Below are 57,671 nucleotides of genomic sequence, written 5' to 3'. Positions count from 1 at the left end.
CAGGCGCGATAACCGGGCTACGCTACACCCCGAAAAAAAAGCGGAGAGACAGGGACTCGAACCCTGGCGACAGTCACCCGTCGACAGATTAGCAATCTGCTCCGTTACCACTCCGGCACCTCTCCTATTAATTCCGCAAAGAATTATCCTTTTTTGCGGTTGCAAATATAGGATAACATTCTTTTATTTCCAATTAAAAAATAGTATAATTTTTAAATTTAAAACAAACCTGCTAAATATCAACATCATACAGAAAAAATCATATTCTACTTCTATTCATTTTTTCTTTTGAATGTCTGGTATATCTCATTAAAAAAGCAATAAATTGTTTAAAATTTGGTAAAATTTTGTTACTTTCGCAAAACAAAATTGAAACAAAATGAATAAAAAAGTAGTAATTGTATCCGCTGTGAGAACGCCAATTGGAAGTTTCATGGGCGCATTATCAAGTGTACCTGCAACTAAATTAGGAGCAGCAGCGATTAAAGGTGCTTTAAATAAAATAAATTTAAACCCTTCTTTAGTAGATGAAGTAATAATGGGTAATGTGGTTCAGGCTGGTAATGGTCAAGCACCAGCACGTCAGGCAGCATTGTTTGCAGGTTTATCTAACGAAGTAATATGTACCACTATAAATAAAGTTTGTGCTTCTGGAATGAAAGCAGTAATGCAAGGCGCTCAAGCAATTATGGCTGGAGATGCTGAAATTATTGTTGCTGGTGGTATGGAAAATATGAGTTTAATTCCACATTATGCACATTTAAGAAATGGTGTAAAATTTGGTCCTACAACTTTTGTGGATGGGATGCAAAAAGATGGGCTTATTGATGCTTACGATGGAAATGCTATGGGTGTTTCTGCAGATTTATGTGCTACAGAACATAGTATTTCTCGTGAAGAGCAAGATAATTTTGCCATTCAATCGTATACACGTTCAGCTACTGCTTGGGATGCTGGTAAATTTGATGCCGAAATTGTTCCTGTGGAAGTACCACAAAGAAAAGGAGATCCAATTATAGTTTCTAAAGACGAAGAATACACTAATGTAAAATTAGATCGTATACCTACTTTGGCAGCTGTTTTTACAAAAGAAGGAACAGTTACTGCGGCAAATGCTTCAACTATTAATGACGGTGCTGCTGCATTGGTATTAATGAGTGAGGAAAAAGCAAATGAATTAGGTTTGAAACCTTTAGCATACATTAAATCATACGCAGATGCTGCACAAGAACCTAAATGGTTTACAACAGCTCCTGCAAAAGCTTTACCAAAAGCATTAGACAAAGCTGGGATTTCTATTTCAGATGTTGATTTTTTTGAGTTTAATGAAGCATTTTCAGTTGTAGGTTTGGCAAATGCTAAAATTTTAGGATTAGATAATGATAAAATAAATGTTAATGGAGGTGCTGTTTCATTAGGTCATCCATTAGGATGTTCTGGTGCTAGAATTATTGTAACTTTAATTAATGTACTTGAGCAAAACAATGCTAAAATTGGTGCTGCAGCTATCTGTAATGGTGGTGGTGGTGCTTCTGCAATTGTTATTGAAAGAGAATAAATTATAACGGCATGTTTGGAATTTGTAATTTAGGAATTGTACCCATACGTAGTGAAGCCAGTGATAAAAGCGAAATGGTTTCACAATTGCTATTTGGCGATACATTCAAGATTACGGAATCTACATCTAAGTGGACGAAAATACAAACTACATTCGACACTTATGAAGGTTGGATTGATACAAAACAATTTCAAAAAATTACCGAAAACCAATACCTTATTTTAGAAAAATCGGAAACTGTATTAAATGGGGAATTAATTGATTTTATTTCTTATGATTCGAATCAACTAATGCCTATTCCACTCGGTAGTTCTCTACATTTTTTAGATGTAAATGAAATTAATACATCGAATTTTCAATTTGAAGGTCAAAAAGAATGTGGCATAAAATCTAAAGATAATATTTTAAAAACGGCATACTTATATTTAAACGCACCTTATTTATGGGGTGGAAAAACGCCTTTTGGAATTGATTGTTCAGGTTTTACCCAAATGGTGTATAAATTAAATGGATATAAATTATCAAGAGATGCTTCACAACAAGCAATTCAAGGAGAAGCATTAAGTTTTATTGAAGAAAGTGAACCTGGAGATTTAGCTTTTTTTGATAACGATGAAGGAAATATAATTCATGTTGGAATTATGATGGAAAACAATTACATCATTCACGCTTCAGGAAAAGTTAGAATTGATAGAATTGACCATTTAGGGATTTACAATGTAGATACTGGAAGGCACACTCATAAACTACGAGTGATTAAGAAAGTGATTTAAAAATAAAAAAAACGCCAGAACTAAATTCTGGCTTTTTTTTACTAATCTATTCTTGTTAATTTCAATGCTTTCGTTTCTGAAATTTTTAATGGAAACTTTTCAATAGTAACAGATCCAGGATCTAATCCAAATGCTTTTTCTTCAGATAAGCCCATCTTTTTTAACAAATTATAACCATCTAAAATTAGTTTTTCATAAAACGGTAAAGCATTGTCATAGGACATGAATTTTTCTATTAATACAAATCTAAAATCGCTAATAATTTTATGTTTATGTAAAGAAGTATATCTACTTGTTAAATCTACTTCTCCCCTTTTTTGCATGTCTTTTACAACTTGAGCAAACATTTTATTGAATTTTGGTGCGACTCTAAATCCTAATCTAAAATCAACACGAATAACATCGTCATGAATAAATTCACAAACTCTGTATTCCATTGTATACGGTTCATCTACAACATGAACGTGAGCAAACCAATAAATATCAGCACGCTTTGGACTATTATTAATAATAGAGTATATAATTTTTGATTCAATTTCGTATCGGTTATCGGCACTTGTTAAATATACTAAATTTGTAGCATATTTTGCAATAGATTCATCTCTACTTAAATCTTCTAAAACCGGTAGGTATTTATCCAATTTCACAAATTCAACAAATCTGTTTCTAATTTTTCTTGCAAAATACCAACATGTCATTACGGTAAATAATACAAATGCAATAATTAAAGTAATGTATCCACCTTCGCCAAATTTATGCATACAAGCATATAAAAAGGCCAATTCTATAATCAAATATGTAATTACAATTACCCAAATAAAGGTTCTATTATATCTTTTAATTATCATATAAAAATTCAGCAATGTAGTTGTCATTAACATCGTTAAAACAATTGCTAAACCATATGCAGCTTCCATTGCAGCTGCTTTTTCAAAATAAAGCACAATAAAAATACAACCTGCCCAAAGTAACCAATTTAAAGAAGGAATATATAATTGTCCTCGTAATTCTGTTGGATATTTAATTTTAACTTTTGGCCAAAAATTCAAACGAATGGCTTCATTAATTAAAGTGAACGAACCACTAATTAATGCTTGTGACGCTACAATTGCGGCTAAAGTTGCAATGGCAATTCCAAAAGGTAAAAACCACTCTGGCATCACTCCGTAAAAAGGGTTTGTAATTCCAGCTTGTGCTAAAGTTTGACCATCATGTTGAATTAACCAAGCACCTTGACCTAAATAATTTAAAATTAAAGTTGCTTTTACAAAAATCCAGCTAATTCTAATATTATCTTTTCCACAATGTCCTAAATCAGAATATAAGGCCTCTGCTCCTGTTGTACATAAAAATACAGCGCCTAAATATAAATAACCTCCATGAATTGAAAGTAATTTATAGGCGTAATACGGATTTAAAGCAGAAAGAATATCAACGTTATTAATGGTTTGAATTAAACCTAAACCACCTAACATAGCAAACCAAACAAACATTACAGGTCCAAAAAACTTTCCAATAAATTTAGTACCAAACTGTTGAATAGCAAATAATAACGTTAGAATTATTATTACAATGTACATTATATATTTTTCTTCAAAACTTGGGTACATTGTTTTTACACCTTCTATAGCTGATGAAACAGAAATAGGTGGTGTAATTATACCATCGGCTAATAACGTACATCCACCAATTATGGCTGGAAACAATAACCATTTAATTTTAGCTTTTCTAATTAAAGCATATAAAGAAAAGATTCCGCCTTCACCATTATTATCAGCTCGAAGCGTAAGAATAACGTATTTAATTGTGGTTTGAAGTGTTAATGTCCAAAAAATACATGAAATGGCTCCTTTTATGATATCTGAATCTATAGGATTTTTTCCAATAATTGCATTAAGAACATACAAAGGAGAAGTTCCAATATCTCCATAAATAATACCTAGCGTAACTAGTAAACCGGCTGCAGAAAGTTTGTGCAAGCCATGATGACCTTTTTCCATTTTCAATTTTATAAAACGAAATACAAAATTACAAAAACAATATGTTTCAAATTGAATTTTATAGAAAAATATTTTACTAATAAATTCGGTATGAAGTACAAAAATTACTTTTAAATTCTAATCAAATACTTATCTTTGCAATCTTATTAAAATTTCGAAACATGCGTATTTCTTATAATTGGCTAAAACAATTTATTAAAATAGACTGGAAATCAGATGAAACAGCTGCTTTACTTACCGATTTAGGTTTGGAAGTTGAAGTTGTTGAAGCTTTTGAAAGTGTTACTGGTGGACTAAAAGGTATTGTTGTAGGGCATGTTTTAACATGTGAAAAACATCCTGATGCTGATAAATTAAAAATTACAACAGTAGATTTAGGTGATGGAAACGAACCTGTACAAATAGTTTGTGGAGCCAACAATGTTGCCGCTGGACAAAAAGTTCCTGTAGCTACAATTGGAACAAAATTATATGACAAAGACGGAAATGCTTTTGAAATAAAGAAAGGAAAAATTAGAGGGCAAGAAAGCCACGGAATGATTTGTGCCGAAGACGAAATTGGTTTAGGAACTAGTCATGATGGAATTATGGTTTTGTCCGACGATTTACAACCAGGAACGCCTGCAAGTAAAGTTTTTAACATAGAAGTTGATGAAGTTTTTGAAATTGGTTTAACTCCAAATCGTGCGGATGCCATGAGTCATATGGGAGTTGCCCGTGATTTAAAAGCAGGATTGTTACAATCAAACGTAACTACTGAATTCATCACGCCTTCTGTAAGTAAATTTAAAGTCGATAAAAGAACCTTAAAAATAGATGTAAAAGTTGAAGATGCTAAATTAGCACCTCGATATGCTGGTGTAACTATTTCTGGAATTACTGTAAAACCATCGCCAAGTTGGTTACAAAACCGATTAAAAGCAATTGGACTTACTCCAAAAAATAACATTGTTGACGTAACAAATTACGTATTACACGAATTAGGGCAACCTTTGCATGCTTTTGATGCGAATAAAATAAGTGGAAATAAAATAATTGTAAAAACAGTTTCGGCTGGCACAAAATTCACAACTTTAGATGGTATAGAACGTGCTTTACACGAGGAAGATTTAATGATTTGCGATGAATCTGGACCTATTTGTATGGCAGGAGTATTTGGTGGTGCAAATTCTGGAGTAACGGAAACTACTACTAATATTTTCTTAGAAAGTGCTTATTTTAATCCAGTTTCTATTAGAAAAACCGCAAAGCGTCATACTTTATCAACAGATGCTTCATTCCGATTTGAGAGAGGAATTGATCCACAAATAACAGACTATGCGTTAAAACGTGCTGCTTTGTTAATCCAAGAAGTTGCAGGTGGCGAAATCACTTCAGATTTAATTGACATTTATCCTAAAAAGATAGAAGATTTTAATGTTTTTCTATCTTTTGAAAAAGTAAATAAATTAATTGGAGAAGAACTTAAAAAAGAAACCATTAAAAATATTTTAGCTTCATTAGATATCAAAATCAATAGTATTTCAGATGCTGGTTTAGGATTAAATATTCCTCCGTACAGAGTAGATGTGCAAAGAGAAGTTGATGTTATTGAAGAAATTCTTAGAGTTTTTGGTTACAACAACATTAAAATTCCCAATAAAATTAACGCATCGGTTTCAAATTCATCAAGAACAGAGGAATTTAAAGTGCAAAATATAATTGCTAATCAATTGTGTTCATTAGGATTTAATGAAATGATGGCCAATTCGTTAACCACTTCAAATTATATTGCTTATTCTGAACAAATTCTTTCAGAGGAAACCGTTACAATGTTAAATCCATTAAGTAGCGACTTATCTGTAATGCGTCAATCGATGTTATTTTCTGCATTAGAATCTGTATCTTACAATGGAAATAGAAGAAATTCAGATTTAAAATTATTTGAATTCGGAAAAACGTACCATAATATAGAAGGAAAATATTCAGAAAAAAAGCATTTAACCATTACAATGTCGGGAAATGCAACTTCTGAAAATTGGAATGTTGCTCAAAAGCCAAGCGATTTCTTTTTATTTAAAGGATATATCACTGCTATTTTGTCAAAATTAAATATCGAAACGAAAGTTAAAACGGTTCCTGTTACTCACGATATTTTTGCTGAAGGAATGGGATTTGCCATTGGAAATGAAGTGATTGCCGAATTTGGAACCATTAAAAAATCAGTTTTAAAACATTTCGACATCAAACAAGATGTGTTTTTTGGAGATGTAAATTGGGATGCGATTCAAAAATACGTTTCAAATAAAATAAAATTAGTTGATATTCCTAAGTTTCCTGAAGTTAGACGAGATTTGGCTTTATTGGTAAATCAATCGGTAACTTTTGAACAACTATATCATGCTGCTAAACAAACAGAAAAATCGTTATTAAAAAATATCAACTTATTTGATGTTTACGAAGGGAAAAACCTACCAGAAGGAAAAAAATCGTATGCCTTAAGTTTTGTTTTACAAGATACTTCAAACACACTAACAGATGTTCAGATTGATAAAATTATGAATAAATTACAAAGCAATTTCGAAACAAAATTTGAAGCGGTTTTAAGATAAAATAATTATAATAGAATATATAAATCCTTTTAATTTAAAACTTAAAAGGATTTTTTTTGTGTAGCTCTGTAATTTCTCTGCGAATCTTTGCGTAATTATTTACTTTAAAAAACCTGCCGCTTTAATTTCTTTATGAATTTGAAGAATATTTTCTGGTATTTCAGCCTCTAAAATCCAGTTGATATCTAAACTGTTATAGTTTGCCGTTTTTAAAAGCATCTTGTGCTTAGAAATATTGACTCCTAGCCTATTCAAATCTTCTTTGAAGTCTAATAGAAAATCTTCGTGAAGTGCCTGAATTAAAAGTAGAATTTTAAAAGTTCGAACAATTACATAATTATAAAATTTAGTTGATTTTTGTGGCTTTGAATGCGTCAAAGAAAAATCATTTTGCTCTATAACTTCATTTAGCATTTGTAAATTCAAGCTAATTTCTCCAAACTTATCTTTTGTAATTTTCACGTGATGCGAAATTTTTCCGCTGATGTTACGCATTTCAATTGCGATATAATCTAATGAATGAAAATTCTCAGAAAAACGATGAATTTGTTTAGAAATATTTATTTCCATTATTTTTCGTTTGTCTTCAATAGAATCGGTGTCTACTAATTCAAAAAATAATTTTTCTGCTAAATCCATGTCTCTTCGCAACAATCTTAAAATAAGTTTGTCTTTCTCCTTTTCAGGTAATTCTTGAAGCGCTATTTTAAACTCGGTATCTTTAAACATATTTATAAGCTATGAATTGGCTAAATTAAAAAAAAAAATCCCAATCATTTCTGATTGGGATTAAGTATTTAAAAAATTAGAAAATTATTTTTTCTCTGATTTTTCCATTTTTGCTTTTAATTCCATTAATGCATCAATATCACCTAAAGTAGATTTTTCAGCATTGTTTGAAGATGAAGCTACATTGTTATTGCTTGATTCGTTTGAAGCAGCTTTGAAGTTTTTCTCTTCTTCTTCTCTGAAAGTAGCAGTATGTGAAGCAACAATTCTTTTGAATTCTTTGTTAAATTCGATAACTTTAAATTCAATTGAATCACCTTTTTTCAATTTTTTACCATCTTCTTTTTCTAAATGACGTGTTGGAACAAATCCTTGAACGTCTTCAGAAAATTCTACAGTAGCACCTTTGTCAACAATTTCAGAAACAGTACCAGTGTGAACTGTACCTACTGCGTAAGTAGCTTCATGTTTGTCCCAAGGATTATCTAAAGTTTGTTTGTGACCTAAAGATAATTTACGAGCTTCAACATCTAATTCTAAAACTACAACATCTAATTTGTCACCAACGTTAACAAATTCTGATGGATGTTTGATTTTTTTAGTCCAAGATAAATCAGAAATATATACTAAACCATCAATTCCTTCTTCTAATTCTACGAAAATTCCGAAGTTAGTAAAGTTTCTTACAATTCCTGTATGTTTAGAACCTACTGGATATTTCTCAGTAATTCCAGTCCATGGATCTTGTGTCATTTGTTTAATACCTAATGACATTTTTCTATCATCTCTATCTAAAGTTAAGATAACTGCATCTACAGTATCACCAACTTTAACGAAATCTTGAGCAGAACGTAAATGTGTAGACCAAGACATTTCAGAAACGTGAATTAATCCTTCAACTCCTTCAGCTACTTCAATGAAAGCACCGTAATCAGCTAAAACAACTACTTTACCTTTTACTTTATCACCAACATTTAATTCAGCTGATAAAGCATCCCATGGATGAGCGTTTAATTGTTTTAAACCTAATTGAATTCTTGTTTTCTCGTCATCAAAATCTAAAATTACAACATTTAATTTTTGATCTAATTCTAATACTTCGCTTGGATGATTGATACGAGACCAAGATAAGTCTGTAATATGGATTAATCCGTCTACACCACCTAAGTCAATAAACACACCATAAGAAGTAATGTTTTTAACCACACCTTCTAATACTTGTCCTTTTTCTAATTGACCGATGATTTCTTTTTTCTGAACTTCGATATCTGCTTCGATAAGCGCTTTATGAGAAACTACTACGTTTTTAAATTCGTGATTAATTTTCACAACTTTAAATTCCATAGTTTTGTTTACGTATTGATCGTAATCACGGATTGGTTTCACATCAATTTGAGAACCTGGTAAGAAAGCTTCAATACCAAATACATCAACAATCATTCCACCTTTAGTTCTACATTTAACAAAACCGTTAACAATTTCTCCAGTTTCGTTAGCATAAATAACTCTATCCCATGCTTTGATTGTTCTTGCTTTTTTGTGAGATAATACTAATTGACCTGTTTTATCCTCACGGATATCAATTAATACTTCTACTTTGTCACCTACTTTTAAAGATGGATTGTAACGGAATTCGTTTAAAGAGATAACTCCTTCAGATTTAGCGTTGATATCAACAATAACATCTCTGTCAGTGATTCTTACAACTACTCCTTCTACTACTTCTTCATCAGAAGTTGAGATGAATGTTTTGGATACTAAATCTTCAAATTCTTGAAGGTTACTTGCGTCAATAGGGTCAATTCCTTCAGCATAATTATGCCAGTTGAAATCTGCTAAAAACGACTCTTGGTCTTTGATTAATTCAGACATGCGTGTTTAATTTGTATGTTGTGTTTGTTTTGAGTTTTATTATGCAGGTTAAAACAACAACAGTGATTTACATAAATATTTGATTACCAATTGAAAACTCTACTCCGCCAAAAGGTGTGCAAAGATACTATTTTTTTGATAAATACAAATAATTTACAGGAAAAAGTGACAACAATTAAAACAATATTCCTAAAGAAAGTTGCACTACATTGTTTTTAATGTCTGAATTGGGTTGTAATTTTGTTAAGCCTACACAATATCTAGCTTGAGCAAAAATTGAATTCGTAATTTTCAATCCTAAACCTGCATTTGCTGAAGCATCAAATGTGTTGGATTTTTGTACATCAAAATTATTTTTTTCATTCAATAAGAAACCCACTTGTGGACCCATATCTAGTGTTATGCTTTTAGAAAGGTGAATTTGTAGCATTGCAGGTATAACGATATATCCCAACTCATTTTTATAATCAGCAAGTGCTGTCTCGTACGAAGCTCCTTGAGTAGTATAAAGCAATTCCGGTTGAAACGACAAACCTTTTGTTAGCCCTATTTTCGCTACAATGCCCGCATGATAATTTACAATAGCATTTGTATTTATTTTTGAACCCGTAACATTTGCATAATTCGCACCAGCTTTTATACCAAATTGAACACTTTGAGCGTAACTCATTTGGACTAAAAACAAAACAACAAACCAATTCTTAATGACTTTTTTCATCTTTATTTAATTTTAAAATTATTTATTATTTTATAACATTACTCTTCTAACTTCTCATTCACCAACTCTATTACCAATTCAAATTGTTCGTTTTTAGTCAAGTCTGAATTGTCAATTTCAATGGCATCATCAGCTTTTATTAATGGTGAATCTTCTCTGTGCGTGTCAATATAATCGCGTTCTTGTACGTTTTGAAGTACTTCTTCAAACGTTACCCGTTGCCCTTTTTCAAGTAATTCATCGAAACGACGTTGGGCTTTGGTATGTGTACTTGCTGTCATAAATAGTTTCAAATCGGCATTCGGAAAAACAACGGTTCCTATATCTCGACCGTCCATAACGATACCTTTATTTTGTCCCATTTGTTGTTGCTGTTCCACTAATTTAGCTCGAACTTCAGATATTTCAGCAATTTTACTAACTAACCGTGAGACTTCTATAGTACGAATGGCTTGTTCAATGTTTTCATTATTTAAAAACATTTCAGCAAAACCTAGTGATTCATTAAAATGAAATTGTAATGAAACATTGGATAAATTTTTGATTAATCCTTCAGCATCTAAATGTGTTTCAGAAACAAAATTATGCTGCATAGCAAAATATGTTACCGCACGATACATTGCACCGGTATCTACATAAATATAACCCAGTTGTTTAGCAATTTGTTTGGCTAATGTGCTTTTTCCTGTCGACGAAAATCCGTCTATTGCTATGGTAATTTTTTTCATATTTTAAACATTTGTTTTCCCTTTACCTTTTACCCTATTAATCTAAATTAATCATCAAACCAAAGATACTCGAATTTGCTGCAACTGTATAGCGTGAATGTGAAAAATCAAATCGTACCTTATTAAATCGTAAACTAAATCCAGCGGAAATTCCAGAAAAATTTCTTTGATCGATAATATTTAATTCTTGTCCTCTTCTAAAATTATATCCTAAACGAATATTAAACGCTTTTTCTGGAAACAACTCCGCTCCTATAATTACGTGTCGCAACGCATTATTAAAAAACGATACTTTTTCGGCTTCCGAAGCACCATCTAAACTACTTTTTGCTCTATTCGGATTTGCAAATGCGATGTTCCATTGTTGCAAATTTTCAAAAGTCAGGTGCCATCTAATAGGAACATTTTCTACTAACTGTGAAATTCCAGCTGTAATTTCAAAAGGCAGTTTCTCTCTCGTGGTTTCATAGGGTGTTATTTGATAACCAATATTTCTAAAAGATAATCCGTAATTAATATCATTTTTATCATCAATATATAAAAATCCAATATCTGTCGCTACACCAAATGAATTATAAGATTCTAAAGCTGACGTAATTAATTTCACATTAGTTCCTGCATAAAAATTCGTCCATGGCAGATTATAAGAATACCCAAACGACAAAGCACCTTCAGAACCTGTAAAACTATTTGTAGAATTACCGACTTCGTCATAACCATCAAAATTTCCATAGTTAACATAATTCGCACCAATATGAAAAGTTTGTACATGTCTGTCCCATGTATATGCGTAATTTGCAGTCCCATAGGTCACTTCACCGAAATAATTACTATAACTGGTAGCCAATTGATTGTGCATTTTTGGGTTAATAGTAGCAGGATTAAAAATTGCTTGATTTACATCGTAATCCACAATAGTTACGGTTTTTCCACCTAATGCCGCTTGTCTTGGCGATTGAACTAAATTTAAAAACTGATATACCGATTGCCCTCCTACTTGCGCATAAATAGGTAAAACAAAGACAATAAATATCGGTAAAAGTTTTCTTAGCATGTTTCTGTTATTCTATAATAACGCAGATGCGAAGATAAAATTATATATTAGAATGAGAAAATTTAGTTTTAGTTGTTTTTGAATTGCTTTATAAAGAATTATTTAGCAGGTAAAAACTTTATTGAAACCGAATTGGTACAATAACGCTGCCCTGTAGTTTCTTGAGGTCCGTCATCAAAAACATGACCTAAATGCCCACCACATTTAGCACACATGACTTCTGTACGAATCATACCATACGAGGTATCTTTATGATATATGGTTGCACCTTTAATTGCTTCATCAAAAGAAGGCCATCCACAATGTGAATCAAATTTAGTATCTGATGTAAATAACGGATTTTCACAAGCAGCACACACATACATCCCTTTTTCGAAATGTTTGTCGTATTCTCCAGTATAAGGGCGCTCGGTTCCTTTTTCTCTTAAAACAGTATAGGCTTCTGGGGAAAGTTGAGCTTTCCATTCTGCATCTGTTTTCACAATTTTAAAATCCATAGTATCTTTTTTTGAAGTCGATTTTACTTGTTCTGCATTTTTATTTTGACTGTTACACGAAACAAAACTAAATGCCAATAAAATAATAAATATATTTTTCATAATTTTTTTATTTCTATAAAATTACAAAAAAGTAAGACTCGTGAATTAAAAAAATTAAATTTTAAGGAATTTATAACTATTGTTAATCGGGATAAAAATAAAAAAACCAGAATTCATTTCTGGTTTTATATTTTGATTTGCATTTACTTTATGTATAATGTTTTTATTCTTGCTATAGGTCCACCACATTTCACTTCGTGGCAACTGACACAAGCGTCTACCATTGTATTAAAACTTTCTTTACTGTTTTTAGAATCGTAAATTTCAGATTGTGTTTTTAAGAAAAACCCAGATTTAGTATTAAAAAAATCGTCTCTATCTTTTCCTTTAGTCATTGTAGCTTCAGAAATATTCAAGAAATATTTAGGCATTTCTCCTAATGAATCTTTTTTAATTATTTTTTCACGAAGTTGTTTGTTATGCACATACATTTGCTCCATTAAAGCTGCCATTTCAGATGCTTCATACATTTCAAAATCGGCTTTTGGTTTTTCACAAGTTGAAATTTCTTCTTCCGTTTTATTTTGATTACAACTTATAAATAAAACAGATAAAAATAGCACGTAATATTTCATTACTTAGATATTAAAACGCCGTGAGCTAAAAATTTGTATTCCGTTTTTGGTGCTATAATTTTTGCGATTTCTTCTGGAGTTTTTCCTTCGTCTTCAGCATAATGCTTTAATTCTGCTACAGAAGTTTCTTCCACAAACGCTTTACCTTCAATAATAGTTTCTCTTTTTTGAGCATTCATAGGTACAAAAAAACCATAATCTTTAAACTTAACAAATGCTGTTTCTTCATTTCCTAAATCTAAAGTCATCCAACACCCTTTGTTTTGACAAATTTCATTAATTTTTGAAGCTACTTTAACTGCTAAAGTATCTCCTTTTTTTAACGTTTTATATTTTTCTAATAAAACCTCTTTTGATACGGCACTCTCTTCCGTTATTTTCTCACCAAAAGCTGCATATACAGGTTTAGATTCTGTTTTAGTTTCCTTTTTAGTACAGGAAATTGTTAGTATAAATAATGGTAAAATTAATAGTATTCGCTTCATAATTATAGATTTATTAGGTGAAATAAAAAACAAAATTAATCAATAATACGAAACTTTGTTAATAATTATTGAAAAAATGAATCTTCAACAATATTTTATTTAATAAATTTGTAAAAAATTCGGAAATCCGATATATATAAAAAAACATAATGAGTAGCATAACAAACGATATTAAAATCATAAAAAACCCTACTTCAAAAATTAATGAAGTAGATTTTGAAAACCTAACCTTCGGAAATACGTTTACAGATCATATGTTAATTTGTGATTTTAAAAATGGAGCTTGGGAACAACCAATAATTAAGGCGTACGAACCATTTACAATTGACCCTTCTGCCAAAGTGTTTCATTACGGACAAGCTATTTTTGAAGGAATGAAAGCCTATAAAGATGCTAATGACGATGTATGGATGTTTCGTCCAGATGAAAATCATACGCGATTTAATAAAAGTGCTGTTCGTATGGCAATGCCCGAAGTTCCTGAAGAAATTTTTATTGACGGATTAAAATCGTTATTGAATTTAGAAAGAGATTGGGTGAAGTTTGGAAATGGGAATTCATTATACATTAGACCGTTTATGATTGCTATTGGAAGCGGCGTAATTGCGCAACCATCTTCACAATATCGTTTTATGATTATTTTATCGCCAGCTAAATCATATTATTCTGGAGAAGTAAAGGTAATTATTGCAGAACATTATAGTCGTGCGGCAAATGGTGGAATTGGCGCTGCAAAAGCCGCTGGAAATTATTCAGCACAATTTTATCCAACAAAATTAGCAAATGATTTAGGATATCAACAAATTATTTGGACTGACGACGCCACACATACAAAATTAGAAGAAGCAGGAACGATGAATGTATTCTTTAGAATTGGAGATACGTTATTAACTGCTCCTACTTCGGAACGAATTTTAGATGGTGTTACCAGAAAGTCTGTTTTAGATATTGCTAAAAGAGATAATATAACCACAGAAGTTCGCCCTGTTTTAGTAGATGAATTAGTTGCTGCTGCAAAAAATGGTACGTTGAAAGAAATTTTCGGTGCGGGAACTGCTGCAGTTATTAATCCGATTGTAGGTTTCTCATATAAAGAAGAATATTTTGAATTACCTAAATTAGAAAATTCATTTGCATTAAGTTTAAAAGAAAAATTAAATAATATACAATACAAATTAGCAGACGACACGTTTGGTTGGACGGTTAAAGTATAATTTATTTTAATACTCATAAAAAAAAGCAATTAGAAATCTAATTGCTTTTTTTATAACTTATAATTTCGATTAAATTAATCTTCTTCTATTTGTACTGCTTTACTGTACACGCGCCATTTTTCAATACATGACGTAATTTCTTCAGGGATTTCACTTGTAAAACGTAAAAATTCACCAGTTGTAGGATGTTCAAAACCTAGTGTTCTAGCATGAAGTGCTTGTCTAGGTAATGTTTTAAAACAGTTATCTATAAATTGTTTGTACTTGGTAAACGTAGTTCCTTTTAAAATTTTATCACCTCCATAACGTTCATCATTAAAAAGGGTATGTCCGATATATTTCATGTGTACACGAATTTGGTGTGTTCTTCCTGTTTCTAATTGGCAAGAAACCACAGTCACATAACCTAAACGTTCAATAACTTTAAAATGTGTAATCGCAGGTTTTCCTTGCTCACCTTCTGGATAAACGTGCATTTGCATTCTATTTATCGGATGACGGTCTATGTTTCCTTCAATAGTTCCTTCGTCTTCTTCAATATTTCCCCAAACTATAGCATAATATTCACGTTCTGAAGTTTTTGCAGCAAATTGTTTGGTCAAATGCAACATAGCTTCTTCTGTTTTGGCAACGACTAAAAGTCCTGAAGTATCTTTGTCAATTCGATGAACCAACCCAGGTCTTTCACTGCTATTCATTGGTAAATTATCAAAATGATACGCCAATGCATTTACTAAAGTTCCTGAATAATTTCCGTGTCCAGGATGCACTACCATTCCTGCAGGTTTGTTTACAACAATAACTTGATCATCTTCGTAAACAATATCAATTGGAATATTTTCACCTTTTAATAAGTGTTCATACGGCGGATGTTCAAGCATCACTCTAATTACATCGTCCGGTTTTACTTTATAATTGGATTTTACAGCACAATCGTTTACGAAAATAGTTCCCGCATCAGCTGCTTTCTGAATTTTACTTCTTGTAGTATTTTCAATACTGTTTATCAAAAATTTATCTATACGTAAAGGTTGTTGCCCTTTCGCTATTTCAAACCGATGATGTTCATATAAATCTTCATCAGCCGTTTCATTCTCATCAATAAATTCTTGCATTATTCTATACTATCGTTAATTTGTTCATTATTTGGGATTGAATCTAAATCTTCATCTTTAAACATATCTTTCCCGTCTCCTAAGACAAAATCGATTTTAGAATTTTTCATTAATTTATCACCCGCTTTTACAGTTCTTCCATTATATGAAACTTCAAGAACAATATCTTTTGCTAAATCTGGAACATATTTTAATTCGCCTTCTACTAATCCTAATGCTCTTAAAGCATTTGTAGCCTGACGAAATGTTTTGTTTTTTAAATCTGGAAAAGTAACCATAGCATAACCGCCAGCATTTAGCTTTACGTAAATTTTACGACCATTTTTTACTTTTGAACCTGCAATTGGATCTTGTTCTACGATAGTATAAGGCGGGAATTCTGGTTTAAATTCAACTGTATCTAATAAAAAAACTTCTAAACCTTCCTCATCCAGTTTTTCTTCGGCAATTTCTAATTTCATTTTAGATAAATCTGGAACCTTTATTTCTTCGCCGTGATTGGTACTGAAATCTAAAAACTTCACAAACACTACTAAAAATAGGATAACAATCACTAATGCAAAAAATAAATTTTTGAAAAATGTGGAACTGGTTAAAAACTTTCTTAAACTCATTGAAATATATTTTCGCAAATATAAGAAAAGTAAAACATTTTATGATATTTTTGTATAAAACAGAAACAATTATTTTTTTATGAAGATAGCAGTTGTAATGGGCGGATATTCAGACGAATCTGTAATTTCTTTAAGAAGCGGACAACTTATTTTAAACCATTTAAATAAAGATATACACGAAGTTTACGAAGTTCATATTCTAAATGAAGGTTGGTATGTAAAAATGGGCGACCAAAAATTACCTATAAATAGAGCCGATTTTTCATTTGAACACAATGGAAATTCTGTAAAATTTGATGTGGCTGTAAACACCATTCACGGTACTCCAGGCGAAGACGGTCATTTACAATCCTATTGGGAGTTAATTGATTTGCCTTACACCGGTTGTGGGTTCTATCAAAGCGCATTAACGTTTAGTAAACGCGATACGTTATCCGTTTTAGGAAAATTTGATATTCCAAAAGCAAATTCGGTTTACGTTACTAAAGGGCAAGAAATTGATGGTGAAAGAATTGCTAAAATGTTAGGTTTTCCATTTTTTGTAAAACCCAATCAATCTGGTAGTAGTTTAGGGATTTCTATGGTAAAAGAACTGTCAGAATTAGACAAAGCATTAACATTTGCTTTTGCTGAAGACAACGATATTTTAATTGAATCACAACTAAAAGGAGTCGAAATTTCTGTTGGTGTGATGAAATTGAACGGAAATACAAGAGTTTTAGGGATAACAGAAATTGTTTCTGGAAATGATTTTTTCGATTATGAAGCCAAATATTTAGGAAAATCAGAAGAAATTACGCCTGCCCGATTGTCTCACGAAGTTTCAGAATTAGTAGAACAATCTGCTACCAAAATATATGAAGCTCTAGGAATGCAAGGTTTTTCTCGAATCGATTTTATTGTGATGAACGACATTCCACATTTTATCGAAATCAACACCAATCCAGGATTAAGTCCACAAAGTATATTTCCACAGCAAGCCGCTTACGCTAATTTAAATTTTTCAGATTTATTAGAAAACGAAATTAAATTAGCTTTGGAAAGAAAACCAATTTGGAAGAAATAAACCAATTAGTGTACTAACGGAATCAAATATTTAAAAATATTAATTATGAAAAAAGCAATATTCCCAGGTTCTTTTGACCCAATTACAAACGGACATTACGATATAATTAAGCGTGGTATTTCTTTATTTGATGAAGTAATTGTAGCCATTGGTATTAATGCTGATAAAAAGTATATGTTTACTTTAGAAGACAGAAAACTTTTTATAGAAGACACTTTTAAAGACGAACCAAAAGTAAAAGTGATTACCTATACAGGCTTAACTATCGATTTATGCAAAGAAGAAAAAGCCCAATTTATATTACGTGGGTTGCGTAATCCAGCTGATTTTGAATTCGAAAAAGCAATTGCACATACGAACAGACGATTGTCAAAAATTGAAACTGTGTTTTTATTAACCGCTGCAAAAACATCATATATATCGTCAAGTATTGTGCGTGATGTGATACGAAATGGTGGCGATGCTTCGGCTTTTGTTCCAGATTCAGTTATTGGTAAAATATAAGTTAGAATAAAAATATACTCATTTTTGTCATTTCGACGTAAGGAGAAATCACATAAAACTATTAAAAATATGGGATTTCTCCTTACGTCGAAATGACAAGATTAAATAATTTAATCCTGTAATGCGTTTTTAACAACGTCTCGAGCAACTTCAATTTTATATTTTTTGCCTTTCATTTTTTCATCCTTAATATTTTGAAGTAATGGCACCACTTTAGCATATTTTACTGCGGCAAACGATACGAAATCTTTAACTTCAATTAAACCTAAGTCGCCTTTTTCTAATTTTCCTTTTTGAGAAAAGAAACCTAAAATATCTACTTTATTTAATTTATTTTTCTTACCACCACTAATGTAAATCGTTTTAAATTCTGGTGGTTTCGGGATGACACTATAATTAGAAACATCAATTTTCTTCATATCATAATCAATGTAATCTACTTTTTTCTCACTTTCGTGAATAATAATGTATGCCGTTCCAGATGCCATCATACGTGCGGTACGACCATTTCTATGGGTAAACTCATCTACTTTTGAAGGCAAATGATAATGAATTACATTTTTCATTTCTGGAATGTCCAATCCACGAGCCCCTAAATCGGTTGTAATTAAATACGAAATACTGCCATTTCTAAACTGAATTAAAGCACGTTCACGTTCTTCTTGTTCTAATCCTCCGTGATAAAATACAGAGAAAATGCCTTTGTCATTTAAATAATCACTAATTCGTTCTACTGCTTCTCTATGATTACAGAAAATAATTGCATTCTGAGATTTCAAAGAACATATTAAATGAAATAAAGAATTAACCTTATCTTTTTCTTTAGAAATCACCAATTTAAAATCTAAATTAGTTTCTGTTTTTTTCTTATCAATATAATTTAAAACATTCGGATTTTCAATTCTGGTATATTTTGGAACTTCCACTCCATCTGTTGCCGAAACTAAAATTCGCTTTTCTAAATTTGTTAATTTCCCTATGATAAAACGCATTTCTTCGTGAAATCCTAATTGTAATGATTTGTCAAATTCATCTAAAACTAAGGTTTTTATGTATTTTGGATCAAAGGTTTCTCTTTCTAAATGGTCTGCTAATCTTCCAGGAGTACCAATTAAAACAGCTGGTGGATTGCTTAAATTTTTAATTTCTGTTTCAATAGAATGCCCGCCATAACAAATATTAACTTTAAAAGTAGTGGCCATTTTTTTCCAAACTTGTTCAATTTGTAATCCTAATTCGCGTGAAGGCACAATAATCATACATTGCACTTTATTATTGTCTTCTTCTAAAAGTTGAAAAATCGGCAATAAAAAAGCCAACGTTTTACCTGAACCCGTTGGTGAAAGTAGCACCACATCAGAATCAATTAATATTGATGTTTCTGCAGCTACCTGCATTTTATTTAAACTTTCGATACCTAAATTCAAAAGTATATTGTTGGAATGTAAATTTTTATTCATACTGCAAAGGTAGTTTTTAATTTGCCAATATTCAATTATACGTTTTCCGGAGTATTGAAATTGATTTTTTAAATTGTAATTGACATTGAAATTGATTTTTGAAATTGAAATTGATATTGACATTTAAAATTCTTACTTTTGAAATTCAAATATTCAATTATGCGCTATATTCTACTCTTTGTTTTTTCTTGTTTATCGGTAACTGCTCAAAATAATTTGTTAACTCCTTACGAAAAAGGAAATAAAAATCAATCTACTACGTATGAAGATTGTATTTCATTTTATCAATTGTTAGCAGCCAATTCAGATAAAATTGAAATGCGAACTATGGGACTAACAGATAGTGGAAAACCTTTACACATAATAATATTTTCTGAGAATAATAATTTTACTTTCAATCAAAACAAAGCCGTTTTATTAATCAATAACGGTATTCATCCTGGAGAACCTGACGGAATTGATGCTACTATGATGTTGATGCGAGATTTGTCAAATGCAAAAATAAAAGTACCAAAAAATACGATGGTTGTTGCTATTCCAGTGTATAATATTGATGGAATGTTAAATAGAAATTCGTTTTCTCGAGCCAATCAAAACGGACCTGAAGCCTACGGATTTAGAGGAAATGGTAGAAATTACGATTTAAATAGAGATTTTATAAAATCGGATACTCGAAATTCAAGAAGTTTTCAAGAATTATTTCATACAGTTAATCCTGATGTTTTTTTAGACAATCACGTTTCAAATGGCGCCGATTATCAATATACTTTTACTTGTATTGCTACACAACACGAACGTTTAGGTAAGAAATTAGGCAACTTTTTCAAAAATGAAATGTATCCAGAAATGGTAAACGACATGCAAAAAAAGAAAATTGACGTAATTCCGTATGTGAATATTCATGGAGCAAAACCTGATTTAGGATATGAACAATTTACCGATACGCCACGTTATGCCACAGGTTATACTACACTATTTAATACGTTAGGTTTTGTGCCTGAAACACATATGTTGAAACCCTACAAAGACCGTGTAAAAACAACGTATGAATTTATGGTGACAGCTATAAATTATACCGATACGAATTGGGAAAAAATCAAACAAGTAAGAAAAGCCAATTTGGAAGATATTAAATCAGGAAAACAATATCCATTAAGTTGGGTAATTGATTCTACAAAAGTATCTTATATGGATTTTAAAGGATATGAAGGTGGTTACAAACCAAGTGATATATCTGGAAAAGACAGATTGTTTTATGATAGAAATAAACCTTTTACAAAGAAAATACCTTTCTATGGAAATTACAAACCAACAAAATTTGTTTCTATTCCTAAGTATTACGTAGTACCACAAAGCCAATGGCAAATTATAGAATTACTGAAATTGAATAACATAGAAATGACACAAATTTCTCAAAATGAAATTTTTGAAGTAGAAATCTATAAAATCGACACTTATCAAACTGGAAAAAATGCGTACGAAGGGCATTACGGACATTACAATACTACCGTAACAAAAAATATAGAGAAAATGGAATTTAGAGCTGGTGATTATAAAATTTCAACGAATCAATTTGGTGTGAAGTATTTATTAGAAACCTTAGAACCAGAAGCCGTTGATTCTTATTTTAATTGGAATTTTTTCGATACGATTTTACAACAAAAAGAGGGCTATTCCAGTTACGTTTTTGAAGATGTCGCGAAACAAATTTTAGAGGAAAATCCAACATTAAAACAAGAATTCGAAACTAAAAAACAAACCGACAAAGCTTTCGCAGAAAATGGCAACGACCAATTATATTGGGTGTACAAACATTCAAAATACTTTGAAAAAGAGTTTATGCGTTATCCAGTTTATAGAGTTTTGGAATAATAAAAAAAATTAAACCACTTTCTCACTTTCAAACAACAATTTAATATTTTCATAGGAATTCCCTAAAGTAGCTTCAATATCTGAAGGTTTAATCCAAACTGCTTTTGAAATACCTTCTTTTTCTTGTGGACAAGTTGGTCCTGTGTAATTCGTTTCCATTTTAAACCAGTAGGTGATTTTTAATTTAAAAACTCCGTTACGTTTAAAAACATGATACGTTTTTTGTAATTTTTCTGTAATTTTTAATCCTGAAACACCGGTTTCTTCTTCTACTTCACGCATAGCGGCATTTTCCATCGTTTCGTCTTTTTCAACGCCTCCTTTTGGTAAATCCCATTTTCCATTTCTAAAAATAAACAAAACTTCGCCTTTGGCATTAAATACCAAACCACCACCCGCTTTAGCCACAGGGATTTTCGATTTCAAAGTCTTCATAATTAACTTTTCATCTGAGTGATATAAGTAGGCACTTTGTATTTTATTCAAAAATAATTCTGAGATTACTTTTGGAATATTTACTGTTTCTAACAGATAAATTTTGAAATTTGTTTCCTTTTCAATTTTATTTGTTAAAAAAAGTGGTTTCTCGTTTACAAAAACTTTATACATTTGCAATATGATATTTAATAACAACACAGCACAACAAACAGCCGAATTGCTTTTACAAATAAACGCAATTAAATTAGAAACAAAAAATCATTTTACTTGGGCTTCTGGCTGGAAAAGTCCAATTTATTGTGATAACCGCGTAATTCTTTCATTTCCAGCGGTTAGAAATTATATTAAAGATGAATTTGTAAAGCAAATTGAAGCCAAATTTGGTCGTCCAGATGTCATTGCAGGTGTAGCAACTGGTGCAATTGGTATCGGAATCTTAGTAGCAGAAGCTATGGGATTGCCTTTTGTATATGTTAGACCAGAAGCAAAAAAGCACGGAAGACAAAATCAGGTAGAAGGTTTTTTACAAAAAGGTCAGACCGTAATTGTAGTAGAAGATTTAATTTCAACGGGTGGAAGTAGTTTAATGGCAGTTGAAGCTTTACGCAATGAAGGCGCTAATGTAAAAGGAATGGCCGCTATTTTTACATACGGATTTCCTATTTCTGAAGAAAAAATTGCAGCAGCAAAATTAGACGTATATACTTTAAGTAATTACGAAAACTTAATTGAAAAAGCGGTTGAGAAAAAATATGTTTCAGAAGAAGAATTAGAAACGCTTAAATCTTGGAATAGCAATCCGAGCGAATGGGGAAAATAGTTTTAATTAACGATTTACGAATTTAGATTTTCGAATTATTATAATAAAAAAACGTCTCGAATTATCGAGACGTTTTTTTGTTTTATATAATATTAAACCAACTGAATACCTTCGTTATTGATATCAATCAATTTTTGTTTGTATAAACTTCCGATGGCTTTTTTAAATGTTTTTTTACTCATTTTTAAAACCGATTTAATTTCTTCTGGATGGCTGTTGTCATTCAATCGTAAAACGCCATCATTTTGTTTTAATGCTTCTAACACTTGCTGTGCGGAATCGTCTATGGCTTTAAATCCTTGTTTTTGAAAGGAAACATCTATTTTTCCATCAGGGCGAATGGCTTTAATGTAGCCTTTTGTTTTGTATCCTGGAGAAACGGTTTCAAAAACTTCATTTTGATACGCCAATCCTCTAAATTTTCCGTTAATAATTACGTTAATTCCAATTTCTGTAATATGGGAAACCATTAAATCGACTTCTTGTCCCACTTCAACATCTAAAGGTTCTTTATCTAAAAACTGATTGATTTTACTTGATGCCGCTAACCTACCCGTTTGTTTGTCTAAATACATCGTTACAATATAACGTTTGTCTTTTTCCATTGGGCGGGCTTGTTCTTTAAAAGGAGCAAACAAATCTTTCTCCATTCCCCAATTTAAAAAGGCACCAAATTTATTAATGTAACTTACTTTTAAAACGGCAAACGAATTTAAAGAAATAAACGGCTTTAAAGTCGTTGCAACTGGACGTTCTTCGTGATCTAAATATACAAAAACCGTTAAGTCATCGCCTATTGTAAAATCATTTGGAACATATTTATTTGGTAATAAAACATCGTCAGTTTCATTTACCAAAAACAAACCTACTTTTGTTTCTCTATCTATTTTTAATGTGTGATACACACCTATTTGTAACATATTATGGTTTTATTATTAAAAGCGATGGTGTATTGTTTAACCAAACACTTCTTGTATCTATTAGTTTTTTCCAACTATCAATACTCATGATTAATAAATCTTGTTCTTTCAAGAAATCTTTCTCTAATTTAGAAGAGTGAATCACTTTCACATTTTCGTGAGTAATTTTGTTATTTTCATTTACGATATCATACGTATCAAAAATTGAAATCTTAGCTTGTGAATTCTTTTTCAATAATTTTACGTAATCCAATAAAAATTGATCTTCATTATTAAATAAAATTACAGAAATATTTTCTGTTTTAGTCAAATCTTTATCTACAAAAATTCCTAATGGCACTTCTGTTTTATTAATAATGGCTTGAGTTTTATCATCAAAATAATTGACTTCAAACAATTTCTCTTTTCCAGTAAACGTATTTAATAAATTTTCTGGATTTATAATTTTAGATGTAATTCCTAATACTTTTCCTAAAAGTGTCCCTTCAAAAATTGAAGCACCAATATTAATAAGTAAAAAATTAAATTCCCCTTTATTACTTACTTCTACAATATCCGAATCGATGTCGCGTGAAGCTTTAAAAAGTGTTTCAATATTTCGATTTAACTTAGTGGCTTCTTTTAGTACAGGTTTAAAACTTTCGCGTTCATATTCTTCTATCTTATACGGATTTACCTCATTTGTGGAAGAAATATACATTGCCGTTATGGATTGCTTTTCTTTTTCTAAACTAATAAAGTTATTTGCAACTTTTAACAACGGTTTTCCATCTTCTGGATTTTCAAATGAAACCAACACTTTATATTCTAAATTATCTGATGTGTTAGGGATACTATTTTTTCTTGGTTTGAAAATTAAGTCAATTAAATTTAAAGCGGGACCTGTCATAAAAGTGGTTGCCAATGCCATAATCACCATCATAGCAAAAACTTCTTTGGTTAGTACACCTAAATCATATCCAATATTTAGCACCACAAGTTCCATTAAACCACGCGTATTCATTAATGCTCCAATGGTTAAACTGTCGCGCCAATTTTGACCTACAAATTTTGCAGCTAAAGCACTTCCAATAAACTTACCTACTACAGCAACAACAATAATTAACCCACAAACTTTCCATAATTCAGGACTGTTTAGCAATCCAATTTCTGTTCTTAAACCTGTAAATACAAAGAATAATGGCAATAATACTACCAAAGAAACATCTTCAATTTTTTCAATGAACATTTTTCTAAACTTCATATTATCTGGCATAATAACACCCGCAACAAAAGCACCAAATAATGCGTGAATTCCAATTATTTCAGTTAAATAAGAAGATATTAATAAAGTTAAAAAGAAAATGGCTACTACAGGTTTTGTTATTTTCTCAGCAGTATCGTACAAGTTTCCAATTCGTCGTAAAAATGGACGAACCAATTTTATCATAGCTACAACATAAATGAAAGATAGCACTATAATATATAACGAACTTGTTATAGAACCCGCTTTTACAATTGCAATAACTCCAGCTAATAAACACCAAGCGGTAATATCATCTGCTGCGGCACAAGTAATTACCATAGCGCCAATTCTTGTTTTTTGCAACCCACGTTCTTGTACAATTCGTGCTAAAACTGGGAATGCAGTTATACTCATTGCAATACCTAAAAACAATCCGAAAGATATAAATTCAATTCCTTTTGGTGCAAAATCGGTATAAATCGTATACGCTAATACCAATCCTAAAGTAAACGGAATAATGATACTTGCGTGACTAATAATTACAGCTTCTTTGGCTTTATTTCTTAATACTCTTAAATCCAATTCCATTCCTACAACGAACATAAAAAAAATCAAGCCAATTTGACTTAAGAATTTTAAATTATCTAATGATGTACTTGGAAATAATACATTTGAAAATTCAGGTAAATAACTGCCAAAAAATGAGGGTCCTAATACGATACCGGCTATAATTTCACCAATTACAGAGGGTTGTCCAATTTTTTTACAAATCAACCCGAAAAATCTGGCTACTAAAATTATCGTTACAATTTGTGCTAATAAAATAGCCAAAGGATGCGTAAGGTTATGATGCAAAGAATCCAAAAACTCCTGATAATATGAGTTTTCGTTTGAAGCCACTTTTAATACATCCGATTTTTCTAATAATTTTCCGTTTTTAATTGTCCAATAAATTAAAGCGGAAAATATGCCTACAACAAGTAGGTAAAAAAAACTATTTTTATAATTCTTCATTAAGCACCTTTGCTAAATTTAATTTTCAATAGGACCTTCCCATTGTGAAATTCCACCAACTAAATTATATACGTTTTCAAAACCTAATTGTTTCATAATACCACACGCTTGGGCACTTCTGCCTCCAGCTAAGCAATATACGAAATATGTTTTATCTTTATCTAATTCTTCCACTTGGTAAATAAAACCTTGACCTTTATATATATCAATATTTATCGCTTCAGGAATAATTCCATTAGCTACTTCTTCTTCTGTTCTTACATCTAAAATAACTGCGTTTTCAGTAGTTAAAAAACCTTCCCACCACTCTTTTTGCTCTAAATTCATATACGTATAATTTTCCTCAAATTTACAACAAGAATTTAGATATAAAAATTTATTTTTTAGCGCAAATCTATAATAATCATAATTTAGAATAAATTTTAAAATTTAACATTAATTTAATAACGTTTGTATATACAAATAAAAATATTTATTATACATTTGTACCTACAAATAAAGAAGCAATGAAAATTGAAGAAGAAATAAAAAGTACCGTAGAATTATCTTTAGCCAAAAAGGTAATTTTAAATTTATCTTTTTCAAGAAGCATTATTGCGGATCGTTTTTTAGAAATATTAAAACCATTTGATTTATCGAGCGAACAATATAATGTGTTGCGTATCTTGAGAGGTCAGAAAGGAAAACCAGCTAACATGTCGGTAATTCAAGAAAGAATGATTTCTAAAAATAGCAATACTACACGTTTGGTTGATAAATTAATTGTAAAAGAATTCGTTATCCGAAAAATTTGTCCGTCAAACAAAAGAAAAATGGAAATAACAATAACAGAAAAAGGACTTCATATATTAGAAAAATTAGACCCAATTGTTATTGAACATGAAAATAATTTAGCAAGCAATTTAACAAAAGAAGAGTTAACCCAATTAAATAATTTATTAGAAAAATACAGAAATTAATTATGAGCACATTTATTGAAAATCAGAATTGGCGTTACGCTACCAAAAAATTTAATAGCGAAAAAAAAATCTCTAATTCCGATTTAGAAATTTTAAAAGAGGCTATTCTATTATCTTCTTCTTCGTATGGTTTACAACCGTATAAAGTTTTAATTATCGAAAATGAAGAAATTAGAAAACAATTACAACCGGCTTCTTGGGGACAAAGTCAAATTACAGACGCCTCTCACCTATTGGTTTTTGCAAGTGAAACCAATGTGGATGCAGAATACATTACTCGATTTGCCGAAAACATGGCAAAAACGAGAAACATTCCATTTGATAGCGTAAAAGGATATGCTGATTTTATGATTGGAAATATTTCTACTTTAACTCCAGAAAAACAATTGATTTGGGCGCAAAAGCAAGCCTATTTAGCATTAGGCAACTTATTAAACGCTGCCGCTGAATTAAAAATTGATGTGACACCAATGGAAGGATTTCTACCAGAACAATATAACGAAATTTTAGGCCTTAAAGAAAAAGGATTACACGCGACGTTAGTAGCAACAATAGGTTATAGACATGATGAAGATGAGACCCAACATTATGCAAAAGTAAGAAAACCAATTACAGAATTATTTGAAACAATTTAATAACTAAATATTTAACAAACATGAGAAATTTAAAAACAATTGCAATTGCATTAGTAACATTGGTATCATTTACAGTTAATGCACAACAAACAAAAAAAATCGATGCAGCAAAAAGCGGAATCGTTTGGACAGGTAAAAAAGTAACAGGTTCGCACACAGGAACTATTGGTTTACAAAGTGGTGCTTTAGTATTTAAAGGAAAAGTATTACAAGGTGGAACATTTACTGTTGACATGACTTCAATTAACACTACCGATTTAAAACCAGGTCAAGGAAAAGAAAGTTTAGACAAACATTTAAAAGCTGAAGACTTTTTTGGTGTTGAAAAACATAAAACAGCTAACTTAGTTTTTAAAACAATTAGTGGAAAAGGAAATGGTTTATATACTGTAACTGCTGATTTAACTATCAAAGGAATTACAAAACCAATTACTTTTGATATTACAGTAAAAGGAAACACTGCAACTACTACATTAAAAGTAGACAGAACAAAATACGATATCAAATACAATTCTGGTTCGTTTTTCTCAGATTTAGGAGACAAAACAATTAGTGATGAATTTGAATTAAAAGTAAACTTAGTTTGGTAATTATCAAATTATAGAAACAAAAAAAAAGCCAGAATAAATATTCTGGCTTTTTTATTTTAACTATGTTTTATTATTTAGAAAGCGGTCCTGCGGATTTTTTTTCTAAAATACTTTTTTCTTCTTTTACTAAAACTGTTCCTTTTATTCGTAAGGCAACCATTCCGTTTTCTTTATTAACCGCATTAGTATCAACTGTAATTGTTTTACTAATAGGCCCTGGATTCATATTGTATTGTACTTCAATAACGCCTGTTTTACCTGGAGCAATTGGTTCTGTAGGTTTAGTAGGCACCGTACATCCACAACTACTTTTCGCATCTTTAATAATTAAAGGCATATCACCCGTATTGGTAAATTCAAAAGTTCTTTTTCCTGAATCAACCCCTTTATATACCTCGCCATAATTAATGGTTTCTTCTTTGAATTCAATTTTTGCACCACTTTGTGCATAAGCTGATAAACTGGTTACCATTAAACCTAAAATAAGTACTACCTTTTTCATTTTATATTAATTTGAGAATTGTAAAAATATGTTATTTAAACTAACTAACAAAAAGTAAATACATTTTTTTTATTCTGTTTTATATAATTACTTTTGCAGATAGATTTCAAAAAGTATACCAAAAGACGCAATTACTTACAATTAATACAATATAAATGATACCAGCCCAATTTGACGCCAAATCCGTAGAACAAAAATGGTACGACTATTGGATGAAACACAATTATTTTCATTCCACTCCAGACCATCGTACACCCTATACTATTGTAATTCCTCCACCAAACGTAACCGGAGTATTACATATGGGGCATATGTTGAATAACACTATTCAAGATGTGTTAATACGTCGTGCGCGATTAAAAGGTTTCAATGCGTGTTGGGTGCCTGGTACAGACCACGCCTCTATTGCTACCGAAGCAAAAGTAGTTGCGAAATTAAAATCGGAAGGCATCAATAAAGCAGATTTAACTCGTGAAGAATTCCTAAAACACGCATACGATTGGACTGACAAATACGGTGGAACCATCTTAGAACAATTAAAACAATTAGGATGTTCTTGTGATTGGGATCGAACTAAATTTACTATGGATCCAGATATGTCGGCTTCTGTAATCCGTTCATTTGTAGACTTATACAACAAAGGTCTTATTTATAGAGGGTACCGAATGGTAAATTGGGATCCGGAAGCAAAAACAACGTTGTCGGATGAAGAAGTAATTTTTGAAGAACGTCAAGGAAAATTATATTACATCAAATATCAAATTCTTGACGAAGAAAATACCCAAAACCTAACACCCAATACCCAATTTCTGGTAGTTGCTACTACTCGACCTGAAACTATTTTCGGTGATACTGCTATTTGTATCAATCCAAATGATGAAAGACATTTCAAATTAAAAGGAAAAAGAGCTATTGTGCCTATTTCTGGAAAAGTAATTCCAATTATTGAAGATGAATATGTCGATTTAGAATTCGGTACAGGATGTTTAAAAGTAACACCAGCTCACGATGTAAACGATAAAACTTTAGGTGACAAACACCACTTAGAAATCATTGATATATTTAATGAAGATGCCACTTTAAACTCGTTCGGATTGCATTATGAAGGGAAAGATAGATTTGTAGTTCGTACAGAAATTGAAGCAGAATTAACTTCAATTAATGCTTTAGATAAAGTAGAACAATACACTAACAACGTTGGAACTTCTGAAAGAACGAAATGTGTCATCGAACCTCGTTTATCTGATCAATGGTTCCTGAAAATGGAAGATTTGGTTAAGCCAGCCATTCATGCGGTTTTAGAATCTGACGAAATAAAATTATATCCTAATCGTTTCAATAATACGTATGCACATTGGTTAAATAATATTCGCGATTGGAATATTTCTCGTCAATTGTGGTGGGGACAACAAATTCCATCCTATTTCTATGGAGATGGAAAAGAGGATTTCGTTGTAGCAGAAACAAAAGAAGAAGCTTTAGCTTTAGCTCAACAAGCAACAAACAATAAACAATTAACTATAAACGATTTAAAGCAAGATGCTGATGCACTTGATACTTGGTTTTCTTCTTGGTTATGGCCAATGGCTGTTTTCGGTGGAATTATGGATCCAGAAAATGAAGATTTCAAATACTATTACCCAACTAACGATTTAGTTACAGGTCCAGATATTTTATTTTTCTGGGTGGCACGTATGATTATTGCAGGTTACGAATATGCCGATGCAAAACCTTTTAAAAATGTGTATTTAACAGGTTTAGTTCGTGATAGTCAAGGACGAAAAATGTCTAAATCATTAGGGAATTCTCCAGAACCACTTGGTTTAATTGAAAAATTTGGAGCTGATGGCGTTCGTGTAGGATTATTATTAAGTGCGTCTGCAGGAAATGATATTTTATTTGATGAAGAATTATGCAATCAAGGAAAAGCGTTTACCAATAAAATATGGAATGCATTTAAATTGATTAAAGGTTGGGAAGTTTCTGAAACCATTTCGCAACCAGAATCTTCAAAAGTAGCCATTGAATGGTACGAAGCAAAACTGCAACAAACCTTATTAGAAATTGAAGATAACTTTGAAAAATACAGATTATCTGAAGCTTTAATGGCGACTTATAAGCTAGTTTGGGACGATTTCTGTTCTTGGTTCTTAGAAATGATTAAGCCTGCTTATCAACAACCGATTGATAAAGCTACTTTTGACAAAGCCATTGAAATGTTAGAAAATAATTTGAAATTATTACATCCATTTATGCCATTTTTAACGGAGGAAATTTGGCAACATATTACAGAAAGAACACCAGAACAAGCGCTAATTGTTGCTGAATATCCGAAAATGACTTCTGTAAATTCAAAATTAATTGCTGATTTTGATTTTGCCACCGATGTTATTTCTGGAATAAGAACCATTAGAAAAGATAAAAATATTCCATTTAAAGATGTAATTGAATTAAGAGTAGTGAACAATGAAAAAGCGTCGAATTATTTCGATTCTATCATTATGAAATTAGGAAACATTACCGACTTAAAATATGTTACTGAAAAAGTAGATGGTGCGTTATCGTACCGAGTAAAATCTAACGAATATTTCATTCCAATTACTGGAAACATTGATGTAGAAGCAGAAATTGCAAAATTAACAGAAGAATTAAATTACACGAAAGGTTTCTTAAAATCGGTTCAAGGTAAATTATCTAACGAGAAATTTGTAGCGGGTGCGCCTGAACAAGTAATAGCTAACGAACGCAAAAAAGAAGCAGATGCTTTAGCAAAAATTACAACTATAGAGCAAAGTATCGCTGGATTGAAGTAAAGTATTTTTTATAAAAGTAAAAAGCCGATTATCATCTGAAAATCGGCTTTTTTATTTGTTTTGTTATCAATTTCTAATCATTCATAGAAATTAAAAACTCTTCGTTGTTTTTAGTACGTTTGATACGAGATTCGATAAATTCCATTGCTTCAACTGGATTCATATCCGATAAGTATTTACGTAAAATCCACATATGTTGTAATGTAGATTTGTCTAATAATAAATCATCACGACGCGTACTTGAAGAAACCAAATCGATAGCTGGGAAAATACGTTTGTTAGATATTTTTCTATCCAATTGTAATTCCATATTACCTGTTCCTTTAAATTCTTCAAAGATAACTTCGTCCATTTTAGAACCGGTTTCTGTTAATGCAGTTGCGATAATACTTAACGAACCACCGTTTTCAATATTACGAGCTGCTCCAAAGAAACGTTTAGGTTTTTGTAATGCATTCGCATCAACTCCTCCACTTAATACCTTTCCAGATGCAGGTTGACACGTATTATAGGCTCTTGCTAAACGTGTAATCGAATCTAATAAAATCACTACATCGTGTCCGCATTCTACCAAACGTTTTGCTTTTTCTAAAACAATGTTTGCTACTTTTACGTGACGGTCTGCAGGTTCATCAAACGTAGAAGCGATAACTTCGGCACGCACACTACGTTGCATATCGGTAACTTCTTCTGGGCGTTCATCAATTAATAAAACAATTAAATATACTTCAGGATGATTGGCCGCTATTGAGTTAGCAATATCCTTTAATAACATCGTTTTACCCGTTTTTGGTTGTGCCACAATCATCGCACGTTGTCCTTTACCAATTGGTGAGAACATATCGATAATACGTGTAGATATAGATGTGTTTTTTCCTGATAAATTGAATCTTTCTTCAGGGAAAAGTGGTGTTAAATGTTCAAATGAAACTCGGTCACGAATGACTTGAGGGTCGTGTCCGTTAATTTTTGATACGCGAACCAAAGGAAAAAATTTCTCTCCTTCTTTTGGTGGGCGAACCACACCTTTTACAGTATCTCCCGTTTTCAATCCAAATAAACGAACTTGTGATTGTGATAAATAAATATCATCTGGAGAGGCTAAATAATTATAATCCGAAGAACGTAAGAAACCATATCCGTCTGGCATCATTTCTAAAACCCCTTCACTTTCAATAATTCCATCGAATTCAAAATCCGATTCACGAAAGTTTTTGTTTCCGTTGTTTTTTGCAAACTTCGGATTGTTATTCTTTTTGAAATTGGGATTGGTATTGGTTTTTTCTTGCTCTGAAGTTTCAGATTTTATTTCTTCAGTAGTATTTTCTGAATTATTTTCAACGACTTCTTTAGGTTGTTGGCTGTACGATTCAGATTTTTTTTCTGCATCTAAATCAAAAGAAGCGGCTTCTTTCTCTCTATTTGTAGGCTTTACAACCACTTTTTTTATTCGTGCGCGTTGTGTTTTTGCTTCATTATCTGAAGTTTCGTTTGCATTTGTTTCCTCAACTGCTTCTTCAATAACTTTAGATACAGGAATTGATTTTTTAACTGGTTTAGAAACTTGAGTTGGTGCTTCAGATGAATTTTGTAAATCTAATATTTGAGTAATTAATTCGTCTTTTTTTAAAGTTTTGAATTTTTGAATATTAGCTACTTTGGCAATTTCTTGCAAATCAGAGAGTTTCATCCCTTTTAATGTAGATGTGTCAAACATAAATGTTGATTGATTTTTTTAATCTTAATATAATAAAAAAACTGTGATGAGATTTTTTTGCTTTTTTAAAGTATCGTATATGAAGTACTTACGATTATTTGATGCAATAATACGAATATTTTATTATAAAACAATAGTTTTTTAAAAAAAGAAAACTTATTTTTGTTGTTATAAAAATTAAAAATGTTACAAAGAATTCAAACGATATATTTGTTACTGTGTATGCTGATTTCAGGTGTGCTTCCTTTTTTTATTAAAATTTGGATAACTGAAAGTAAATTAGACGTATATGCGAATTCCAATACAATATATATAGGATTGTTTTTGATTTCTGCAATTTTAGCAGTTCTAAGTATTTTTAGTTTTAAAAAAAGACAAAACCAGTTTGTGTTAAACAGACTGAATATGATATTAAACTTTATTATAATAGGATTATTAGTATATCATTCACTAAGTCTATCTGGAGAAGCGAAAGTTTCTGAGAAGGGTATTGGGATGCTTCTACCAATTTTTTCTATCGTTTTTCTTGCTTTGGCCAACAAAGCAATTAAAAGGGACGAAGATCTCGTAAAATCTGTGGACAGAATACGATAAACCTATCATCTTAGCTTATTAGTGCGTAGAAAATCCGTTTTGAGAAATCAAAGCGGATTTTCGTTTTATATGAGTTTGGTTTCGAATATTTCGATTAATTAATATTGTTGGCTCGAGTGCCTCAGCCATCAATTGGAATCCGTGAATTAACATTGTGGTAGTTATAAATTAATTAAATGGTAGCTGAGGCTCTCGAAGCTACTATTATATATTTTGAATTTCATTGTTGGCTTCGAGTGCCTCAGCTTACTTATTTATTTTTGGCTTCGAGTGCCTCAGCCAACAATATGATAATCGTAAATTAATATCCTGGTAGCTGAGGCTCTCGAAGCTACTTGTCTCCTATTTCAATAACCTCCAAACTTTGAATCTTATCCCCATCAATTTCAAATCGTAACATCGTTCTTTTTTGATGAAATCCTGAAATACCAGCTGCACCGGGATTCATATGCAAACAATTGAGTTTTTTATCGAACATTACTTTTAAAATATGTGAATGACCGCAAATAAATAACTTGGGTGGATTTTGAGTAATTTCCTCTCGAATAGCAGGACTATATTTTCCAGGGTAGCCACCAATATGAGTAATTAAAACAGAAACACCTTCACATAAAAATCGGTTATTTAAAGGGAACTCCAAACGTGCTTCATGATTGTCAATATTTCCAAAAACAGCACGTAAAGGTTTAAGCTTTTTGATAGTATCAGTAACTTTTAAATCTCCAATATCACCCGCGTGCCATACTTCATCAGCTAATTTTACATATTTTAAAATCGTATCGTCAATATGACTATGCGTATCTGAAAGGAGTAATATTTTTTTCATATTACAAAAGTATGATTTAAAATAGCCAGTTAAAACACAGATTGGAGAAATTTTAATAATTTTAATAATTTCTCCAATCTGTGTTTAAAAAATTGAATTTGATATTGCCATTGAAAAACATTATTTTTGTCAATCAAAATCAAACACATTGAGATACTTCATTGAATTTGCATATAACGGAAAAGAATATTTTGGGTTTCAAATACAACCGAATGCCATTTCAATACAAGAAACTTTAGATACGGCTTTATCTTTAGTACTTCGAGATAAAATTGAAATTGTTGGCGCAGGACGAACCGATTCTGGTGTACATGCCAAACAAATGTTCGCCCATTTTGATACAGAAATTGAATTTGACATTCCTACTACTATTCAAAAGCTAAATTCATTTTTACCAAAAGATATTGCCATTTTTAATGTTATTGAAGTACAACCTGATGCGCACGCGCGATTTGATGCCATTAGTAGAACATACGAATATCATATCACTACTTTTAAAGATGTTTTTAATGCAGATGGCAGTTGGAAAGTACATCATAAATTAGATTTAAATTTGATGAATGACGCCTGCAAAATTCTATTTGAATATATTGATTTTGAATGCTTTTCTAAAATTCATACCGATGTTAAAACCTTTAATTGTAAAATTTCAGAAGCACATTGGCAACAAAACGGAAATCAGATTATTTTTACCATTACTGCCGATAGATTTTTACGGAATATGGTACGAGCTATTGTAGGAACGCTAATAAATGTGGGTATTCATAAAACATCTTTATCCGATTTTAGAATCATTATTGAAAGTAAAAACCGAAATAATGCAGGATTTTCTGTTCCAGCTCACGGATTGTATTTAACAAAAGTAAAATATCCGTATATTTAGCCTTCAAAAAACTATAAGCCAAATGAGCGATTTAAAATCATCATCTTTTAAAAAATTAATGCGTTATGCTATTCCTTTTAAAAGTAAACTTTTTTCGGTAGCATTTTGGGCTATATTTTTAGCGATAGTCGCAGGCTTACGTCCGTTAATATTAAACATTACTATTGATAAATATTTTGTTTCTGCCAACAAAGAAACCAATGTCATTCAAGATTATTTTTTAGACCTAATTAGCAATGTATTAATTGAAGGAAATGCTTCGTATAATATAAAAGTATTGGTAGCCATTATGTTTATCATTCTTTTATTAGAAGTTGTAGCACAATACTTTTTTGTTTTCATTTCAAGTTGGTTAGGTCAAGATATTGTAAAAGTAATTCGTGAAAAATTATTTGCACATTTAGCCAGTTTCAAAATTAAATATTACGATAATGAACCAGTTGGTAAGTTAATTACACGATGTGTTTCAGACATTGAAAACATTGCCAGTATATTTAGTCAAGGTTTGTTTATGATTATTAGTGACGTATTAAAAATGATTATCGTGCTAATTTTTATGTTACTAATCAATTGGAAAATTACTGGCATAGTCTTGTTAATTATGCCGGTTATTTTAATTGCTACAAATATTTTCAATAAAAAAATGAAAGTAGCTTTTAATGAAGTACGAAATGAAGTGGCCAACTTAAATACGTTTATCCAAGAACGATTAACAGGAATGAAAATCGTACAATTATTCAATAGAGAAAAAATTGAATTAGAAAAATTTAAGGAAATCAATCACAAACATAACAAAGCGTGGTTAAAAAACATTTTATACAATAGTATTTTCTTTCCAATTGCCGATATTGTTTCAAGTATTACATTAGGATTAGTTGTGTATTTTGGTGCCCTATTTATTATTAATGGCGACACCAATACCAGTGTAGGGCAACTAATTTCTTTTAATATGTATATTGCTATGCTATACACGCCGTTACGCCAAATTGCTGATAAATTTAATGTGATGCAAATGGGAATTGTGGCGGCAGACCGAGTTTTTGAAATTTTAGAATCGAATTCAGAAGTGCAAGACAACGGAACAATTGATGCGGATACATTTAAAGGAAACATACTTTTTGATAACGTGCGATTTGGTTATTTAAAAGATGAAGAAATTTTAAAAGGCATACATTTAGAAGTAAAAGCTGGTGAAACAATTGCTATTGTTGGGGCCACTGGAGCTGGAAAAACAACTATTATCAATTTACTGAATCGCTTTTACGAAATAAATTCTGGAAAAATATTAATTGACGACATCAATATTAACGATTTTACTTTAGAAACGTTAAGAAATGAAATCGCTATGGTATTACAAGATGTGTTCTTATTTGCCGATACCATTTATAATAACATTACGCTTTTTGATGAAAGTATCAAAAGAGAACAGGTGTATGAAGCAGCCAAAAAAATTGGTGTTCACGATTTTTTAATGTCGTTACCTAACGGATATGATTATGATGTAAAAGAACGAGGCGTGATGTTATCTTCTGGACAACGACAATTAATTGCTTTTTTACGAGCTTATATTAGCAATCCAAGTATACTAATTTTAGATGAAGCCACTTCATCAATTGACTCCTACTCGGAAGAATTAATTCAAAAAGCAACACTTACATTAACCCAAGGAAGAACGTCTATTATCATTGCGCACCGTTTGGCAACTATTGTAAATGCGGATACTATCATAGTTATGGACAAAGGTATAATTGTTGAAAAAGGCAAACACAATGAATTAGTTCAACTTGAAAATGGTTTTTATAAAAAGTTATATGAAGCCCAATTTGAAAAAACAGATAATAGAGCATAGAATATAGAGTATAGAGAATAGAATATAGAGAATAGTCCAAAGACTTTAACCATTTCCTTTTACCTTTTACCAAATGCCTTTTTCCTATTAACTAAAAAAAATACATAAAAAATAAATAAATATTTACTAATTTCGCAACAAGAAAATTAAGATACAAAACACAAAAAAAATGAAATACGATATTATAGTTTTAGGAAGTGGTCCTGGTGGATATGTTACAGCAATAAGAGCCTCACAATTAGGATTTAAAGTTGCCGTTATTGAAAAAGAAAATTTAGGTGGGGTATGTTTAAATTGGGGGTGTATTCCAACAAAAGCCTTACTAAAATCTGCTCAAGTTTTCGATTATTTAAAACACGCTGCCGACTACGGATTAAAAGTAGATAACGTAGATAAAGATTTTAATGCTGTGGTTGCCCGTTCACGTAATGTGGCAGGTGGAATGAGCAAAGGTGTTCAGTTTTTAATGAAAAAAAATAAAATTGATGTTATTGATGGTTTTGGAAAAGTAAAACCAGGCAAAAAAATTGATGTAACTGCCGCTGATGGAAAAGTTACAGAATATTCTGCTGATAACATCATTATTGCCACTGGTGCACGTTCTCGTGAATTACCAAACTTACCACAAGATGGTGTTAAAGTAATTGGATACAGACAAGCAATGACATTACCAACGCAACCAAAATCTATGATTATTGTAGGTTCTGGAGCAATTGGAGTGGAATTTGCTCATTTTTATAACGCAATGGGAACGCAAGTTACTATTGTAGAATTTATGCCAAATATTGTACCTGTTGAAGACGAAGACATTTCAAAACAAATGGAACGTTCTATGAAAAAAGCAGGTGTGACTATTATGACCAATTCATCTGTAGAGAAAATTGATACTACAGGAAAAGGCGTGAAAGCAACAGTAAAAACGGCTAAAGGTGAAGAAGTTATCGAAGCAGATATTTTACTTTCTGCAGTTGGTATCAAAACAAACATTGAAAACATTGGTTTAGAAGAAGTGGGTATTGCTACAGATAGAGATAAAATTTTAGTAAACGATTTCTACCAAACTAATGTACCTGGATATTATGCAATTGGAGATATTACTCCTGGTCAGGCTTTAGCACACGTGGCGTCTGCTGAAGGAATTTTATGTGTAGAAAAAATAGCTGGAATGCACGTAGAACCATTAGATTACGGAAACATTCCAGGTTGTACGTATGCTACTCCTGAAATTGCTTCAGTTGGATTAACTGAAAAAGCAGCTAAAGAAAAAGGATATGATATTAAAGTAGGAAAATTCCCGTTCTCAGCATCAGGAAAAGCTACAGCTGCTGGAACTACTGACGGGTTTGTAAAAGTAATTTTCGATGCAAAATACGGAGAATGGTTGGGTTGTCATATGATTGGCGCAGGTGTTACTGATATGATTGCAGAAGCAGTTGTAGCAAGAAAACTTGAAACTACAGGACACGAAATTTTAAAAACCGTTCACCCACACCCTACTATGAGTGAGGCCGTTATGGAAGCAGTTGCTGCTGCTTATGATGAAGTGATTCATATATAATACCATATGTCTTGCTGAACTCGTTTCAGCATCTAAATAAAAAAAACCGTCACGTTAAAACTTGACGGTTTTTTTTATATTTCAAACCTGACAGGTTTCAAAAACCTGTCAGGTTTAATTTCTTTAACTATATCCCAGCAATTACTTTCAGCTCTTTTACAAAACGTTCAGCTAAAACATCCGCTTCTTGTTGTGTTGGTGCTTCTGTATAAATTCTGATAATGGGTTCTGTATTTGATTTTCTTAAATGCACCCATTCGGTAGCAAAATCAATTTTTACTCCATCTATAGTACTAATTTGCTCATTTTTATAAGTTGTAGTTAACGCTTCTAAAATGGCATCCACATCGATTTGTGGTGTTAATTCAATTTTATTTTTACTCATATAATATTGCGGATAGCTGGCACGTAATTCGGCAACCGTTTTATCTTGACCCGCCAAATACGTTAAAAACAATGCTACTCCAACCAAACTATCTCTTCCGTAATGTAATTCTGGATAAATAATACCACCATTTCCTTCACCACCAATAATGGCATTGGTTTTTTTCATTAATTCAACAACATTCACTTCGCCAACGGCACTAGCTTGGTAACTTCCATTGTGTTTCTCAGTAATGTCACGTAACGCTCGAGACGAACTCATATTAGAAACGGTATTTCCTGGTGTTTTACTCAAAACATAATCGGCAACAGCCACTAACGTATATTCTTCGCCAAACATTTCACCATCATTTGAAATAAAAGCCAAACGATCCACATCTGGGTCTACTACTATTCCGAAATCGGCTTTTTCATCTAAAACTAGTTTACAGATATCCGTTAAATGTTCTTTTAATGGCTCTGGATTGTGTGGAAAATGTCCGTTTGGTTCGCAATATAATTTCACCACTTCCACGCCCATTTGTTCTAATAAATTAGGAATGACAATACCTCCAGAAGAATTTACTCCATCTACAACAACCTTATATTTTTTAGTTTTCACTAAATCGGCATCTACTAAAGGCAATTCCAATACTTCATCAATATGAATATCCATATAGGCATCGTTAACCGTAACTTCTCCTAAACTATCAACATCTACAAAATCAAACGCTTCTGCCTCCGCAATTTCTAATATTTTAGCACCTTCTGCCCCACTTAAAAATTCGCCTTTGGCATTTAATAATTTTAAAGCATTCCATTGTTTCGGATTGTGAGAAGCCGTTAAAATAATACCACCATCGGCTTGTTCCATTGGTACCGCTACTTCAACTGTTGGCGTGGTAGAAAGTCCTAAATCGATAACATCAATTCCTAAACCTAAAAGAGTATTTTGGACTAAATTATGTATCATAGGTCCTGAAATACGCGCATCACGACCAATTACAACTTTTAATTTTCTATCGGTAACGTTCGAATTATTTTTCAAAAAAGTACCATAAGCTGATGCAAATTTTACCGCATCTACAGGCGTTAAGTTATCGCCTACTTTACCACCAATAGTTCCTCGAATTCCCGATATAGATTTTATTAATGTCATTGTTTTAGATTTAAAAGTTTAAAGGTTTATACAGTTTAGAAGTAAACCCCAAATAAAGTACAAATATAAATGTTAACCATAAGATAGCAATAAAACATACAAAGTATTTTATATATTTACGAAAGAAATAACTTTTAATTTTTTTCGCAACACAGATTATAAAAATTATGTAAATTTCTAAAATTTCTAAAATCTGTGTTTAAAAAACATTTTTACATTTAAACGAACAACCAAATAACACCTAAACTTTAATTTTGAACTATCTCGCACATATATTCCTTTCCGATGAAGACGATTTCATAAAAGTTGGTAATTTTATGGCTGATGCTGTGAAAGGAAAACAGTATGAGCAGTATCCAGTTGGGATTCAAATTGGAATTAAATTACACCGTTTTATTGACACGTATACGGATGCTCACGAAATATATCGTAAAAGCAAACATCGATTGCACGAGAAATTCGGACATTATTCAGGTGTAATTATGGATATTATTTATGATCATTTTTTAGCTAAAAACTGGTCGCTTTTTTCAAATATTACTTTAGAAAAATATGCCGATGCCTTTTATAATTTATTACAAAACAAGTATGATGTGTTAACACCAAAAACACAGCACCTATTACCGTATATGATAAAAACCAATTGGTTGGTGTGCTATAAATCGTTAGAAGGATTGGAATTGATTTTATTTCAAATGGATTATCGTACCAAAAACCGAGTAAATATGCCCGCAGCCATAAATGAAGTAAAGGAATTTTATACTGAATTGGAACAAGAATTTTTAGCTTTTTTTACAGCATTACAACATCAAACTAAATTAGAATTAGATACATTAAGAAATGAGTTTTGTTACTACAATTAAGCAACAATTTGAAGCCAATGAAAATGTGGCCTACGGAAAAAAGCAAAGTGATTATTTAAAAAATAATTTTCCTTTTTACGGCATTCAAACCCAATCCAGACGTGATATTCTGAAAAATTGCACTTCCATTTTTAAAGATGAAATTAAAACAAATTTTAGAGCCATATGTTGGGAATTATACCAACTGCCGCAACGAGAAATGCATCACGCAGCTATTGATATTTTTCTAAAAGAAATAAAAAACAAGTACCAAATTGAAGATATCGTTTTAATTGAAAAATTACTGCTTACTAATTCTTGGTGGGACAGCGTAGATACGTTGGCTAAATATGCTGTGGGTGGCTATTTAAAAGCGTTCCCAGAAAAAACACTCGAAATTATTGAAAAGTTTTCCAATTCAGAGGCAATGTGGCTCAACCGAACAGCTATTATTTTTCAATTGGGATATAAAAAAAGTACAGATTTTGAGTTACTGCGTTCCGAATGCGAAAAACACAAACATTCTACTGAATTTTTCATTCAAAAAGCGATTGGCTGGGCTTTACGCGAATACGGTTCGGTAAATCCAACTGCAGTATTACATTATGTAAACAGCACCAATTTAAAACCCTTAAGCAAGAAAGAAGCCATTAGAAAAATCATATAATTTGCAATTTTCAGCGTAAAAAAGTGCCAATTATTTTAAAAAAATAGCGTATTTTAGCCATTCTAAAAAAAAACCTTGTGTTAAAGCGAATACAAAAAATAGCGCATTTTTTTGAAAACTATTTTTCTAAACTGAAGTCGGTTTTAGAGCCACGTCAGTTTTTGTATATCTCAAGTGTTTTAGTAGGATTATCAGCTGCTTTGGCGGTAATTGTACTAAAAACGTTTGCACACAATGTCTTTTTATTTTCACAGTATTTAAATACAAAACTGCATTTACCTTACAGTAAAAGTACCTTGCCTATTATTGGTATTTTACTAACGGTATTTGTAATTAAAAATTTCTTAAACGGAAACATACAAAAAGGCACGTCTCAAATTATGTATGCGGTTGCCAAAAAGCGCAGCGTATTGCCAGACAAACAAATGTATGCGCAAATAATTACCAGTTCGTTAACCGTGGGTATGGGCGGAAGTGCTGGATTGGAGTCGCCAATTACGATTACTGGAGCGGCTTTTGGTAGTAATTATGCCTTAAAATACCGATTAAGTTACAAAGACAGAACCTTACTTTTGGCTTGTGGTGTCGCTGCCGGAATAGCTGCTGCCTTTAACGCGCCTATTGCAGGAGTTTTGTTTGCTATTGAAGTAGTTTTAACAGAAATAAGTATTACGGCTTTTACACCCTTAATAATTAGTGCCGCAACAGGTTCTATCGTTTCGATGTTATTATTAAATGAAGATGCTTTATTTAGCTTTAAATCGATACAAGAGTTTAATTCTAAGAACATTCCGTTTTACATTATTTTAGGAATTTTGTCTGGGTTTGTTTCCATTCATTATGCCAGAAATTTTAGAAAAGTGGAACATTTTTTCGCTACACGAAGTAAAAACACCTACCGAAAAGCCTTGTTTGGTGCCTTAATTTTAGGAATATTAATTTTTATATTTCCCAGTTTATTTGGTGAAGGATACGAAGGGATTAAGCTTTTAGCCGCCAATCAGCCAGAAAAACTATTAGAAAATACCCTTTTAGAAAAATTTGAATCGAACAAATGGATTATTTTTGGTTTCATTACCCTAACCCTATTGTTTAAAGTTTTTGCGACAGGAATTACTTTAGGTGCGGGTGGAAATGGTGGTAACTTCGCCCCTTCTTTGTTTGTGGGTTCGTATTTGGGGTTTTCTACCGCGTATTTTATTAATATGCTAAAAATTACAAATTTGCCTATTAGTAATTTCACTTTGGTGGGAATGTCTGGTGTATTAAGTGGTTTGTTTCACTCGCCATTAACTGCTATTTTCTTAATTGCTGAAATTACGGGTGGTTATAGTTTAATGGTGCCCTTAATGTTGGTATCTTCTATAAGTTTTGCTATTTCAAAACACTTTGAACCGTACTCGTTTGACATTAAAAACCTTGCCGATAAAGGCGACGTTTTTACGGATGATAAAGACAAAAATATATTACAATCTATTGATGTGAAACGATTGATTAACAATAATTTTAATACTGTTACCGAATCTAAAACTTTAGAATCGTTGATTGAAAAAATAGCAAGTACTGACGATGTTATTTTCCCTGTTTTAAATGACGATAACAAACTAATAGGTTTAATTTATTTGGATGATATCCGTCCGATAATATTTTCTGCGTTTAAAGTAAAATTTACCTCCATTACAGAAGTAATGCAACCGGTAAAAGATAAAGATGTTGTTGATTTTGAGGACACCATAGAAACCATTATGAATACATTTGAAACCACACAACAAAGTATTTTACCCGTGGTACAAAATAAAGTATTTATAGGCTTTATCTCCAAAGCGGATATTTTAGAAAAATACCGCGAGCAATTGAAAGAATTGGTTATTGAGTAAAACTGTTTTTTAACACTTCACAACCTTCCCTACCTCTCGTTTTGTAGAAATCATTCTACAAAAAAGTTTCGAATTGATTTGTTATATTTGAAAAATTAGAAATCGAAAAAAAACTTTCGCCAATCTTTACAATTTGGAATAAAAGTGGCTTGAAAGTTTCGCATATATACAAATTGTAGGTAATTGTAAAACATACTACACGTTGAAAAACACGATGTAGAAAATGTTGTTTGAGAAACTAAAAAGAAAGATATTTGTAAAAAATATTAAAATGGAAAAACAAGACATACAAAATTATATAAATAATTTCAGAAGAGTATTTAGTAGCCGTCTGAAACCGAATGTAGGTATGCAATCCACGGTTTATCCATTTGATAGTGGCGCAATTATAGTATTTGAGCTTAATTTAAATTCCTCGAATAAAGACGAAGTTAGAACTTTATCAAAAGATATTTATGATGCTTTTAAAAGAACAAACTTATTTGAAAATGAAAAAGGTGAGCATTTACATAGCTTTGCGGGTACAAACATAATTTTAATAAAAAATAAGATTGTTTTAATAAAAGACAATAATTCTTCTGAATGGACTTTGGGAGCAGTCGATAACGATATATATAAAATTGTAAAACCGTCTGATTCATAGTTTATGGCAAAGAAGATTAAAATAAAAGAATTAGAAGGGGATGCAGATGAAATCAAAAACTTACTAAAAGATTTTGGTTGTGATTTGAATACTTACATAAATACACAACCAATAACTAAAAAGATTCCTGATTTTTGGTTGTATATATTAATTCCTTTATTTTTTATTGTGTCTTGTTTAATATGGGTTGATGTATTTGATTCAACTTGGACTAAAGTTATTACACTTTTTCTGTTTTTAAATTTAGGTTTTATTGTATTAATTGTACATTACAATTTTAACAAAACAGCAATATCTGTTATTACTTTTCTTATAGGTTTATGTCTTTCATTAATATGCTTAAATGTTTATACTCCTAAGGAAATAACAAAAAAGATTGAAGAAGAAGCAATTAGCAGATTGCCAAATAAGAATGAAACAAAGACAGAAAAATAACAACTACCTACAACAGTGGTTTTACGCAATTGCGGAAAATAGTGGAATTACGAGTTCGCAAGAAAAATAAAATTAATAAAAACCCCGTCTTTACGTAGTCCGCAACTGACGTAAAGCCATAAAACGTTGTAGGTAATTTTGCGACCGAAAAAACTGAACGATAAAAAATATTATAACTTAAAAATGAAAAAGATACTACTAATTTTATTGACCCTATTTTCAATTTCACTTTTTGCACAAGACAATAAATCAGAAGCAGGCGGACCACCAAAATTGAGTGAATTAATAGGTTTTTGGAAAAAAGTCGAAATTCCTAATGAGGAAAATTTAAATCAAGTAAATCCTTGGCCTCAAAAACATCAATGGTTTGCGTTTTTTGAAAATGGTAAAGTATATTCAATGATGTCTGATAAGGATTATGAATATACATCTAAAGAGTTAGAAGAAGTTTTTAAAGTTTTACCATTTGATAAAACGCCAAATTATAAATTAGACGGACAATTTTTAACTATTGATAATAAAGAAATTAAAGATTATCAAGAGCTTTAGGGTGTGAATTTATTTGCGATTGACATAAACGAATTTTTAAAAAAAGGAAATTTAATAATGAGTTTAGATGACGGTAAAGGAAACGGAAACGTAATTTATTATAGATTGTTAAAGAAAATAGAATAAGAAACTTGAAATAAAAACTACCACCAATAGCATTTACACGACATTTGGGGTTTTTGGCAAACTTTGAAGTTGGTTTTGTACTTATAATTCTTAATTTCTTAAAGCAAAAAATCATACATTAAACATACATTTCTTCGGTATTCCTTCGGTAGTTGTTCGGTAAATCGGCTGTAAAGCCCCGTTTTCTCGTAGCGTTACCGAACAAACTCCGAACAAAACCCGAACAAAACCCCTAAAAAACAATAAAAAAAAGCGACATCTCTGTCGCTTTTTTTATTTATACTCTTACAATATTCGCGCCAAGCGCTCTTAATCGTTCGTCTATTCTTTCGTAACCTCTATCAATTTGTTCGATATTTTGGATGGTACTGGTTCCTTTTGCAGAAAGTGCTGCAATTAATAACGAAATACCCGCTCTAATATCTGGAGAGCTCATCACAGTAGCTTTCAATTGCGATTCGAAATTATGTCCCATTACCACCGCTCTGTGTGGATCGCACAACATAATTTTGGCACCCATATCAATTAATTTGTCCACGAAGAACAAACGGCTTTCAAACATTTTTTGATGAATTAAAACGTCTCCTTTTGCTTGTGTAGCAACTACTAAAATAATACTTAGTAAATCAGGCGTAAATCCTGGCCAAGGGGCGTCAGAAACCGTTAAAATAGACCCGTCAATATCGGTTTTAATTTCATACCCATCTTTGTGTGCAGGAATATAAATGTCGTCTCCTTTTTGTTCTAAAGTAATTCCAAGTTTTCTAAATACGTTCGGAATTTGTCCTAAGTTATCCCAACTTACATCTTTAATTGTAATTTCACTTTTTGTCATAGCCGCTAAGCCAATCCAAGAGCCAATTTCAATCATATCCGGTAAAATTCTGTGTTCACAACCACCTAAAGATTCTACACCTTCAATAGTTAATAAGTTAGAACCAATACCAGTAATCTTCGCTCCCATTGAATTTAACATTTTACATAACTGTTGCAAATACGGTTCGCACGCTGCGTTGTAAATTGTTGTAATTCCTTCGGCTAAAACTGCTGCCATTACAATATTAGCGGTTCCTGTAACAGACGCTTCGTCTAATAACATATACGCGCCTTTTAATCGGCCTTCGTTTTCTACACCATAAAAATGGTCTTCTCTATTGTATCTAAATTTAGCACCTAAATTAATAAATCCTTCAAAATGGGTATCTAAACGACGTCTTCCTATTTTATCACCACCTGGTTTTGGTATAAATCCTTTTCCAAAACGAGCTAATAAAGGCCCTACAATCATAATAGATCCACGTAAACTTCCACCTTCTTTTTTGAAAGCTTCCGTTTCTAAATACCCAACATTTACATCGTCCGCTTGAAACGTATAATCACCAGGTCCGTTTTTCTGAATTTTAACACCTAAGTTACCTAATAAAGTAATTAGTTTGTTTACATCAATAATATCAGGAATGTTAGTTACTCTAACTTTTTCTGAGGTTAACAAAACAGGACATAAAACCTGTAATGCTTCGTTTTTTGCACCTTGTGGTTGCACATTTCCTTTTAAGGGCTTTCCGCCTTCAATTTTGAATGTTCCCATTTATACTATATTATTAGGATTATTTTTTGGTTTAAAATTTTTACCGCCTTTATAATTTGGATTATTTAAATTGGCTTTTGTATTATCTGGCGAATTCGGTTTTGCATTAGATGCATTCTGATTTCTATTGTTATTTTGTTGCGGTCTGTTTTGGTTTGCTGGCGGTCTATTTGGATTTCTGTTGGTAGTAGACGTATCATTCTTAGTAAAAAACTGCGTTTTATTTGACTGTTTTTTATTTACTTTCAATAAATTTTGCGACGTAGAAAGTTCTTCTTTCATTGACGTTAAGTTCAATTCACCATTAGATAATTCTAATAAATGATTAAAAATAACTTCATCCGTAACCGTATCTTTATTCCAACTTAAAAAACATTTTTTCATATGATTGGCAATCACAATGATTAAAGCATTTTTCAATTCGCCTTCCTCCCATTTACGTGCTACATCAATCATATATTTGATGTTGTTTCCGTAAAAACGGTATTTTGGAAAGTTTTGTGGATACGTTAAACGTTCTGGTTTCAATTGCACTACTTCTCTTGTAGGAATAGGAAATGGAGAATCGATATCTAATTTAAAATCAGACATAATAAACAATTGATCCCAAAGCTTGTGCTGAAAATCTGGCACATCACGTAAATGTGGATTCAAATTTCCCAATACCGAAATTACATATCGAGCGCCTTTGTTACGCTTTTCTCTATCTTCAATAGCTGTAATTTGGTTAATTAATTTTTGAACATATCTTCCGTATTCAGGAATAATTAAATGTTCCCGTTGCGAATTATATTCTAAATAATTAATTGATTCTTCGTTGTTGTATGCCATATTTATAATGAAATAATTCCTTCTATTGTTGCTAATTCTTGGTATTTTTCAATTACTGCATCTGCGTTTTGCATGGTAACATTAATTGAAATACTGGTGTATTTTCCTGTTTTAGAAGCGTGTGTTTTTATTACTGCGCCCATATTATTAAAGGCGTTTTCAACTGTGTTTACATTTGTAGCATTAGTTGGTACAATAAATTTGTATAAATACACAGCAGGCCAAGTGGTTGATTCTTCTAATTCCGATTTAAGTCTAATGTAAAAATCTTCGGTTTCTTTATTCATTTTAATTTAATAATAAAGAACAAATATACGTTTATAATGTTTGATTTGAAAATTTAAATAATTAAGATTTTCAAAATATAAAAAATGATAGTACATTTGATTTTTAAAGCCGTAAAATGAATAAGAAAATTATACTCCTAATTGGTGGTCCAAGTTCTGGAAAAACAACCTTAATTAATCATTTAGAAGCAGAAGGACACATTTGTTATCCTGAAATTTCAAGAGAAGTAATTTTAAAAGCCCGAGAAGAAGGTGTTGATTATTTGTTTTTGGAAAATCCGATGTTGTTTAGCGAACGCCTTTTAGAAGGAAGAATTAAACAATTCGAAAAGGCAACTACAGAAGAAAAAACTGTTTTTATTGATAGAGGTATCCCTGATGTAGTGGCGTATATGGATTTTATTGGCGACACTTATCCTGAAGCATTTATTGCCGCTTGCGAAAGCTACAAATACGACAAAGTTTTTTTATTACCACCTTGGGAAGAAATTTACACCAGCGATGCCGAACGATACGAAAGCTATGAGGAAGCTACCAAAATTCATAATTATTTGGTAGACACGTATACAAAATATGGCTATGATTTACACGAAGTGCCAAAAACGTCTGTAGCAGAACGATTTCAATTTATCATCAATCATTTAAAATCCTAATTCAATCTAATGAATCAACCGTTAGATGTATTAAAAGCGCACTGGAAACATACTGCTTTTAGACCCACTCAGGAAGAAATTATCACTACTGTTTTGCTCGGTAAAGATACGTTTGCCTTGTTACCAACAGGTGGTGGAAAATCTATTTGTTTTCAAATCCCTGCCCTACTAAAGCCTGGAATTTGTTTGGTTATTTCGCCGCTTGTAGCTTTAATGAAAGATCAGGTTGAAAATTTAAAAAACAAAAATATAAAAGCCATTGCTTTAACGGGTGGTATTTCTTTTGAAGAAACCAATAATTTATTAGACAATTGTGTATTTGGCGATTATAAATTTCTATATCTATCGCCAGAACGATTACAACAAGATTGGGTTTTAGAACGAATAAAAAACCTGAATATTAATTTAGTTGCGATTGATGAAGCACATTGTATTAGCCAATGGGGACACGATTTTAGACCCGCTTATTTAAAAATTTCAGCATTAAAAGACTACTTTACGGTGCCGTTTATTGCGTTAACTGCTACAGCTACCCCACGAGTTCAAGAGGATATTTGTACGCTTTTACAATTAAAAAATCCAGTTGTTTTTAAGAATTCTTTTTCGCGAGAGAATTTAGGATATCATATTATAAAAACAGAAGATAAACTTGGAAAATTGAAACAAATTTTCTTAAAAAATCCTGAGCCTTCAATCGTATATGTAAAAAACAGAAAATCGTGTATAGAAATCAGCAAAATACTTACCGATTTTGGTTTTACAGCAACCTATTATCACGGTGGATTATCAGGCAAAGAAAAGGATAAAAATATGCAACTTTGGTTGGATGAAAAAGCCAAAATAATAGTCGCCACAAACGCCTTTGGAATGGGAATTGACAAACCAAATGTAAAAACGGTAGTGCATTTACAAATTCCTGATAATATTGAAAATTACTATCAAGAAGCTGGTAGAGCGGGAAGAAATGGTGAGAAATCCTACGCCTTATTACTTACTCAAGACGTACAATCGGAAAATGTATTACAATTGTTTGCTGGTAATTTACCCAATAAAGAATTTTTGCATTTGGTGTATAAAAATTTAAACAACCATTTTCAAATTGCATACGGAGAAGGATTTCAAGAAGTTTTTTACTTAAATTTAAATCAATTTTGTTCGAAATTTAATATTTCGGTAACCAAAACATTTGCGTGTTTGCAATTTCTCGATAGACAAGGAATTATTACGCTTCAAAATTTTATAAGCAATAAAGCCAGTTTACAGTTTAATATTGAAAGTCGAGAAGTCATTCGATATTGCAGTTTAAATATGAAAGAGGCAGAAATTATAGAAACCATTTTACGAAATTACACTGGTATTTTCGAACAAGTTACGAGTATAAATACCGCACTTATTGCTTCCAAATCTGGAAAAACAGAAGAACAAGTAATTACCGTTTTAAATAAACTACAAGCACAAGAAATAATAGAATTGAAACTACAGAGCAATGATATTTCTATTCTATATAACGAACCACGCGAAGACAGTTATACTATTAACCGTGTGGTTAAACTATTAGAAAATCAAAATCAGATAAAAATTGCGCAGCACAAACAAATGCTTCATTTTGTGACAGATACTACTACTTGTAAATCGGTTTTAATTTCCAAGTATTTTGGAGAAGAGAATCCTAAAGACTGTGGCATTTGTTCGTATTGTACCTCAAAAAACAAAGTAGCACCTAAATCGGTTTTAGAACAAATTCAGACTCTGTTACATAAAGGAGCACTTTCTTCAAATGAAATTGAAAATGTACTCACTTTTTCAACAGAAGAAATTATCTTTGCCCTTCAGAACTTATTAGAAAATGATATTATTTATTTAAACGCTTCGAATAAGTATCAAATTAAGTAAAAATAATTAGACAAAAAATGAACGTTTGTCGAAAACTTTGAGAATTGACTTTTTAAATCTGCGAATCTGCGGTAAAAAGTAAAAAAAATACAATAATATGGAAAAATTAAGAATCATATTTATGGGAACGCCCGACTTTGCAGTTGGCATTCTTGATACACTATATAAAAGTGAGTTTGAAATAGCTGCTGTTATTACGGCGCCAGACAAACCTGCAGGACGTGGTCAGAAAGTTTCAGTTAGTGCGGTAAAAACCTATGCATTAGAAAAAAACATTCCGATTTTACAACCTACCAATTTAAAAAGCGAAGATTTCTTAGAAGAATTAGCCAGCTATGCTGCCAATTTACAAATCGTAGTAGCGTTTAGAATGTTACCTGAAGTGGTTTGGAAAATGCCAAAATATGGTACATTTAATCTGCACGCTTCTTTGTTACCTAATTATAGAGGAGCCGCCCCTATAAATTGGGCGATTATTAATGGCGAAACAGAAACCGGTGTAACTACTTTTTTTATTGACGATAAAATTGATACGGGTGCTATGATTTTAAATCATAAGGTAGCAATTGATGAAAATGAAAACGTAGGTCAGCTTCACGACAAATTAATGCATTTAGGATGCGATACTGTAATTGAGACGTTACATTTAATACAAAATGGAAAAGTGGAAACTACTATTCAATCCGAAAATTCAGATTTAAAAACAGCTTATAAACTAAATAAAGACAATTGTAAAATTGATTGGACGAAACCTGGAAATGAAATTTACAATCAAATTAGAGGTTTGTGTCCTTATCCTGCCGCTTGGACATTTATTAAAGATGGAGAAAATGAGTGGAATGTTAAAATTTATGACACTACATTTATAGAAGAAACACATACCTATAGTATAGGTCAAATTATTTCTGGAAAAAAGGAAATGAAAATTGCCGTATCTAATGGTTTCATACAAATTGATAGTTTGCAATTTCCAGGCAAAAAGAAAATGCAAATTCACGAGCTTTTAAATGGTACTTCAATTGGTGCGGATGCCTATGTTAAGTGAGTTTAAGTGCTAAAAACAGGGCAAAATACCCCACGTTATTAACATTTGCTATAATTTATTAACATTTTAAGCAAAAATAGCTATAAATGCTTGTGTAGTTTAATGATACATTTAAATTTGTATAACAAAATTATGTATAATCATTTTAAAACTATCAATTATGAACAAATCAGAATTAATCGATGCAATGGCAGCAGCAGCTGGAATTACAAAAGCAGCAGCTAAATTATCTTTAGAATCATTTTTAGGAAGTGTAGAAGGTACATTAAAAAAAGGTGGTAGAGTTTCTTTAGTAGGTTTCGGATCTTGGTCAATCTCTAAAAGAGCGGCAAGAGATGGAAGAAATCCTCAAACTGGAAAAACTATCAAAATTGCTGCTAAAAATGTAGTAAAATTCAAAGCTGGTGCTGACTTAGATGGATCAGTAAACAAATAATAAATATTTTTTATTTATTTGAAAACCTCTTAGTTTCTAAGAGGTTTTTTTTATTTCAATAATTTACATACATTTAATAATGTAATATTAAACTGGATAATTTGTTCAATTAAATTATTTTTCTTAATTTCAATTAAAATTAAATGGCTTATGACTTCATTGTTACCTAAAAAAGGTTGTTTACTAATTGCAGAACCAACCATATTAAATGATATGTCTTTCAATAGATCTGTAATTTTACTAACAGAACATTCTAATGATGGTAGTGTGGGCTTTATACTGAATAAGCCGCTCTCCTATTCCATAAATGATTTGATTCCTGAAATTGATGCGAATTTTATGATTTATAATGGCGGACCTGTAGAACAAGACAATTTATATTTTTTGCATAACGTACCTGAACTTATCCCAGATAGTATTGAAATTGCTTATGGTTTATATTGGGGTGGTAATTTTGAAACTACAAAAGAACTAATTAATGCTGGAAAATTATCTAAAGAAAATATTCGTTTTTTCTTAGGATATAGCGGCTGGGAAACCAATCAGTTAGCCGAAGAATTAGATGATAATTCTTGGATAATTGTGGAAAATGAATTGCAACACAAAATTATTAGTAAAAACAGCCAAAATTTCTGGAAAGAAAAATTAAACGAAATTGGTGGCGAATATATTTACTTTTCTAATTCGCCAGAAAATCCAACGCTTAATTAATTAAAGCATTTAATAAACCTGTAATTTCTTTGGCTACTTCTGAAGTAAATTCTTTTTTACGGTATTTTGTAATAGGTTGAATTCCTGTAATGACATTTGAAATAAATAATTCATCTGCTTTTTGCAAATCAAAAGGTGAAATGCTTTTTTCTATCATTTCAATAGTATCCATATTATTTACAATAGCAATAATTTGTTTTCGCATAATACCATTTAAACAACCATCCGAAGTGGGTGGTGTAATTATTTGATTGCCCATTTTCATAAAAATAGTACCATTTGTAGCTTCTACTACATTTTTATCTTCATTAATTAATAAGCAATTTTCAAATCCGTTTTCCTTTGCAAAGATGCTCCCCACAACATTAATCATTTTATTATTGGTTTTTAGAGTAGCCAATAAATGTTTGGAAACATAAAAATCTTTAAACAATTCCACTTCATAAGTAGTTGAAGAAAAAACGTAACTATCAGATGCCAATTCAGAACAAGTAATGATAAATTGCACATCGTTTGATGTAGGATTATAAAATCCTTCAGCATTTCTAAAAACAGAAAAACGAATTCTATTACTAACTTTATTTGTCTGTAATGCAATTAGTTTTAAAATTTCTTCTTCCATAAATTCCATTGTGAAATTCATTGGGATTTCCATTCTGCAAATTCGCATCGAAGCCATTAAACGCAAATAATGCTCTTCTAAAAACAATATTTTAGTTCCATTAACTTTAATGGTTTCAAAAATGGCATCACCAAAAAGAAATCCTCTATTATTTTCAATACTATAATTACTAGTATCTTGAATGCTTCCGTTATAATTAATCATAAAAAAAATCCCGCCTTTTATAGCGGGAGCAAATATACTTAATTATTAAAATTAAACCGAACCAATTACGTGTTTTAAATCGGAAACCAAACTTTCCCACAATAATTTATTTTCAGCTAATTCGTCTTCTTCAGAAAAATCAACAACAATTAAAGATACATCATTTGTAATTTCATCGACTTGAATTTTAAGTTCGAAATAATATTCAGTGTCTTTACCATCTTCATCTAACCATTTGAATTTTACCTTCTCACCTGTTTTTTTAGAAACCAATTTGGCATTTTCTTCCGAATCATCCCAAATAAAAGTATAGTATTCTCCTCGCGAATTTACATTATCAGAAAACCATTCCGATAAACCAGATGGCGTAATAATATATTGATATAGTAATTGTGGTGACGAGTGTATTGGAAACTCTAATTCGTACTTAACTTTTGGCTTCATAATTGAATCTATAAATTTTTAGCAAAATATAAAAAAATATGATACCACAACTATTATTTACATTATTTTTTATAACAAATTTTTAATTGTAAAATTTCGATTTATTTTTTGGAAAGAAAGTAATTATTTATATATTTGCACCCGCATTGAGAAATGCAAAAATATTTAATGGCGAGATAGCTCAGTTGGTTAGAGCGCAGGATTCATAACCCTGAGGTCGGGAGTTCAAATCTCCCTCTCGCTACAACAAAACCCCTTAATAATCAGTTGTTAAGGGGTTTTTTATTGGAAGTCACTCTTTTTTGTGTTTTATGGAGTAAGGAAATGGAGTAAGGAATTTTATTGTTTGATGTCGATTTTTATTGAAAAAAGGACATAAAAAAATCCCCAAACGGGGATTTTCTTTTATTGTCCAAACACTTTAATGTTCAACATTCCTTTTTGAATAGTATCTAATATTGTTGGGTCTAAATAATGTTCCTTTAACACACCATCAGTTGAATGAGAAGTTAAAATTCTTGTATCAGTTCCCATAACTTGATTAACCCAACTTATATAAGTTTTACGGAGGTGTTTTAGAGATATATTTTTTGTAACACCCGACTTGTTTTTATAAAAAGTAAAAGATTTACTTAATGTATTCATTATCGTTAATACACTTTCATTCCTATCAGGACACAAAATAAAATCCTTTGAAGTTTTTTTCTCCTCATAACCTATTTCATTTAATAAATCAAAAAGGTCTGAATTGATTGGTATATACTTATTAAAATCACCATCTATATTTTGATTTCTTTCTACCTTCTTATTCTTAATCATAAAAAAATAAGTGTCACCCGAATAATATATATCTGACCATCGTAAATCAACTACTTCTTCTCTTCTTCCACCGGTTAAAAGAAACAACTTAAAACCAAGTTTCAAATAATCACGATACATATTCTTAACCTCTCCTTTACCACCTAATTTGTGTAAGGAATCTGAACTATCAATAGAATCAAGTATTCTTTCAAATTCATCTTTTGTTATCGTTTCATTTATCGTTGATAAAACAGATTTAGAATTATAAACTGAAAATGGGTTTTTCATATCAACTTTTTCAATCTCAATCAAAAAATTAAAGAAACTTTTAAGTGATATCATACATTTGTTAAATGTCCGAGCTCCATAATGACTCTCCATTGATTCATAAAACCTTGAGACATCTTTAACCGAGACATCTCTTACTCTCATAATTTCAAAGTTATGATGACTCTTCAAGACATTACAAAATAATTTAATAAATCTTAATGATTCTTTACGATGACCTTCCGACACTTTCTTAATTAAATGTTTAAGTTCGTATTCACCACTTAAATATTGATTATATTTAAGAATCGCACCAATCATAGTGTATTCTTTATTATCATTATCAGTAGATAAATCTCTATAATCATTAGATTTTAACTCCTTAATAATATCTATTGATTCCTTAACAGCGTCTTCGTAGTTTTTTGAAATCAATGTTTTTATTTTGGTTGAGTTTTTTGTTCCGGGTATATGGACTACAACTCTATAAAGTAAATCATCAATGTGATTACATTTAGGATTGTATTTTTTACACTTATTACAATAAATTTTCAACCCTTTTAAGTGGTTTTTTGGTAAAGTTAATTTTTTCATATAGATAGTAATTCTTGTAATAATTTTTCATCTTTTGACCCTCTTGTTTTAACCTTATATATAGGTTTATGCACAATTTCCTCTCCAATTTGAATCAATACTAAATTATATATTGACTCACTTCTTGTTACACATCTATACATTTCTTTCCAATGAGCCGGATAATTTCTTCTCAAGTTAAGAGCGTATTCTTTTTCCAATTCGGTGAAAATTTCAACTTCATAAACATAATATGATTTTGATATCTTATTCATAAAGATGTTTTTGGACTTTAACCATTTTTTTACCGCCGGAATAGAGTTCATCATTAGGAGATTTGATACATCACCTAAAGAGATAAGATTGGTTGAATTATAATAACTACTCATAACAATTGTGTAAATTTTCTTTTGTGTTGTAATGATTAAAAACATATATATTTTTACATCATTACTTTTTCGGTAAAAAAACCAATCGTTAAAAGATTGGTGTTAATCACAATGCAAAGATATAAAATAATAATACAATATTATATATGTTTTTAGAATTATTTTTTATTTATCATTAAAAATAACTATTAAGTTTCAAATATTCAATGACTTTTGGTTTAACAATCAGTTTGAATTTATCAGTTTTAACATCATCTGTTATGTCTTTTTCAGAACCAATATAGAAAGGTATGTATCTTGGACACCCACTTCGTCCGGGATATGGAAACCCCCATTTTATATTCGCAACTATCGCCTTGTAATTAGATTTAGTTTTATTCTTGGACACATAAAATTCAGGGTTTAGCCGTGCAAGTATTTCATCTTTTTTACTTCTTATTAAATCAAATGCTTCGGTTAGTTCCATATATTCATTCAACATATTATAATCTACAGGAAGAGGCAATGACTTTTCGTTAAAGTAATCTTTAATAGTTTCTTTAGATGCGAGTAACACACTTTGAGATTCTATATCCAAACCTAATTGTTTTGTAGTTCCAATGAATATAGGATGATACTTTAACTTCTTAATTTTATTTTGAATTGGAAACTTCCATTTTACTTGTGCGATTACACTATCGTATGTATTTCTATTCTTTACTATATGTAATGTGAAATGTGGATTTTCAAGGTAATTATTCTTTTCAATATTTAATTTGTGATTATCAAAATTATCAATTACTTCTTTACAATTGTTATGAAAGGAATTGTATTCCTGAATAAAAGTTTCGTAATCCCATTCAAGTCGTTGAGAGTTTAATATTTGATTTAATCTTCTTCTGAAGTAGGTGGGTATTTGTATCATACAAGATTGTTTAGCATAACAAAATTAAGCACTATTACTTTAACTGCCAAATAATAATGAAAATAATACGATACAACCCCTGCCTACGGGGGGGGTGTTTAGTTGAAGGAATCCCGAGTCCCCTCCTGCCGGGTATCAAATCCTGTATTAGGGGGATAATGCCTTAAACAATGCAAAACACAAAAAAAATTTTTGGGGTAAAATTGATAAAAACTTGCCTTTTACCTAATATGATAATACTTATTACTAAAGAGTATAATGAAAAAATTAGAATCATATTTAGGGTTTGACATCAATTTAGATGATGAAGGAAATGTAGTAATAAACGATATGTGCGAATATCCGCAATTATCAAAAAATTGTCAGACCTTCTATAATAAGTTAGAGTTAATAAAGATTGATGAAAGTAAAATAACTTTCCCTATCAAATTAAAAGAGTGGGTTGTTACAATATCCCCGACAGATAAAGAAACAATAATGGAATACTTCAAA

At 31.1% G+C, this 57,671-nt stretch carries 56 protein-coding genes and 3 tRNA genes (1 of these 59 running past the window's edge); 29 read left to right on the top strand and 30 right to left on the bottom strand.

What is annotated here, in order from left to right:
- Together ACIQ16_RS06165 and ACIQ16_RS06160 are read right to left on the bottom strand one after the other, a co-directional pair.
- Positions 1 to 32 (bottom strand) — tRNA-Pro (locus ACIQ16_RS06165) (it extends 43 nt beyond the left edge of the window).
- A gap of 9 nt (positions 33 to 41) precedes the next feature.
- Positions 42 to 125: transfer RNA gene (locus ACIQ16_RS06160), tRNA-Ser, on the bottom strand.
- Between the two features lie 254 nt (positions 126 to 379).
- Here ACIQ16_RS06160 and ACIQ16_RS06155 point away from each other — a divergent pair.
- Together ACIQ16_RS06155 and ACIQ16_RS06150 are read left to right on the top strand one after the other, a co-directional pair.
- Positions 380 to 1,558 (top strand): acetyl-CoA C-acyltransferase, encoded by a 1,179-nt coding sequence (locus tag ACIQ16_RS06155; RefSeq protein WP_396149673.1) that lies wholly within the window; start codon positions 380 to 382, stop codon positions 1,556 to 1,558.
- Between the two features lie 11 nt (positions 1,559 to 1,569).
- Positions 1,570 to 2,331 carry an NlpC/P60 family protein gene (locus ACIQ16_RS06150; protein ID WP_396149671.1) on the top strand — a complete coding sequence of 254 codons (762 nt, stop codon included), beginning with the start codon at positions 1,570 to 1,572 and terminating at the stop codon, positions 2,329 to 2,331.
- Positions 2,332 to 2,372: 41 nt separating this feature from the next.
- On the opposite strand, the gene ACIQ16_RS06145 is transcribed toward ACIQ16_RS06150, so the two are convergent.
- Positions 2,373 to 4,331 (bottom strand): KUP/HAK/KT family potassium transporter, encoded by a 1,959-nt coding sequence (locus ACIQ16_RS06145; RefSeq protein ID WP_396149669.1) that lies wholly within the window; start codon positions 4,329 to 4,331, stop codon positions 2,373 to 2,375.
- Positions 4,332 to 4,492: 161 nt separating this feature from the next.
- Between ACIQ16_RS06145 and pheT the strand changes: the two genes are divergently transcribed.
- Positions 4,493 to 6,922: a phenylalanine--tRNA ligase subunit beta gene (pheT, locus tag ACIQ16_RS06140; RefSeq protein ID WP_396149667.1), complete on the top strand. Its 2,430-nt coding sequence runs from the start codon at positions 4,493 to 4,495 to the stop codon at positions 6,920 to 6,922.
- A gap of 99 nt (positions 6,923 to 7,021) precedes the next feature.
- Here pheT and ACIQ16_RS06135 read toward each other — a convergent pair whose 3' ends face one another.
- The 8 genes from ACIQ16_RS06135 to ACIQ16_RS06100 all read right to left on the bottom strand — a co-directional run bounded on the left by ACIQ16_RS06135 (position 7,022) and on the right by ACIQ16_RS06100 (position 13,682).
- Positions 7,022 to 7,651, bottom strand: coding sequence for a hypothetical protein (locus ACIQ16_RS06135; RefSeq protein ID WP_396149665.1), 630 nt, complete (start codon positions 7,649 to 7,651; stop codon positions 7,022 to 7,024).
- Positions 7,652 to 7,735: 84 nt separating this feature from the next.
- Complete coding sequence (gene rpsA, locus ACIQ16_RS06130) at positions 7,736 to 9,523, bottom strand: 30S ribosomal protein S1 (RefSeq protein WP_396149663.1); 1,788 nt, start codon at positions 9,521 to 9,523, stop codon at positions 7,736 to 7,738.
- Between the two features lie 175 nt (positions 9,524 to 9,698).
- Complete coding sequence (locus ACIQ16_RS06125) at positions 9,699 to 10,241, bottom strand: porin family protein (RefSeq protein ID WP_396149661.1); 543 nt, start codon at positions 10,239 to 10,241, stop codon at positions 9,699 to 9,701.
- Positions 10,242 to 10,279: 38 nt separating this feature from the next.
- Positions 10,280 to 10,969, bottom strand: coding sequence for a (d)CMP kinase (gene cmk / locus ACIQ16_RS06120; RefSeq protein ID WP_396149659.1), 690 nt, complete (start codon positions 10,967 to 10,969; stop codon positions 10,280 to 10,282).
- Between the two features lie 37 nt (positions 10,970 to 11,006).
- Positions 11,007 to 12,023, bottom strand: a complete 1,017-nt coding sequence (gene porQ, locus ACIQ16_RS06115; protein ID WP_396149657.1) for a type IX secretion system protein PorQ — start codon at positions 12,021 to 12,023, stop codon at positions 11,007 to 11,009.
- Between the two features lie 98 nt (positions 12,024 to 12,121).
- Positions 12,122 to 12,622 (bottom strand): peptide-methionine (R)-S-oxide reductase MsrB, encoded by a 501-nt coding sequence (gene msrB / locus ACIQ16_RS06110; protein WP_396149655.1) that lies wholly within the window; start codon positions 12,620 to 12,622, stop codon positions 12,122 to 12,124.
- 143 nt (positions 12,623 to 12,765) lie between these two features.
- Positions 12,766 to 13,197 carry a hypothetical protein gene (locus tag ACIQ16_RS06105; RefSeq protein ID WP_396149653.1) on the bottom strand — a complete coding sequence of 144 codons (432 nt, stop codon included), beginning with the start codon at positions 13,195 to 13,197 and terminating at the stop codon, positions 12,766 to 12,768.
- Positions 13,197 to 13,682, bottom strand: a complete 486-nt coding sequence (locus ACIQ16_RS06100) for a DUF4920 domain-containing protein (protein WP_396149651.1) — start codon at positions 13,680 to 13,682, stop codon at positions 13,197 to 13,199. Before ACIQ16_RS06100 ends, ACIQ16_RS06105 begins: the two co-directional genes overlap by 1 nt.
- Positions 13,683 to 13,831: 149 nt before the next feature.
- On the opposite strand from ACIQ16_RS06100, the gene ACIQ16_RS06095 reads away from it, so the two are divergent.
- Positions 13,832 to 14,896, top strand: a complete 1,065-nt coding sequence (locus ACIQ16_RS06095) for a branched-chain amino acid aminotransferase (RefSeq protein WP_396149649.1) — start codon at positions 13,832 to 13,834, stop codon at positions 14,894 to 14,896.
- 74 nt (positions 14,897 to 14,970) lie between these two features.
- Here the strand turns inward: ACIQ16_RS06095 and ACIQ16_RS06090 are convergent, their stop codons facing one another.
- Together ACIQ16_RS06090 and ACIQ16_RS06085 are read right to left on the bottom strand one after the other, a co-directional pair.
- Positions 14,971 to 16,011 carry an RluA family pseudouridine synthase gene (locus ACIQ16_RS06090; protein WP_396149647.1) on the bottom strand — a complete coding sequence of 347 codons (1,041 nt, stop codon included), beginning with the start codon at positions 16,009 to 16,011 and terminating at the stop codon, positions 14,971 to 14,973.
- Complete coding sequence (locus ACIQ16_RS06085; protein ID WP_396149645.1) at positions 16,011 to 16,625, bottom strand: PASTA domain-containing protein; 615 nt, start codon at positions 16,623 to 16,625, stop codon at positions 16,011 to 16,013. Before ACIQ16_RS06085 ends, ACIQ16_RS06090 begins: the two co-directional genes overlap by 1 nt.
- A gap of 79 nt (positions 16,626 to 16,704) precedes the next feature.
- On the opposite strand from ACIQ16_RS06085, the gene ACIQ16_RS06080 reads away from it, so the two are divergent.
- Both ACIQ16_RS06080 and coaD read left to right on the top strand, forming a co-directional pair.
- The gene (locus ACIQ16_RS06080) at positions 16,705 to 17,691 is read left to right on the top strand and encodes a D-alanine--D-alanine ligase (protein WP_396149643.1); all 987 of its coding nucleotides are present in this window, start codon (positions 16,705 to 16,707) and stop codon (positions 17,689 to 17,691) included.
- Positions 17,692 to 17,736: 45 nt separating this feature from the next.
- Positions 17,737 to 18,195, top strand: coding sequence for a pantetheine-phosphate adenylyltransferase (coaD, locus tag ACIQ16_RS06075; RefSeq protein ID WP_396149641.1), 459 nt, complete (start codon positions 17,737 to 17,739; stop codon positions 18,193 to 18,195).
- Positions 18,196 to 18,305: 110 nt separating this feature from the next.
- Here coaD and ACIQ16_RS06070 read toward each other — a convergent pair whose 3' ends face one another.
- The gene (locus ACIQ16_RS06070; protein ID WP_396149639.1) at positions 18,306 to 19,655 is read right to left on the bottom strand and encodes a DEAD/DEAH box helicase; all 1,350 of its coding nucleotides are present in this window, start codon (positions 19,653 to 19,655) and stop codon (positions 18,306 to 18,308) included.
- A 159-nt stretch (positions 19,656 to 19,814) separates the two neighbouring features.
- Here ACIQ16_RS06070 and ACIQ16_RS06065 point away from each other — a divergent pair, with 159 nt between their 5' ends.
- Positions 19,815 to 21,527, top strand: coding sequence for a M14 family zinc carboxypeptidase (locus ACIQ16_RS06065; RefSeq protein ID WP_396149637.1), 1,713 nt, complete (start codon positions 19,815 to 19,817; stop codon positions 21,525 to 21,527).
- A gap of 9 nt (positions 21,528 to 21,536) precedes the next feature.
- Here the strand turns inward: ACIQ16_RS06065 and ACIQ16_RS06060 are convergent, their stop codons facing one another.
- Positions 21,537 to 22,136 carry an NUDIX hydrolase gene (locus ACIQ16_RS06060; RefSeq protein ID WP_396149635.1) on the bottom strand — a complete coding sequence of 200 codons (600 nt, stop codon included), beginning with the start codon at positions 22,134 to 22,136 and terminating at the stop codon, positions 21,537 to 21,539.
- 7 nt (positions 22,137 to 22,143) lie between these two features.
- Here ACIQ16_RS06060 and pyrE point away from each other — a divergent pair, with 7 nt between their 5' ends.
- A complete protein-coding gene (gene pyrE, locus ACIQ16_RS06055) occupies positions 22,144 to 22,785 on the top strand; it encodes an orotate phosphoribosyltransferase (RefSeq protein WP_396149633.1) in 642 nt (213 codons plus the stop codon).
- A gap of 92 nt (positions 22,786 to 22,877) precedes the next feature.
- Here pyrE and ACIQ16_RS06050 read toward each other — a convergent pair whose 3' ends face one another.
- From ACIQ16_RS06050 to ACIQ16_RS06040, 3 genes are read right to left on the bottom strand one after another with little or no spacing between them, the layout of a single operon-like run.
- Positions 22,878 to 23,705 (bottom strand): S1 RNA-binding domain-containing protein, encoded by an 828-nt coding sequence (locus ACIQ16_RS06050; RefSeq protein WP_396149631.1) that lies wholly within the window; start codon positions 23,703 to 23,705, stop codon positions 22,878 to 22,880.
- Position 23,706: 1 nt separating this feature from the next.
- A complete protein-coding gene (locus ACIQ16_RS06045) occupies positions 23,707 to 25,944 on the bottom strand; it encodes a cation:proton antiporter (RefSeq protein ID WP_396149629.1) in 2,238 nt (745 codons plus the stop codon).
- Positions 25,945 to 25,962: 18 nt separating this feature from the next.
- Positions 25,963 to 26,271, bottom strand: a complete 309-nt coding sequence (locus ACIQ16_RS06040) for a rhodanese-like domain-containing protein (RefSeq protein WP_396149627.1) — start codon at positions 26,269 to 26,271, stop codon at positions 25,963 to 25,965.
- A 179-nt stretch (positions 26,272 to 26,450) separates the two neighbouring features.
- Here ACIQ16_RS06040 and ACIQ16_RS06035 point away from each other — a divergent pair, with 179 nt between their 5' ends.
- Genes ACIQ16_RS06035 through ACIQ16_RS06025 form a run of 3 tightly spaced genes read left to right on the top strand, consistent with a single transcriptional unit; the run spans position 26,451 to position 28,128 of the window.
- The gene (locus ACIQ16_RS06035) at positions 26,451 to 26,903 is read left to right on the top strand and encodes a MarR family winged helix-turn-helix transcriptional regulator (protein ID WP_396149625.1); all 453 of its coding nucleotides are present in this window, start codon (positions 26,451 to 26,453) and stop codon (positions 26,901 to 26,903) included.
- 2 nt (positions 26,904 to 26,905) lie between these two features.
- Positions 26,906 to 27,538 carry an NAD(P)H-dependent oxidoreductase gene (locus tag ACIQ16_RS06030; protein WP_396149623.1) on the top strand — a complete coding sequence of 211 codons (633 nt, stop codon included), beginning with the start codon at positions 26,906 to 26,908 and terminating at the stop codon, positions 27,536 to 27,538.
- 20 nt (positions 27,539 to 27,558) lie between these two features.
- Complete coding sequence (locus ACIQ16_RS06025; RefSeq protein WP_396149621.1) at positions 27,559 to 28,128, top strand: YceI family protein; 570 nt, start codon at positions 27,559 to 27,561, stop codon at positions 28,126 to 28,128.
- A 70-nt stretch (positions 28,129 to 28,198) separates the two neighbouring features.
- Here the strand turns inward: ACIQ16_RS06025 and ACIQ16_RS06020 are convergent, their stop codons facing one another.
- Positions 28,199 to 28,630, bottom strand: coding sequence for a DUF1573 domain-containing protein (locus tag ACIQ16_RS06020; RefSeq protein ID WP_396149619.1), 432 nt, complete (start codon positions 28,628 to 28,630; stop codon positions 28,199 to 28,201).
- Positions 28,631 to 28,785: 155 nt separating this feature from the next.
- Between ACIQ16_RS06020 and ACIQ16_RS06015 the strand changes: the two genes are divergently transcribed.
- Positions 28,786 to 31,443, top strand: a complete 2,658-nt coding sequence (locus tag ACIQ16_RS06015) for a valine--tRNA ligase (protein WP_396149617.1) — start codon at positions 28,786 to 28,788, stop codon at positions 31,441 to 31,443.
- A 73-nt stretch (positions 31,444 to 31,516) separates the two neighbouring features.
- On the opposite strand, the gene rho is transcribed toward ACIQ16_RS06015, so the two are convergent.
- The gene (gene rho, locus ACIQ16_RS06010) at positions 31,517 to 33,160 is read right to left on the bottom strand and encodes a transcription termination factor Rho (protein ID WP_396149615.1); all 1,644 of its coding nucleotides are present in this window, start codon (positions 33,158 to 33,160) and stop codon (positions 31,517 to 31,519) included.
- A 183-nt stretch (positions 33,161 to 33,343) separates the two neighbouring features.
- Between rho and ACIQ16_RS06005 the strand changes: the two genes are divergently transcribed.
- Positions 33,344 to 33,754: a DUF4293 domain-containing protein gene (locus ACIQ16_RS06005; protein WP_396149613.1), complete on the top strand. Its 411-nt coding sequence runs from the start codon at positions 33,344 to 33,346 to the stop codon at positions 33,752 to 33,754.
- Positions 33,755 to 34,085: 331 nt separating this feature from the next.
- Here ACIQ16_RS06005 and ACIQ16_RS06000 read toward each other — a convergent pair whose 3' ends face one another.
- Positions 34,086 to 34,580, bottom strand: coding sequence for a metallophosphoesterase family protein (locus ACIQ16_RS06000; RefSeq protein WP_396149611.1), 495 nt, complete (start codon positions 34,578 to 34,580; stop codon positions 34,086 to 34,088).
- A gap of 148 nt (positions 34,581 to 34,728) precedes the next feature.
- Between ACIQ16_RS06000 and truA the strand changes: the two genes are divergently transcribed.
- The 3 genes from truA to lpdA all read left to right on the top strand — a co-directional run bounded on the left by truA (position 34,729) and on the right by lpdA (position 38,870).
- Positions 34,729 to 35,463 carry a tRNA pseudouridine(38-40) synthase TruA gene (gene truA, locus ACIQ16_RS05995; protein ID WP_396149609.1) on the top strand — a complete coding sequence of 245 codons (735 nt, stop codon included), beginning with the start codon at positions 34,729 to 34,731 and terminating at the stop codon, positions 35,461 to 35,463.
- A gap of 22 nt (positions 35,464 to 35,485) precedes the next feature.
- Positions 35,486 to 37,312 (top strand): ABC transporter ATP-binding protein, encoded by a 1,827-nt coding sequence (locus tag ACIQ16_RS05990; RefSeq protein WP_396149607.1) that lies wholly within the window; start codon positions 35,486 to 35,488, stop codon positions 37,310 to 37,312.
- A 169-nt stretch (positions 37,313 to 37,481) separates the two neighbouring features.
- Complete coding sequence (gene lpdA / locus ACIQ16_RS05985; RefSeq protein WP_396149605.1) at positions 37,482 to 38,870, top strand: dihydrolipoyl dehydrogenase; 1,389 nt, start codon at positions 37,482 to 37,484, stop codon at positions 38,868 to 38,870.
- Positions 38,871 to 38,997: 127 nt separating this feature from the next.
- On the opposite strand, the gene glmM is transcribed toward lpdA, so the two are convergent.
- A complete protein-coding gene (gene glmM / locus ACIQ16_RS05980) occupies positions 38,998 to 40,392 on the bottom strand; it encodes a phosphoglucosamine mutase (RefSeq protein WP_396149603.1) in 1,395 nt (464 codons plus the stop codon).
- Between the two features lie 254 nt (positions 40,393 to 40,646).
- Between glmM and ACIQ16_RS05975 the strand changes: the two genes are divergently transcribed.
- The 6 genes from ACIQ16_RS05975 (at position 40,647) to ACIQ16_RS05950 (ending at position 45,405) form a co-directional block, all read left to right on the top strand.
- A complete protein-coding gene (locus ACIQ16_RS05975; protein WP_396149601.1) occupies positions 40,647 to 41,255 on the top strand; it encodes an ACP phosphodiesterase in 609 nt (202 codons plus the stop codon).
- Positions 41,233 to 41,901: a DNA alkylation repair protein gene (locus ACIQ16_RS05970; protein WP_396149599.1), complete on the top strand. Its 669-nt coding sequence runs from the start codon at positions 41,233 to 41,235 to the stop codon at positions 41,899 to 41,901. The genes ACIQ16_RS05975 and ACIQ16_RS05970 overlap by 23 nt, the downstream gene beginning before the upstream one ends.
- A gap of 77 nt (positions 41,902 to 41,978) precedes the next feature.
- Entirely contained in the window at positions 41,979 to 43,778 is a 1,800-nt protein-coding gene (locus tag ACIQ16_RS05965) for a chloride channel protein (RefSeq protein WP_396149597.1), read from the top strand.
- Between the two features lie 271 nt (positions 43,779 to 44,049).
- Positions 44,050 to 44,421, top strand: coding sequence for a hypothetical protein (locus tag ACIQ16_RS05960; RefSeq protein ID WP_396149595.1), 372 nt, complete (start codon positions 44,050 to 44,052; stop codon positions 44,419 to 44,421).
- A gap of 3 nt (positions 44,422 to 44,424) precedes the next feature.
- The gene (locus ACIQ16_RS05955) at positions 44,425 to 44,856 is read left to right on the top strand and encodes a hypothetical protein (RefSeq protein WP_396149593.1); all 432 of its coding nucleotides are present in this window, start codon (positions 44,425 to 44,427) and stop codon (positions 44,854 to 44,856) included.
- Between the two features lie 183 nt (positions 44,857 to 45,039).
- Positions 45,040 to 45,405, top strand: coding sequence for a hypothetical protein (locus ACIQ16_RS05950; RefSeq protein WP_396149591.1), 366 nt, complete (start codon positions 45,040 to 45,042; stop codon positions 45,403 to 45,405).
- A gap of 403 nt (positions 45,406 to 45,808) precedes the next feature.
- On the opposite strand, the gene murA is transcribed toward ACIQ16_RS05950, so the two are convergent.
- Genes murA through ACIQ16_RS05935 form a run of 3 tightly spaced genes read right to left on the bottom strand, consistent with a single transcriptional unit; the run spans position 45,809 to position 48,237 of the window.
- Positions 45,809 to 47,119: a UDP-N-acetylglucosamine 1-carboxyvinyltransferase gene (gene murA, locus ACIQ16_RS05945; RefSeq protein ID WP_396149589.1), complete on the bottom strand. Its 1,311-nt coding sequence runs from the start codon at positions 47,117 to 47,119 to the stop codon at positions 45,809 to 45,811.
- Positions 47,120 to 47,950, bottom strand: a complete 831-nt coding sequence (locus ACIQ16_RS05940; RefSeq protein ID WP_396149587.1) for a DUF4290 domain-containing protein — start codon at positions 47,948 to 47,950, stop codon at positions 47,120 to 47,122.
- A 2-nt stretch (positions 47,951 to 47,952) separates the two neighbouring features.
- Positions 47,953 to 48,237: a DUF493 family protein gene (locus ACIQ16_RS05935; protein WP_396149585.1), complete on the bottom strand. Its 285-nt coding sequence runs from the start codon at positions 48,235 to 48,237 to the stop codon at positions 47,953 to 47,955.
- A 116-nt stretch (positions 48,238 to 48,353) separates the two neighbouring features.
- Between ACIQ16_RS05935 and ACIQ16_RS05930 the strand changes: the two genes are divergently transcribed.
- The 5 genes from ACIQ16_RS05930 (at position 48,354) to ACIQ16_RS05910 (ending at position 52,975) form a co-directional block, all read left to right on the top strand.
- The gene (locus ACIQ16_RS05930) at positions 48,354 to 48,890 is read left to right on the top strand and encodes an AAA family ATPase (protein ID WP_396149583.1); all 537 of its coding nucleotides are present in this window, start codon (positions 48,354 to 48,356) and stop codon (positions 48,888 to 48,890) included.
- 9 nt (positions 48,891 to 48,899) lie between these two features.
- Positions 48,900 to 50,783 carry an ATP-dependent DNA helicase RecQ gene (locus ACIQ16_RS05925; protein WP_396149581.1) on the top strand — a complete coding sequence of 628 codons (1,884 nt, stop codon included), beginning with the start codon at positions 48,900 to 48,902 and terminating at the stop codon, positions 50,781 to 50,783.
- Between the two features lie 97 nt (positions 50,784 to 50,880).
- On the top strand, positions 50,881 to 51,828 hold the full coding sequence (gene fmt / locus ACIQ16_RS05920) for a methionyl-tRNA formyltransferase (RefSeq protein ID WP_396149579.1): 948 nt from the start codon (positions 50,881 to 50,883) through the stop codon (positions 51,826 to 51,828).
- A 160-nt stretch (positions 51,829 to 51,988) separates the two neighbouring features.
- Positions 51,989 to 52,264, top strand: a complete 276-nt coding sequence (locus ACIQ16_RS05915; protein WP_396149576.1) for an HU family DNA-binding protein — start codon at positions 51,989 to 51,991, stop codon at positions 52,262 to 52,264.
- 150 nt (positions 52,265 to 52,414) lie between these two features.
- Positions 52,415 to 52,975 (top strand): YqgE/AlgH family protein, encoded by a 561-nt coding sequence (locus ACIQ16_RS05910; RefSeq protein ID WP_396149574.1) that lies wholly within the window; start codon positions 52,415 to 52,417, stop codon positions 52,973 to 52,975.
- Here ACIQ16_RS05910 and ACIQ16_RS05905 read toward each other — a convergent pair.
- Together ACIQ16_RS05905 and ACIQ16_RS05900 are read right to left on the bottom strand one after the other, a co-directional pair.
- Positions 52,968 to 53,801 (bottom strand): aminotransferase class IV, encoded by an 834-nt coding sequence (locus tag ACIQ16_RS05905; protein WP_396149572.1) that lies wholly within the window; start codon positions 53,799 to 53,801, stop codon positions 52,968 to 52,970. The two genes, ACIQ16_RS05910 and ACIQ16_RS05905, sit on opposite strands and share 8 nt — an antisense overlap.
- A gap of 51 nt (positions 53,802 to 53,852) precedes the next feature.
- Complete coding sequence (locus tag ACIQ16_RS05900; protein WP_396149570.1) at positions 53,853 to 54,245, bottom strand: START-like domain-containing protein; 393 nt, start codon at positions 54,243 to 54,245, stop codon at positions 53,853 to 53,855.
- A 170-nt stretch (positions 54,246 to 54,415) separates the two neighbouring features.
- Here ACIQ16_RS05900 and ACIQ16_RS05895 point away from each other — a divergent pair.
- Positions 54,416 to 54,489: transfer RNA gene (locus ACIQ16_RS05895), tRNA-Met, on the top strand.
- Positions 54,490 to 54,650: 161 nt separating this feature from the next.
- Here the strand turns inward: ACIQ16_RS05895 and ACIQ16_RS05890 are convergent.
- The 3 genes from ACIQ16_RS05890 to ACIQ16_RS05880 form a co-directional block, all read right to left on the bottom strand.
- Positions 54,651 to 55,907 carry a tyrosine-type recombinase/integrase gene (locus ACIQ16_RS05890; RefSeq protein WP_396149568.1) on the bottom strand — a complete coding sequence of 419 codons (1,257 nt, stop codon included), beginning with the start codon at positions 55,905 to 55,907 and terminating at the stop codon, positions 54,651 to 54,653.
- A complete protein-coding gene (locus tag ACIQ16_RS05885) occupies positions 55,904 to 56,161 on the bottom strand; it encodes a hypothetical protein (RefSeq protein WP_396149566.1) in 258 nt (85 codons plus the stop codon). The genes ACIQ16_RS05890 and ACIQ16_RS05885 overlap by 4 nt, the downstream gene beginning before the upstream one ends.
- Before the next feature lie 289 nt (positions 56,162 to 56,450).
- Entirely contained in the window at positions 56,451 to 57,179 is a 729-nt protein-coding gene (locus ACIQ16_RS05880) for a hypothetical protein (RefSeq protein ID WP_396149564.1), read from the bottom strand.
- Positions 57,180 to 57,437: 258 nt separating this feature from the next.
- Here ACIQ16_RS05880 and ACIQ16_RS05875 point away from each other — a divergent pair.
- Positions 57,438 to 57,671, top strand: a 234-nt coding sequence (locus tag ACIQ16_RS05875) for a hypothetical protein (protein ID WP_396149561.1), incomplete at its 3' end; no start/stop codon positions are given.

This window comes from Flavobacterium sp. (genome assembly GCF_044360715.1).
Classification (GTDB): domain Bacteria; phylum Bacteroidota; class Bacteroidia; order Flavobacteriales; family Flavobacteriaceae; genus Flavobacterium.
This window is presented reverse-complemented; position numbering and strand designations above follow the sequence as displayed.

Bases quoted from the DNA above. Each gene is read 5' to 3' on its own strand.
- ACIQ16_RS06155 (WP_396149673.1), top strand. From the start codon at position 380: ATGAATAAAAAAGTAGTAATTGTATCCGCTGTGAGAACGCCAATTGGA.
- ACIQ16_RS06150 (WP_396149671.1), top strand. From the start codon at position 1,570: ATGTTTGGAATTTGTAATTTAGGAATTGTACCCATACGTAGTGAAGCC.
- ACIQ16_RS06145 (WP_396149669.1), bottom strand. From the start codon at position 4,331: ATGGAAAAAGGTCATCATGGCTTGCACAAACTTTCTGCAGCCGGTTTA.
- pheT (WP_396149667.1), top strand. From the start codon at position 4,493: ATGCGTATTTCTTATAATTGGCTAAAACAATTTATTAAAATAGACTGG.
- ACIQ16_RS06135 (WP_396149665.1), bottom strand. From the start codon at position 7,651: ATGTTTAAAGATACCGAGTTTAAAATAGCGCTTCAAGAATTACCTGAA.
- rpsA (WP_396149663.1), bottom strand. From the start codon at position 9,523: ATGTCTGAATTAATCAAAGACCAAGAGTCGTTTTTAGCAGATTTCAAC.
- ACIQ16_RS06125 (WP_396149661.1), bottom strand. From the start codon at position 10,241: ATGAAAAAAGTCATTAAGAATTGGTTTGTTGTTTTGTTTTTAGTCCAA.
- cmk (WP_396149659.1), bottom strand. From the start codon at position 10,969: ATGAAAAAAATTACCATAGCAATAGACGGATTTTCGTCGACAGGAAAA.
- porQ (WP_396149657.1), bottom strand. From the start codon at position 12,023: ATGCTAAGAAAACTTTTACCGATATTTATTGTCTTTGTTTTACCTATT.
- msrB (WP_396149655.1), bottom strand. From the start codon at position 12,622: ATGAAAAATATATTTATTATTTTATTGGCATTTAGTTTTGTTTCGTGT.
- ACIQ16_RS06105 (WP_396149653.1), bottom strand. From the start codon at position 13,197: ATGAAATATTACGTGCTATTTTTATCTGTTTTATTTATAAGTTGTAAT.
- ACIQ16_RS06100 (WP_396149651.1), bottom strand. From the start codon at position 13,682: ATGAAGCGAATACTATTAATTTTACCATTATTTATACTAACAATTTCC.
- ACIQ16_RS06095 (WP_396149649.1), top strand. From the start codon at position 13,832: ATGAGTAGCATAACAAACGATATTAAAATCATAAAAAACCCTACTTCA.
- ACIQ16_RS06090 (WP_396149647.1), bottom strand. From the start codon at position 16,011: ATGCAAGAATTTATTGATGAGAATGAAACGGCTGATGAAGATTTATAT.
- ACIQ16_RS06085 (WP_396149645.1), bottom strand. From the start codon at position 16,625: ATGAGTTTAAGAAAGTTTTTAACCAGTTCCACATTTTTCAAAAATTTA.
- ACIQ16_RS06080 (WP_396149643.1), top strand. From the start codon at position 16,705: ATGAAGATAGCAGTTGTAATGGGCGGATATTCAGACGAATCTGTAATT.
- coaD (WP_396149641.1), top strand. From the start codon at position 17,737: ATGAAAAAAGCAATATTCCCAGGTTCTTTTGACCCAATTACAAACGGA.
- ACIQ16_RS06070 (WP_396149639.1), bottom strand. From the start codon at position 19,655: ATGAATAAAAATTTACATTCCAACAATATACTTTTGAATTTAGGTATC.
- ACIQ16_RS06065 (WP_396149637.1), top strand. From the start codon at position 19,815: ATGCGCTATATTCTACTCTTTGTTTTTTCTTGTTTATCGGTAACTGCT.
- ACIQ16_RS06060 (WP_396149635.1), bottom strand. From the start codon at position 22,136: ATGTATAAAGTTTTTGTAAACGAGAAACCACTTTTTTTAACAAATAAA.
- pyrE (WP_396149633.1), top strand. From the start codon at position 22,144: ATGATATTTAATAACAACACAGCACAACAAACAGCCGAATTGCTTTTA.
- ACIQ16_RS06050 (WP_396149631.1), bottom strand. From the start codon at position 23,705: ATGTTACAAATAGGTGTGTATCACACATTAAAAATAGATAGAGAAACA.
- ACIQ16_RS06045 (WP_396149629.1), bottom strand. From the start codon at position 25,944: ATGAAGAATTATAAAAATAGTTTTTTTTACCTACTTGTTGTAGGCATA.
- ACIQ16_RS06040 (WP_396149627.1), bottom strand. From the start codon at position 26,271: ATGAATTTAGAGCAAAAAGAGTGGTGGGAAGGTTTTTTAACTACTGAA.
- ACIQ16_RS06035 (WP_396149625.1), top strand. From the start codon at position 26,451: ATGAAAATTGAAGAAGAAATAAAAAGTACCGTAGAATTATCTTTAGCC.
- ACIQ16_RS06030 (WP_396149623.1), top strand. From the start codon at position 26,906: ATGAGCACATTTATTGAAAATCAGAATTGGCGTTACGCTACCAAAAAA.
- ACIQ16_RS06025 (WP_396149621.1), top strand. From the start codon at position 27,559: ATGAGAAATTTAAAAACAATTGCAATTGCATTAGTAACATTGGTATCA.
- ACIQ16_RS06020 (WP_396149619.1), bottom strand. From the start codon at position 28,630: ATGAAAAAGGTAGTACTTATTTTAGGTTTAATGGTAACCAGTTTATCA.
- ACIQ16_RS06015 (WP_396149617.1), top strand. From the start codon at position 28,786: ATGATACCAGCCCAATTTGACGCCAAATCCGTAGAACAAAAATGGTAC.
- rho (WP_396149615.1), bottom strand. From the start codon at position 33,160: ATGTTTGACACATCTACATTAAAAGGGATGAAACTCTCTGATTTGCAA.
- ACIQ16_RS06005 (WP_396149613.1), top strand. From the start codon at position 33,344: ATGTTACAAAGAATTCAAACGATATATTTGTTACTGTGTATGCTGATT.
- ACIQ16_RS06000 (WP_396149611.1), bottom strand. From the start codon at position 34,580: ATGAAAAAAATATTACTCCTTTCAGATACGCATAGTCATATTGACGAT.
- ACIQ16_RS05990 (WP_396149607.1), top strand. From the start codon at position 35,486: ATGAGCGATTTAAAATCATCATCTTTTAAAAAATTAATGCGTTATGCT.
- lpdA (WP_396149605.1), top strand. From the start codon at position 37,482: ATGAAATACGATATTATAGTTTTAGGAAGTGGTCCTGGTGGATATGTT.
- glmM (WP_396149603.1), bottom strand. From the start codon at position 40,392: ATGACATTAATAAAATCTATATCGGGAATTCGAGGAACTATTGGTGGT.
- ACIQ16_RS05970 (WP_396149599.1), top strand. From the start codon at position 41,233: ATGAGTTTTGTTACTACAATTAAGCAACAATTTGAAGCCAATGAAAAT.
- ACIQ16_RS05960 (WP_396149595.1), top strand. From the start codon at position 44,050: ATGGAAAAACAAGACATACAAAATTATATAAATAATTTCAGAAGAGTA.
- ACIQ16_RS05955 (WP_396149593.1), top strand. From the start codon at position 44,425: ATGGCAAAGAAGATTAAAATAAAAGAATTAGAAGGGGATGCAGATGAA.
- ACIQ16_RS05950 (WP_396149591.1), top strand. From the start codon at position 45,040: ATGAAAAAGATACTACTAATTTTATTGACCCTATTTTCAATTTCACTT.
- murA (WP_396149589.1), bottom strand. From the start codon at position 47,119: ATGGGAACATTCAAAATTGAAGGCGGAAAGCCCTTAAAAGGAAATGTG.
- ACIQ16_RS05940 (WP_396149587.1), bottom strand. From the start codon at position 47,950: ATGGCATACAACAACGAAGAATCAATTAATTATTTAGAATATAATTCG.
- ACIQ16_RS05935 (WP_396149585.1), bottom strand. From the start codon at position 48,237: ATGAATAAAGAAACCGAAGATTTTTACATTAGACTTAAATCGGAATTA.
- ACIQ16_RS05930 (WP_396149583.1), top strand. From the start codon at position 48,354: ATGAATAAGAAAATTATACTCCTAATTGGTGGTCCAAGTTCTGGAAAA.
- ACIQ16_RS05925 (WP_396149581.1), top strand. From the start codon at position 48,900: ATGAATCAACCGTTAGATGTATTAAAAGCGCACTGGAAACATACTGCT.
- fmt (WP_396149579.1), top strand. From the start codon at position 50,881: ATGGAAAAATTAAGAATCATATTTATGGGAACGCCCGACTTTGCAGTT.
- ACIQ16_RS05915 (WP_396149576.1), top strand. From the start codon at position 51,989: ATGAACAAATCAGAATTAATCGATGCAATGGCAGCAGCAGCTGGAATT.
- ACIQ16_RS05910 (WP_396149574.1), top strand. From the start codon at position 52,415: ATGACTTCATTGTTACCTAAAAAAGGTTGTTTACTAATTGCAGAACCA.
- ACIQ16_RS05905 (WP_396149572.1), bottom strand. From the start codon at position 53,801: ATGATTAATTATAACGGAAGCATTCAAGATACTAGTAATTATAGTATT.
- ACIQ16_RS05900 (WP_396149570.1), bottom strand. From the start codon at position 54,245: ATGAAGCCAAAAGTTAAGTACGAATTAGAGTTTCCAATACACTCGTCA.
- ACIQ16_RS05890 (WP_396149568.1), bottom strand. From the start codon at position 55,907: ATGAAAAAATTAACTTTACCAAAAAACCACTTAAAAGGGTTGAAAATT.
- ACIQ16_RS05885 (WP_396149566.1), bottom strand. From the start codon at position 56,161: ATGAATAAGATATCAAAATCATATTATGTTTATGAAGTTGAAATTTTC.
- ACIQ16_RS05880 (WP_396149564.1), bottom strand. From the start codon at position 57,179: ATGATACAAATACCCACCTACTTCAGAAGAAGATTAAATCAAATATTA.